Here is a 57,671-nt window from a genome sequence, read left to right as displayed (position 1 = left end):
GCCCGAAATACTCGTCGAGGACGTAATTGGTCGCCATGTCGGGACGATAGATGAGCTGCGCGATTTCGAGCCCGGCGATTTCGAGCATGTTCTTGGCCTGCCGCAACGAACGGTCGGCCACGAAAGGCACGGGCACCATCTTCTGACGGAACGAATTGATCGTGATGTAGACCGTGCGGCCAGGCTTGACCTCGACACCCCCCTTGGGAAGCTGGTCGAGGACGATGCCCCCCTCGTAGGCGGGCACGAACAACGAATCGTTGATTTGCAGCTTGAGGTCGTGGCGGCGGGCCAGGCGCTGCGCTTCGAGCAGCTGGACGCCCGAGAAATCGGGCACCGTGCGGCGCGAACCGTGGCGCGTGCCGATCTGCATGACGACATGGGCGACGACGGCCATGGCGAGGATGATGGCCGCGATGAGCAACAAATTGTAGGCCAGCGGAAAGTTGCGCTGGAAACGGCGGCGGAACGAAGCGGAATTCTCCATGGATTCGGGACTATTTCGGGGCCTTCCTGTAAAGGTAGACCGCAATGAACAGATAGATGATGTTGGGCAGCCAGACGGCGAGCCACGGCGGCAGCGAACCGCTCTTGGCGAACTCCTCGAAGAAACGGTTGAAGAGGATGTACGAAAAACAAAGCCCGGTGCCGATGCCGATGTGGAGCCCGGTGCCGCCGCGGACCTTGCGCGAGGAGAGGGAAACACCGATGAGGGTGAGGATGAACGTCGACAACGGATAAGCGTAGCGGGCGTGGCGCTCGACCTCGATGATGTTGATTTCGTCGGAACCCTTGGCCCGCTGCTGGGCGAGGAAGCGGTTGAGCTCGGTAATGTTCATGGTCTGGATAAGGTCGCTGACGCGGCCCAGCTCGGTGACCTCCAAATTGATGAGGGTGTCGAGGTTGCGGTACTGCCCGAACGTCTCGACGCCTGAGGGATCGAACTCGCGGCGGGTATAACGCGGAGCGGTCCAACGCTTGGTCTCGGGATCGAACTTGGTGTCGGAAGCCTCGAGCGAACGGACGATGGACCCGTCCTTGTAATGCTCCAACGCGAAGAAAGACGCCTGGTGCGCGGCGTCGCGGTAACCACGTATATAAGCGAACGTACCGGGCTCGATCTGCCGGTAGATATGGAGGTCGTACTGGGTATGCTGCTTGCGCTTGATATACTGCGCCTCGAAAGCGACGATTTTACGCTGTGACAGAGGAATCAACCACAGATTGAGCAGGAGCGACAGCCCGCCGATAATCAACGCCCCGAGGAAATAAGGCCACATGAGCCGCCGGAACGACATGCCGCCCGAAAGCATGGCGACGATTTCGGTCTGGTAAGCCATCTTGGAAGTGAAGAAGATGCAGGCGATGAAAGTGAACAGACCGGAAAACTGGTTGATGAAAAAGGGGATGAAGTTGAGGTAATAATCGAAGATGACCTTGCGCAGCGGCGCGTGGAGCTCGGTGAAGTCGTCGACCTTCTCGACATAATCGAAGAGCACCACGACGACGATAATCATGGCGATGGCGAAGAAATAAGTAGCGAGGAACTTCCCCAATATGTAACGGTCGAGAATCCGGTAACCCGGGAAACGGAACTTCATAACCTTTACAGTCTGCGTTGGAGTTTGGGAACCATAGCCTCTTTCCACTCGCGGAAATCCCCGGCGATGATATGCTGGCGGGCCATGCCGACGAGCCGGAGGTAGAAGGCGATGTTGTGCAGCGACGCGATTTCGGCCGCGAGCATCTCGCCGCAGACGCAGAGGTGGTGGAGGTAGGCCTTGGAATAAAGCGTATCGACGAAAGCCGTGCCCTCGGGGTCGACGGGCGAAAAATCGGCCTCCCACTTCTTGTTGCGGATGTTGATGATACCCTCGGCGGTGAACAACTGGCCGTTGCGGCCGTTGCGCGTAGGCATGACGCAATCGAACATGTCGACGCCGCGGGCGATGCCCTCGAGGATGTTGACGGGAGTGCCGACGCCCATGAGATAACGCGGCCGGTCCTGCGGAAGGATGGCATTGACGACCTCGATCATCTCGTACATGGTCTCGGTAGGCTCGCCGACGGCCAACCCGCCGATGGCGTACCCGTCGGCGTTGTACTGCCTGACATTCTCGGCGGCCCGGGCCCGGAGGTCGGGATAGGTACACCCCTGCACGATGGGGAAAAGCGCCTGGTAATGCCCGTACTTGGGGGCGGTCTGCGCGTAACGGTCGAAGCAACGGTCGAGCCACCGCTCGGTGAGGTCGAGCGAACGGGCGGCATACTCGCGGGGAGCGTCGCCGGGCGGGCACTCGTCGAACGCCATCATGATGTCGGCGCCGATGGAACGCTCGGTGTCGATGACGCTCTCGGGAGTGAACAGATGCCGGGACCCGTCGATATGCGACCGGAAATGGCACCCCTCCTCCTTGAGCTTACGGCATGCGGCGAGCGAAAAGACCTGGAACCCGCCGCTGTCGGTGAGCATGGGCCCCTCCCAGGTGGAGAAACGGTGGACGCCCCCGGCCTGCTCGATGATGGGCATGCCGGGCCGGAGGTAAAGATGGTAGGTATTGGCGAGAATGATCTGCGCCTTGGCCTCGTCGCGGACGTCGCGGTGGAAAAGCCCCTTGACCGTGGCGGCCGTGCCGACGGGCATGAAGATGGGCGTGCGGATGACCCCGTGGTCGGTGCGCAGCACCCCGGCGCGGGCCTGCGAAGCAGGGTCCCTGTATTCGAGCGTGAAATCCATGTTCATAGTACCGTGCAAAAATAGAGAAAATAATTGTGAATTATGAATTTTTGAATTCTGAATTGTTTTGTACCTTTGCGCATATTTCGGTCCTATGCAATTTTTGGAATCCTTGGCACATACGTTCCTGGCCTCCTACGGCTGGGAAGGCACGGCGCTGGCGGGCATCCTGCTGGTGCTGCTGGGCGTACAGCTCCACTACTATATTTTCGTCTACGGACGCATCCCCAACTACAAGAACAACCGCCGCGAAGAAGTGCTCGACGCCGACCCCCCGGTATCGGTCATCCTGCCGCTCTTCTCGGAAGACTACGGATTCGTGGAGGAACGCCTGCCGCTGATACTGGCCCAGAGCTACTCGAAATTCGAGGTGGTGATCATCTACGTAGGCGCCGACACGGACTTCTACGAAGACCTCACGCGGCTGAAACAATCGTTCCCGCAAATCACGACGACGAAAATCCATCTGAACCCTCGCTTCCCCATCTCGCGCAAGATGGCGCTGAACGTAGGCATCAAATCGGCTCACTATGAACACCTGATTTTCACCTCGACCGACACGTGCCCGCAGACCGACCGCTGGCTGTCGCTGATGGCCAAGGGCTTCACGCGCGGCGAAATCGTGGTGGGCTACTGCGGCGTGGAACACACCAAGGGACTGAAGAACTACCTGATGCGCACGTGGCGCATGATGCACGCCACGGAATGGCTGGCCCGGGCCGTGCGGCGCCGCCCCTACCGGGGGATGCTCCAGAACTTCGGGTTCACCAAGACGCTCTACTTCGACAACAACGGCTTCAACCACCTCAACATGAACATCGGCGAAGACGACCTGTTCCTGCAACAAGTCATGACGCGAGACAATGTGAGCGTCATCCTGTCGCCGCGGGCCACGCTGCGCGAAAGGATGTGGGGCGGACTGGGCTGGGGACTGAGCCAGCTGCGCTACTTCGGCTCGGCGTTCCGCTTCTACCCGCGGGGCGCACGCAACTACGTCCAATGGGAAATAGGCTCGCGCCTGCTCTTCTTCGCGGCGGCGGCGTGCGCGATAGCAGTGATGCCCATCGAATACAAGATAGCGGCGGCGGCGCTGGTGCTGCTGCGCTACATAACGGTGGTGCTGGAAGTACGCCGCATAGCCAACCGGCTGGGCGAAACGGGAATCGCCTGGCTCTACTTCCTCTATGACGTGCTGAGCATACCGGGCGCGATACTGCTGAGCCTGCTGACCATGCGCAAGGACAAACGCGTATGGAGATAGCCGACTATATCGTAGCCGACGACCGCCGGCTGGTGGCGCTGGTACTCGACGGCGACGATGCGGCATTTGAATACCTTTTCGACCGCTACCACGAATCAATCCGCCGCCTGTTCGTCCAACGCATGGGCGGAGCCAACGACGTGGACGACCTGCTGCAAGAGACCTTCATCAAGGTATTCATCAACCTGCACCGCTACAGCGACAGCTACACCTTCGGACAATGGGTCTACACCATAGCCCGCAACACTTTCATCGACTACATGCGCCGCCGGCAGGACGACCTGCCCATAGACGAACGCTTCGCGGCCCCGGCGTCGAACGCCCCGACCCCCGAAGAGAGCGTCATCAACCTACAGCAGCGCACCCAAATCGAACACTATCTGAACCGGCTGGCACCCCGCTATCGCGGACTGATCGTCATGCGCTTCTTCGAGGAATACTCTTACGAAGAAATCGCGGCCAAACTGAAACTGCCGCTTGGAACGGTCAAGACCCAGATACACCGCGCCCGCGAACAGATGTGCCGCCTGATAACCAACGGAGAAGAATAGGATGTTTCTGCCGACGACCATCAAGGAGATGCGCGCCCGAGGCTGGGACCAGGCGGATGTCATCCTTTTCACGGGCGACGCATACATCGACCACCCGGCCTTCGGAGCGGCGGTAATCGGACGCCTGCTGGAAGCGGAGGGCTGCCGGGTAGCCATCGTCCCGCAGCCCAACTGGCGCGACGACCTGCGCGACTTCACGAAACTGGGCGCGCCGCGGCTCTTTTTCGGCGTGACGGCGGGAGCGATGGACTCGATGGTCAACCACTACACGGCCAACCTGCGCCTGCGCCACGACGACGCCTACACGCCGGGCGGCAAGGCGGGATTCCGGCCGGACTACGCGGTGACGGTCTACACGCGGATACTCAAGCGACTGTACCCCCATGTACCGGTGGTGGCGGGCGGCATCGAAGCGTCGCTGCGGCGGCTGACCCACTACGACTACTGGACCGACGCGCTGAAACCCTCGCTGCTGGCCGAATCGGGCGCCGACCTGCTGATATACGGGATGGGCGAGGGGGTCGTCCAACAAGTGGCCAAGGCGATGCGCAACGGCTACAACGCCAAGCTGCTGCGCAAAATCCGTCAGGTGGCGTTCCTGACCGACGAAAACTACGTGTCGCGGCTCGACCCGGCGACGACGATACGGCTGCACAGCTACGAAGACTGCCTGCGCGACAAACGGGCGTTCGGCGAAAACTTCACGGTCGAAGAGACCCAAAGCAACCTGCTGGAACCGGACGCGACGCTGGTGGAACGTGTGGGCGACCGCTATGTAGTGGTGACGCCGCCCAACGCGACGCTGACGACCGAAGAACTCGACCGCTCGTTCGACCTGCCCTACGAACGCGCACCCCACCCGCGCTACGACGACAAAGGAGCGATTCCGGCGTGGGAGATGATCAAATACTCGGTCAACATCCACCGCGGCTGCTTCGGGGGCTGCTCGTTCTGCACGATTTCGGCCCATCAAGGCAAATTCATCCACTCGCGGAGCGAACGCTCGATACTGGCGGAAGTGGAACGCATTGCGAAGATGCCGGGCTTCAAAGGCTATCTGTCCGACGTAGGCGCCCCCTCGGCCAACATGTACCGCATGGGCGGCCGCGACCGGGAACTGTGCCGCAAATGCCGCCGGGCGTCGTGCCTGCACCCGACGAAATGCCCCAACCTGGACAACGACCACACGCCGCTGCTGGAACTATATGCCAAGATACGCGCGGTGAAGGGAATCAAGAAAGCCTTTATCGGGAGCGGCATCCGCTACGACCTGTTCGACGGTTCGCCCTATTTGGAAACGGTGCTGAAACACCACACCTCGGGCCGGCTGAAAGTAGCGCCCGAACACACGGAAGACGCGGTGCTGAAGCTGATGCGCAAACCGCCGTTCGCGATGTTCGAGCGGCTGAACGCCGACTTCCGGCGCATCTGCCGCGGCGAACGGCTGCCCTACCAGCTGATTCCCTACTTCATCTCGTCGCACCCGGGCTGCACCGAACGCGACATGCGCTCGCTGGCGCAAAAGGTGCTGGGCAGCCTGCACTTCACGCTGGAACAGGTGCAGGACCTGACGCCGACGCCGATGACCCTTTCGTCGGTGATGTTCTACACGGGAGAGAACCCCTACACGCACGAAAAAGTCTACGTCGCCCGCTCGCAGGAGGAGAAACGCAGACAGAAAAGCTACTTCTTCAAGGGGAAAGGTTAAAAAATTCCGGTGAACAACACCGTAGCGACGTGGCGGCCGGAAATGTCGTAAAAACGGCCGTAATCCTCGTAAGTATAATTGAACTGACACCGCAGGTATTTGACCGGCGACCAAAGAAGCCCGGCCGTATAATTGTTCTGCCGGGTGGAGGAACGCCGGGCGCAGTCGAAAGCGAAAGAATCGAACCGCGCGGTGAGGGTCAGATTGCGCGGCGCCCGCCAACCGGCCATGGCATACCAACCGCCGCTGTCGAACGGACCCTCGGAAGAACCGGTCGTACCGCCGAACCACTCGCCCCGGACGATGAAAGGGCCGCAGTCGTAACACACCCCGGCGCCGTAACGCTCGCGCAGGAAATGCGAGGACCCGTACTCGCCTCGATAATAAGAACCCGACAACACGAACCCGGCCAAAGGCTGAACAATCAACCGCGCGACGAAATCCTTGGACTTGTTGCGGTCGCGGGTATTGATACCCTCGCCGTTGAACACGGCCAAATCGTAACGGACGACGCTGTAACCGTTGCGCTGAAAAAATCCGCCGGAACACGCCGCTCCGATGTCGCGGCCCGAAGCGGCAAGCCCGCAGACCTCGTCGAAAGCCATCAGCCTGCTCAGAGCGAGCGGGTAGTCGATGAACTCGAACGCGGAGACGCCGTACTCGGTATTTTCGAGCGAAAAGGGAATCTTGAACTGCCCGGCCCGGAACCCGAACTGCGGGAACGGCCTGTACTGCAAATAAGCGTCGACCAGACGCGGCTTGGCGAACTCGAACTGAATCTTGTAGTCGAACTTGGGAACGATGTCGCCCGTGAGGCTGAGCCGCGCCCGCTTGACGAAGAACTCCGAAGAAGTGTCGGAATACTGGTAACCCGCCTGCAAGAAACCCGAAATCCGGGGCCGGTACGGCCACATCAAGACGGGGCTGGACGAAGCGGCAGAATCCGCCCTGGAAGGCCCGTTGGCCGATAAACCGCCGCACAACAGCAGGCAGAAAAAGGTCAGCAAAGGTTTCTTCATCGCACGAAATGGTTGAGGAACCGCAACGGCAAAGCCGCGACGGAGGAACAAGATACGAAAAAACGCGGCAAAACCCAACCCGGAGCCCTAAAAAACCTCGCGCAGAATCCGCACCGACTGGACGGCGCTGACGGCGTCGAGGTGGTAACCGAAATAAACCAGCATGGCGTTGAGGAACTCGACGCGCTGGGTGCGGTTGAGCCCGATAGCGTCCAACTCACGCACGTCGCACGCCATCAAATCGCGGAGGATACGGGCGCACTCGCGGGTCATGCACTCGGTATGGGCGGGCTGCACGGGAGTGAAAAGCCCCTCGCGGATGTCGAACCACGCCCCGGGCATATACTCGTTGCCGGGGCAGAAGCCGAGGAAACGGCTCAGCCCGGCCAAAAACCAAAGGTGGAAATTGGCGACCCCCTCCTGCATGGCGTCGAGCGCCCCGACCGACCCCCACACGAAATCGAACAGCGCCTCGTTGGGCTCGCTCTCGCGGACGAGCCGGTAGAGAACCTCGGCCATGAAGAGCGCCATGGTCGACTTGCGCACGTCGAACGGCAGGCTCTGCAACGAAAACGCGGTCCGCACCTCGCGGAAACGGTGCATCTGCTGGCGCGACGATTCGAGCCCCTCGAACTCGACGGGGAACATGGGCTGGAAAAGGGCCAGCTTGGACCCGCGGCCGGAACGGCTGCGGACCCCCTGCACCATGTAGCTGCGCCGCCCGCCGACGTCGGTCAAAAGGTAGACGACCATCGACGAATCGCCGTATTTGAGCGTGTGGAGAACGACCCCGCGCCCCTTGTAAGTTTTCACCTGCGCACGTGGACCATCATCCACCCGTCGCGCGAAGCCGAAGCGACGAACGCCAACCCCTCGGCCTGCGCAGCCTCGACGACCGCGGGCACGTCGGCTTCGAGAAAACCGCTCATGAGAAGGTCGCCGCCGGGAAGAAGCGCAGCGGCATAGGCGTGCATGTCGTGCAACAAGATATTGCGGTTGATATTGGCGAGGATGAAACCGTAGGTACGCCCCGCGATACGTGCGACGTCGCCCAACATAGGCTCAACACAGGCTTCAACGCCATTGGCAGCGATATTCTCGCGGCAATTGGCGTCGGCCCACTCGTCGATGTCGACGGCGTCGACATGCACCGCGCCGCACTTGGCGGCGACGATGGAAAGGACCCCGGTACCGCTGCCCATGTCGAGCCCGCGACGCCCGGCGATGCCCAAATCGAGAACTCCGCGGGCCATCAGCCAAGTAGTGGCATGCTGCCCGGTGCCGAACGACATTTTAGGCATGACGATGATTTCGGGCTCGCCCTCGGGAGCGGGCTCGTGGAAAGGCGCGCGGATGCGCAGGCGCCCCTCGATGTCGGAAGCGGGAAAATTCTGCTCCCAAAGGGCGTTCCAATTCTGCGCCTCGATGGAGATGTAGCGCCCGGAAACGCCGTAACGGGCGAGCAAAGCGTCGACCTCGGTCTTGCAATCGGCCAACCGCTCCTGCGGGATGTAAGCCTTCAAGACGTCGGAACCGCTCTCGAAACTCTCGAACGGGAACTCGGCCAACTCGGCGACGAGAATCTCGGCCTGCGCCCCGTCGGCGACGGGAATATTCAATGCGACGAAATCCATAGGAAGTATATTCGGTTTTCTATAAGTTCCGGAACGGACTAACGGAGCGACCGGATCTTCTCTTTCAAGGCGTCACGCTGGACGGGCGAGGTGCCATACTCGACCTGTGCGACGATGCCCTCCTTGTCGATGACGACGGTGAGGGGATAACCGTTGGGCCCGACGAACTTGCGGAACTGCGTGTCGCCGACGAGGGCGATCCAATTGAACCCCTGCTCTTCGAGCACGGGCCGGGCGCGTCCGGCGTCCTCGTAAGTCGACGAAAAGAACATCACGTCGGGCATCTCGTCCTTCCAACGGGACAACTCCGGCATCTCGGCCCGGCAAGGTCCGCAGCCGGTGAACCACAAATTGAGCACCATGACCTTCCCGGCGACGTCGGCGCCGGTCCAGATTCGGCCGTCGATGTCGGTGGCGGAGAAGTCGGGAAACCGGCTTCCCTCCACCAACAAGGTTTTACGGACGAAAGAGAGCGAAGCACCCTTGCCCTGGGCTTTCGCCTCGTCATACTGCGCCAAAAGCAATCGGCCCTCGGGAATCTGCCCGGCCGGGACCGCATACTGCAAAGCGGCGTCGGGCAACGGCTCGGAGAGCTCGAAACCCACGGCCGACGTTCCGGAAGGAGTGGTCAGCATGTGCATTTTGGTTATCTTATCTGTCGCGACGGGCATCTCGTGAAAGAAACGACCCTCGACGACGATGATTTTCCGGGGCCGGGAAGCCGGCCGGGCATTCACGGAAGCGACAGACAACAAGAACGCGCAAAGGGCAAAGAAAAAGCGAACGGAAGTCATGGCTGCTGAATATAATGATTGGACACGGTAAAGATAGGGATTTTTGCTCAAACGGCCGCGATTTTCCTCAGGAATGAAGCGCGACGGTCCCGGGCCGCGGCCGCATGAATGGATCGTGCGAAGCTAAAAAAACACGACAGAGGAAACATCACATTATGTAAAATTTCGTAACTTCGCCGGAAGCAACCCATCGGGCAAACCCCGAAAACCGCACAGCGATGGCCGAAAACACGAAAAAATGGGAGGAAGCGGGACGCCGCTACCGCACCTACATCAAACTGGAAAAACGCCTTGCGGCGAACACCGTAGAATCGTACATGAGCGACCTGCGCCACTTCGCCCACTACATCCTGCGCCAATGGGACGTAGGACCGCGCAAGGTGGAACGCGAAATGATCGAACGCTACCTGGGCCTGCTCTACGAACGCGGAAGCCGCAAGACGTCGCAGGCCCGCAGCCTGAGCGGCATCCGGAGCTTCTTCAACTTCCTGCTGCTGGAAGAAAAAATCGAGACCTCGCCGGCGGAATTCATCACGACGCCCAAATTCGGCCGCCAACTGCCGGACGTACTGACGACCGAAGAAATCGACCGCATCATAGCGGCCATCGACCCGACGACCCCCAAGGGCCGCCGCGACGGCGCGATGCTGGAAGTGCTCTACTCGTGCGGCCTGCGCGCGTCGGAACTGACGGCCCTGCGCATGTCGGACCTCTTTTTCGGCGAAGGCTACATCCGTGTAATCGGCAAAGGAGACAAACAGCGGCTGGTACCGGTGAGCGCGACGGCCCGCCAGAAAATCCGCCGCTGGCTGGAAGACCGCGGCGACCTCTACGACAAAAACAAGCAAGAAGACGCCGTATTTCTGAACAACCGGGGCGGGAAACTGACGCGCGTGATGGTCTTCACGATCATCAAACAAGCGGCCCGGCGGGCGGGCATCGACAAACGCATAAGCCCCCACACCTTCCGCCACTCGTTTGCGACGCATCTGCTGGAAGGGGGCGCGAGTATCCGCCAGGTGCAGGAAATGCTGGGCCACGAAAGCATTCTGACGACGGAGATATACACCCATCTGGACCGCGAACACCTGCGCCGCACGGTAGAAGAACACCTGCCGAACTTCAACGGCGGAGAAAGCGAGGAATCATAAGCGCTCGATACGAGTAAAGGCTGTCGGCTGCAAAGAATCGTAATCCAATCCGGAAATCAAGACCAAAACCCCGCGGCCGGGCGTGACGACGGAAGGCAACCACTCGTCGAGCGGCCGGGCGGGCGCGGCGCGGAACCGCTCGAAGACGGCGCGGAAATCCACGGGGAAATCGGGGACGAGGACCCCGGCCCGGAACTCGACGAACGCCAACCGGTCGGGCTCGGGACACGACGCGACGGAACGGACGGAACCGTCGCCCGCCAACCCGACGAGCGGATGACGGACCCACCCCTGCGGCGTCCAAAGCAGATTAGAGGCTATCTTTCGGAGCTGCGGCACGGAAAAACTCGTCGGCGAAGATACGGATACCCAACTGCTGCTCGTAGAGCTGCCCGACGGCGACGCGCACGGGGGGCGTATGGGTGACGCGGAAATCGCGCGCGGTGAACGACGGCCGCAACGGCTTGTTGGGGAAAGTCAGCAAATGGATGCACAGCCGCCTGTGGGCGGAATCGGCCGTGAACTTACGCGACAGGGTCCCCTCGCTGAGCCGCCGCAAACTGACGGTATAGGTCTGGACGCGGCTGCTGTCGGACCTTTCGAGCCACATCTGACTACGAAGCCCCCTTGTATTGAGGTCGAGCGAATCGACGAGGTACTTCAACCGCACCTCATACTCGCCGGGAACGACGTCGAACGAGAAACTGACCCGCGCGGTATCGGCGAGCGACCGCACGCGAAGCAGCGAATCGGCCCGGAGCGTCCGACGGGCCGAACGCAGGGCGATGTTGTCGATGGTATCGAGCACCGCGACCTCGCGGCTGAAGAACTTGCCCTCGGATTCGAGCAGGTCGATGGCCTGCTCGACGACATCGCCCAGGCGGGCGCTCTTGCGCTTGGAAAAATTACCGATGGTATAATGGACGTCCTGCGTGGTATAACCGTAACGGGCGAAGATGGGCTCGTAGACGTTGAGCGAATCGTGCGCGAGGTTGCGGGGCCCGAGGTAGGCATTGGCGAGGAACGCATCGTGGAAAATCAGTGCCAACTCGTCGTCGGGGATGATTTTATGATGGGAACACGAGACGCTGCCGACGGCACACGCCACACAAAGGAAGAAACGGAAGAAGAATTTCATACTCACGAAGTCTTAACGATCATACTGCGGACGGTGATATTGCACAACAAAAACGCCACGGCGGAAAACGAAGCCGCGACGGCCAACAAATCGGCGAAACGGAACTCGACGGGGTAACTTTTGGTGAGGAAACTATCGGCGGGAATCTCGATGAAACCGAAATGCTGCTGGAGCAACGTCAGCCCGACACCGACCGACAAGCCGCACAAAGCCCCGGCCCCGCAGATGAAGAACCCCTCGGCCCGGAAAATCCGCCGTATCGCAGCGCGGTCGGCCCCGAGAGCGGCGAGGGTACGGATGTCGCTGCGCTTGTCGACGATGAGCATGGCCAACGCCCCGACGACGGAAAACGACGCGACGACGAGGACCAACAAAGCGATGAAGAAGACGCCCCACTTCTCGTAAGTCATGATGCGGTAGAACGAAGCCCGCATCTGAAAACGGGTCCGAACCTGGAACCGCTCACCGACGGCCCGGGCGACGGCGGCCCGGGTTCTGTCGGCATCGGCCCCGGGCGCCAACCGCACGGCGAGGGCCGAAACGCGCCCGGGATGCGAAAAAAGCTCCTGGGCGAACGGCAGCGAAGCGAGGACGTAAGAACGCTCGCTATCGAGGTCGACGGTGAAGACCCCACCGACGGGAAGGGTCCGCCGAGTGAAATTCTGCACGGGGAGCAACGACGAAAAAGAACCCCGCCGGACGGCGTACAAACCGACGTCGGCATCGGCCAACGACCGGATACCGAGCATGTAAGCCATCGACTGCCCGACGACGAGCCGCTGAAGGTCGCCGAGGCGCACCTCGGGCGCCCCGACGGTGACGGCGTTGCGCAAAGGCAAGACCAGACCGTAACGGTCGTCGACGCCGCGGACGAGGGCCGTAGCCTGCCGCCCGTCACGCTCCAACAAAACGCTCTGCTCCAAAAAAAACGACCACGCCCCGACGCCGGGAACGCGGGCGAGCGCCGCAGTGTCGAGGTCGGAGACGGCGAACGTCTGACCCTCGGAAGGCGTGAGGGTGAGATCGGCGTCGAAAGCCGAACAATTCTGCCGGACGAGCCGCTCGAACCCGTTGAAGACGGACAAGAGGATGACCATCGCGGCGACGGGAACGGCGACCGCGACGACGCTCAAGGAAGAAATCAACCGGACGACCGACTGCGAAGCGGGCGCGAAGAAATAACGGCGGGCGAAGAAGAAGGGAAACATGCCGGAACGAAAAATTGAAAACCGCCGCACCGTCCACGCTGAGCCGATTCGACAAGCCTGCGGGCAGGGAACTGCGCGATTTCCGATTTTCAACTATTTTTTCAACGCCTGGTCGATGTGCTCGATGTACTCGAGCGAATCGTCGAGGAAGAACTGGATTTCGGGAACGCTCTTGAGCTGGTTGCGGATGCGCTGCCCGAGGGCGCGGCGGATGAACCAACCGTTCTGCTCCAACGCCCCCATGAGCTCCTGGCTACGGTCGAAAGGGAAGACGCTGATATAAATTTTGGCATAACCGAAATCGGGCGAGACGCGCACGGCGGTGACGGTGACCAAAAGCCCCCGGACGATGGCGGCACCCTCCTTCTGGAAGATGTCAGCGACGTCCTTCTGAATCTGCTTGGCGATTTTCTGCTGACGGGTATTTTCCATGATTCGATGATTACAGACCGTATTTGAACACTTCGCGGTTCTTTTCGCGCTTGGGCCGGGGCTTCCACGCGCGGAAACCCTCCTTGTTGAACCGGTAACTCAGACCGACGCTGATATGGAGGTCGTCGAGCGGCGACCGCAGGGGAGTGGCCCAAAAGGGATTCTCGGAACCGTCGGTGGCGTTGTCGGCATACCGGGTGCGATTGCGCACGATGTCGGAGAAACCGAAATAATAACGCACGCGGAAATTGAGCTCGAACCGCCTGATGAGCACCGCGACACCGCCGCCGCCCGCGAGTCCGTAGCCCCACCGGTTGTCGCGCGCGGTATGGAACCGGTAGGAACCGCGCCAATCATCGGCGCCCCGCTCACGGGCCCACTCGTTCTCGTAGGAAGAAGAGAAGTTGTAGGAAAAAGTGGCGGCCGCTTCGAGGTAGACGCGCAGGCGGTTGCGCAACATGTAGAAATGGGGCTGCCAGACGACAGGCAACATCACGGAATTGATGCGTCGCGTATAATAAAGGTAATCGGCCTTGTCGTCGACCGCCGATGCGTTGGGCGCAAAGGAAAAACCCTGCTGGATGAACTCCAGGTCGACACCGAACCCGCCGACGAAACGCTGCGTCCCGTAATAACGCCACGTGAGGCCGCCGCTGTACATGCCCCAAAGGACGCGCGACTCCTGCTTGGGCTCGAACCGCCCGTTGGCCATGCCGTAACCAGCGACGAACCCGAGCGTATGCTGCGCGGCGGCACCCTGCCACCCGACAAGCGCAGCCGCAAGACCCAAAAACGCAAGGATATGTTTACTTCTTCTCATACGCACCGCTATCTCATACCTTGAAACATACCGGCATTCCGACCCCCGAAACCACCCATACTGCCCATACCGCCCTGGAAAGCGCCGCTCTGCGACCCGGAAACGTCGTTCCGCTGAGGACCCTCCTTGGCGCGCTTCTCTTCCTCGCGGCGCAGGCGCTGCAACTCGCGCTCGTCCAAGAGCCGCGAGAGCGACTGCATGGTGACGGGAGCGAAAATACGGGGCATGTCCATCGTGAACTCGATGTCCCAGTTGGCCTTGGTAGCGAAAGTCTCCCCGCCCTGCTCGTCGACGAACATTTCGGCCCGCTCGGGCTGCCGGCGCGCCACGACGTCGCCCGAATCCCACTTGCCGTTGCCGTTCAAATCCTCGATGACGCGGAACTTGATTTCGCCGGGCGAGACGTAATTGAACCGCACGGGCCCGGAAACGACCCCGCGCCTTTCCTGCTTGAGCGACCCGCTGCCGTCGAGCAACTGGACGATATACTGCATCCCCTCGCGGCCGCGGACGTCGATTTTGACGGTGGCGAATTTCTCGGGGTCGAGGACGGTATATTTACCCACGATGGAATCGTTGGTGAACCCGGCGACGTCGGTGATGGCTCCGGCGGGAATGGTGAGGGTGTACTGCCCCTCGGACTTCCAGGGAGCGCGCACGTACCACCGCCGCAGGAGCGCCGTATCGCGGACGAACCGCACGGGAACGTCCTCGACGGAGTTGTCGGCCTTGAGGAGGGTCAACAACATGGCGGCCGAATCGAGCCTGGCGAGGGGATAATCGAAATCGACGGTGAGGTGGTTTTCGGGATTGATTTCGCCGTTGAGCGGGAGCTTGAAAGCAAAGGGACTGGGCTTCCTGGGCTCGGTCCACTCCTCGCCTGCCTCCTCGGCCCTGCGCCGCTCGCGTTCGAGCTTCTCGCGCTCGCGCTGCTGCTCCTTGGTCTCGATGAACCGCCACGAGAGCTTCAACGGCTCGGTGACCCGCCGGAGCACGTTGACGGAATCATGCTTGAAATAAGTGACGGACCCACGGAGGGTATCGGGCAACTGGGCCGAAGGCACGGTGAACCAAAGAGCGAGCGTATCGCGCCCGACGGTCTGCGGGTCGACGATGAACCCGCCCTCGGGGATGCTGTCGAACCGGATGCTGTCGATCTGCGGATGAGGAGCCGAGAAGTAAAGCAGCGCCTTGTGCTGGAGCGGCCGCTCGGACTGCGCGAGCACCTGGCGGCGGAAAGCCCGGTCGGTGAACATGCGCAGGTACAACTGAGGCTCGGCCGAAACGTAATGACGCAGCGAATCGTACCACATGGCGAAGTCGGGCAGCGCAGCAGGATTGTAAGTCCCGTCGAGGAAACCGACCTGGTCGGAACCGGGCTCGTAGAGCTGATTGTCGTTCTTGTCCTGCACGGCGTAGACCCTGTAAGGAACAGGCTTGAGGTTCTGAGCGATGAAGATGCCGTTGTTCTCAGCGCGCGCGATGACGGCAGGCTTGTACTTGAAAATAGTGGAATCGTACTCGGCGATGTCCTCGACCGAATCGGCCGGGAAGAACCAGATGAAAGTCTTCGAGACGGAATCGGCCTTGTAGGCGTCGGCCGTATAACCGGAGAGAATCATGGAATCGATCTCGGGCCCGGTGGAGAAGACGTAACGCATGGAATGGAGCGGGTTGCCCTCGTTGTTGTCGCGCAGGGCACTGCCGAAATTAAGGGCATAGGTGGTGTTGGGCAGGAGCGTATCGCGCAACTGGATGACGATGCCGCGGCCCCGCAAGGTGACGGTGGGCTTCTTCTTCATCTGCGGCGACGTGAAGAACTCCTTCTGCTGGTCCTTGAGCTGCACGAACTCGTCGAACTCGATGTAAATCTTACCATGCCCGACGAGCGGACGGTCGGTGGAGAAGTTGTCGGGCGTCATGTTGACGATGACGGGGGGCAGCGTATCGCGGGGCCCGCCCGTGGGGATCATCATGCTGGCGCACCGGCTGAAGAAAGCCGACGCGAAGAAAAGCACCACGACGGCGCGCAGAACGGACAACGTATGCGGGAAAGCGGACTTCATCGGAGGGAGGTATCGGGGTTCTGCTCCTCCTGGGGAGCGTAAAGGTCGCAGACGAAACACCACCCGTCGACCTCGGCGATCCACTGCTTGGTCCACGGCCGGAACAGAAGCGAGAAAGTAGGGCTTGCCCCTGCGAGGTCGACCTCGGCCTTGGTATAGGCGTAGGTGCGGTGGGTACGGTCGACGACGACGATCATGACGGGCGACGCGGTGACCTCCATACTGTAAAGCGTGGAACCGGAGACGGGATAAGCCGGGAAATCGGGCGAAGTGCGGGTCTGACCGGATGTCTTGGAAGTGAGAATGCCGTTGGCGGCATCGTCGTAGGAAGCGATGCGCCAGGCGGTGGTGTCGGCGGCGTAAGCGTAGATTTTTGGCTGGGAAAGCGGCTCGGGCTGCGCCCCCTCGGCCGACTGCGCCTGGGCGTCGACGAAACACTCGACCCGGGTGGGGTCGACGTAGAAATCGTTGAAGAAAAGCCAATTGCCCCACTTATAGGAACGTCCGGAGCGCCAAGGCTGGAAAATCAACGAGACGGTGAGCACGGGGAGGTTCTCGCCGATGCGCTGCTGCGTATAGGCGTAGAGCCTGTCGACGGGATCGACGGCGACGACCATCTGCCACTCGCGGTCGAGGGGCAGGCAGATCCACCCGCCGTCGCCGTAAGGCTGCGACGAAGCGCAGGGCGCGGACTGCTTCACGGCGGGGTCGGCACGCGAAGTGATGACCCCGGCGAGGGCATCATCGTAGGAAGCGACGGTCCACGCGGCCGTATCGGCGTCGAACGCGAACGCGACGGCCCCGGCGACGGGCTCCCGCACGCGGTCGTCGGAAGTGACCTCGCGCAAGGGCTTGAGGACGTAATCGGTGCGGAAAGCGACCTTCTTGAAACAAGAGACCGCCGACAACGCGAGGGCGAAAAAGAATATGCAACTTACTTTCCGCATGGCTGTTCGGATGATTGTGCACGCAGGGCGCCGAGCATCTCCCCGACGGTGAGCCCCGAAACGGGATGCCTGCGTCCGCGCATGATTTCGCAGAGGGGCACGAGCGCGAACTCCCGCTCGGCGAGCCGGGGATGGGGCACCGTGAGCCGCTCGCTACGGATGACGGCGTCGTCGTAAAAGAGAATGTCGATGTCGATGGGCCGCGACACGTAGGCAGCCCCGGTACGCGCCTTTTCGAGGGTCTCGGCGGCGCGGTTGCGCCCCAACTCGCACTCGATGCGCTGCACGGCGTCGAGCACCTCCTCGGGCGCGAGGTCGGTAGAAACCTCGAGCGCCTGATTGGAAAAACGGTCGCCGGAAAACCCCCACGGCTCGCTCTCGTAACGATGCGAACACCGCAGGACGGCCCCGACGCGGTCGTTGACGAGCTGCTGCGCCGACTGAAGGGTACGCTTGACGTCCCCGGTATTGCCGCCTGCAAGAAGAACCACACGTGCCATAAACTACAAATGCTTGATAAGTTTGCTCACCGCGAGGGCGAAATGGGTGAAGACGATGGTCGGGTTGCCGTTCTGCGACAACTGCGCCGAAGCGCTCTCGATCTGGGCGATGAGCGGCTCGATGTTGCGCGAATCGACGAACGGCGCGAACTTGGAACAGAACGCCAGCTCCTCGCCCCAAAGGTAACCGACCTCGGGAATGGCGGCGTGGAGCATGAAACTTTCGCGCAGGAGCCGTGCGGCGTCGAGCAGGAAAGCCCGCTGCTGCTCGCGCGAGAACTGGGCGGCCTCCTCGGCCCAGGCGACGAGTTCGAGGTGCTTGTCGTTGTAACTCAAACGCATCAGCGAACAGAAAAGCCCGAAATTCTCGTGACGCAGAGCGTCGTTCTCCCCGGCGGCCAAGTGCTGCAACTCCAACAGACTGCCCCCGGCGAGCCGGGCCATACTGCGCGCCTGGACGGGGTCGGTGACGCCGCTGTCGAAGGCGGCGCGCTCCAAAACCGCGGGCGCGATACGCGGCACAGCGACCTCCTGCGTACGCGAGAGGATGGTGGGCAGCAAACGGTCGGGCCGCTCGGAGACGAGGACGAAGAGCGTGCGCTCCCAAGGCTCTTCGAGAATCTTGAGAATCTTGTTGGCGGCCTCCTCGTTCATAGCCTCGGGCAACCACACGAGCATGACCTTATAATCGGCCTCGAAACTCTTGAAAGAGAGCTTGCGGATGATTTCGTCGGCCTCGCGGGCGGAAATCATCCCCTTGAGCGTCTTGCCGAGGTCGAGCCTGTCGTACCAATCCTGCGGCGAAACGTACCCGCGGCGCTCGGCGAACAACTCGCGGAAACGGGGCAGAAACTCGTCGCTCAACATGACCTCGCCGGACTTCTTGCCCTGCTTGTTGACGGGAAAAACCAGATGGAAGTCGGGGTGGGCCAAAGCGGCGATCTGCCTGCAATCGGGACACTCGCCGCACGAATCGCCGTCGTGGCGATGGCGGCAGCAAAGATACTGCACGTAAGCGACGGCCAACGCCAACGACCCGGCCCCGGCGGCCCCCGTAAACAACTGGGCATGGCTGACACGCCCGGTATCGACCGAACGCGCCAAATGCCGCTTGAGCTCCTCCTGCCCTATGATGTCGGCGAAACGCACCTCTCTGTTCTACTTTTTTCTGAGCGCGGCCCGCACCAACGCCCCGACGTCGATATGCTCGCGCCGGACGAGGTAGGCCGAATAGCCCGCAAACAACACTATATTGAACGCATAACCCGCAAACATATTGCCGACGCGGGCCGCGAACGATTCGGCGACGAAGAAGACGCCCAAAGCGACGACGACGAACTCGCCGATACGCCCCCACTCGTAAGGAGTGGGAAAGAAACGCCTGTTGAGCCACCAACTGACGGCGACCATGACCGACTCGCTGGCGAGCCGGGCCCAGGCGGCCCCGAAATAACCCCACAAGGGAATGAACCAAAAACCGAACAGGAGCATGGCGGCCAAACCGGACCCGGTGACGACGATGGCGAGCGGAGTACGCTCCTCGCGCTTGTACCAGAACGAAAGGTTGAGCCACACCCCCGTGAGAACGTTGGCGCCGAGCACGACGGGCAGGATATGGATGCCCTCGCGGAAATCGCGCCCGACAATCAAGGCGAAGAAATCGCGGAACAAGGCGATGCCCAGGAAGATGAGCATCGACGCCATGACGTAGTACTTGAGCGCCGCGGCGTTCATCCGCACGAAATCGGACTTCCGGAAATTGGAGAGGAAGAACGGCTCGGCGGCGAGGCGGTACATCTGGTAAAAGAGCATCATGACGACGGCGATTTTGGTGATGGCGCCGTAGACCCCCAACTGGGCCATCGCCCCGGCGGGAACCAGATATTTGATCAACTGACGGTCGATGAACTCGTTGGCCGTACCTGCGAGCCCGCCTATCAAGAGCGGCAGGGAATAGGCGAAGATGACGGCCAGCAACGCCCAATCGACGCGCGGCACGATCCGGTCGACGGTGGAGAGGATGACGCACCATGTGGCGACGCTGGCGGCGAGGTTGGCGACGAAGACCCACCCGACCCCGAACTCGGACGCAAAGAGCCCGGCGGCCCCGAACGCGAACGCGAGAGCGACGTTCAACACGACGTTCAAGGCCTTGATACCGACGAACGTGAGCGACCGCCCCTGCTCGCGGAGCCGCGAAAAGGGAATGCAGGCCCACACGTCGAAAAGGATGATGGCCCCGACCCAGACGACATACTCGGGATGGGCGGCGTAGGCCTCGCCCATGACGCGGGAAAGGGAACCGCGGAACCCGACGACGAACACGAAAAAGACGAGCGCGGCGAGCGACGTGATGCCCCATGTGGTGGCGAACAAACGCCGTTTGGCCGCGATGACATCGCCCCCGGCCTGGTCGGCCTTGGCGGAGAAACGGAAATAACTGGACTCCATCCCCATGGTCAGCAGCGTGAGCGCCAAGGGGATGAGGGCATAGACATCGGTGACGATACCGTAGGTCTCCTGCCCGAAGATACGGGTATAGTAAGGCGTGAGCAGATAGCTCAGAAACCGCACCACGATGGTGCTGATGCCGTAGACGGCCGTCTGTTTCGCCAGTTTTTCGAGCATGGAAAAAGGTTAACTTGGCAAAGATAGCGCAAGTCGAACGCAATGCCAAATTTATTTGAGCATTGCTGAGACGAAGCCTATCTTCTGTAAAGATACGAATAAGCGAGAGCAAAAGCAAGTTCACTTGCATTTTGCCGAGCATGAGTATCTTCGGCGAAGCCAAAGTGCGCAAGTCGAACGATAATCAAACTACCGCTTGCTTTTGCCGAGACGGAGTATCTTCAGGTGGCAACGACATGTCATGTTGAGCGATAGCGCAACATCTGTGCAGTCAAACGATATGGATTCTTCGCTGTGCTCAGAATGACAAAGAAAAAAGCACGAAACGGCAAAAACTTTTCCCTTTTCACCCTTCACTTTGACTTACAGCCACTTCTTGTAACGGAAATACCAGATGGTGAGCCCCGAACAAAAGATCATGAGCCCGATGGCGAAGAGGTAACCGACGGGAACGACCCACCCGTTAGGCAGCGTGAGATGCCAGTCGAGCTCGGGCATGTACTTGAAATTCATGCCGTAAATCGAAGCGATGAGCGTAGCGGGCAGGAAGATGACGGCGGCCACGGAGAAAATCTTGACGATTTCGTTCTGCTCGATGTTGATAAGACCCAACGCGGCGTCCTGGATGTAGTCGAGACGCTGGAACGAGAAATCGGCGTGGTTGATAAGCGAATTGACGTCCTTGATCATCAACTGCAACCGGGGATAGATGTCGTTGGGGAAACGCTCGGAACGCAGGATGCCCGAGAGGACGCGCTGACGGTCGAAGATATTCTCGCGCAGCGACATGGTACTCTCCTGCAAGGCGCTGATGCGGTGCAGCACCTCCTTGTCGATGGTATCCTCGGAATTGATGGCCTTGGAAAGCGAGGCGACCTGCTTGGAAACGAGCTCGACCATGTCGGCGTCGAAGTCGATGCGCACCTCCAGTAACGAAATGAAGAGGTGGTAACCCGTCGGATAACTCCGGTAATTCATCTGCAAACGCTTCTCGGTCTCGCGGAACGTGCGCGACTCGGCCCCGCGGACGGAGACGAGGACCCCCTCGTTGGAAATGATGAACGACACGGGCTCGACGACGAACGAATCGCCCGTAGGCACGAAGAAATTGGAGTTGGAGACGATGGCGTTCTCGCTCTCGGAATACTTGGAAGTCGATTCGATCTCCTCGACCTGCTGCTTGGTCTGGAGACTGATCTCCATGAAGTTCTCGACGGCTTTCTGCTCCTTGATGGTGGGAAGCAACATGTCGATCCACAGGATGTCGTCGTAGCCGAGCTCGTCGAAGAGCCGGGTGTCGGCATTGCGGATGATTTTGTTATACTGCTTGAGGTAGATGGTAATCATGAAAAGGGCTCTCTGAAAGGTTGTGGAATCCGTGGGCGAAGAGAGGCGGGCATCCGGCCCGCAAAGCTCTTCAGCCGGGATTGGCCCTCGGAGCCACCTTCAGCCCCCGGTCCCAGCACGCGAGAAGCGCCTGCCGCCGCTGCCGTCCGAACAAGGTGTCCCGACGCTGCGGCGCGCAAGAACCCGGCCGCGCGAACGGAAGCGCGGAAAAACAACGGACGAAAAGGAGGGGGAGGGACAACGGTCGGGCGGCACGCAGGCTACCTGCATGCTGTGCGCCGCAAAGCGCCGGCATCGTGCCGGAACACGACGCAAAGGCTATACGCGGAACTATGACCATCGTCCATAAAGGGTAAACAGCGTTGGTTAATGCGACAAAGTTATACAAAAATCGGTAGCTTTTTATACAAAACCGTCAAAAAAAACCGCCCGAAAACTTGACAAAGGGGGTATCGCCGTTATATATTTGCACTGCGGTTCCGACACAGCCCCGGGCCCGGGGACGAATTATCCACACACACGAAAGATTGGTTCTCAATCCGTTGGCCGCAATCATCAACACTTATTGACATTCTGTCGCCAGGTTATCGACACACGCTGCCTGCCGTTGCCGCTTCTCCGGACCGCCATGCCGGACCTGCAAATTCCTGCTCTTTTCTGCTCTTTCGCAATGCGGCCGGTGCGCAAATCGGCGACCCTACTTGCAGCCATTCGGCGGCGCGTCTGAGGTTCTTGTCTGCAATCTTGTATCTGCGGTCTTATAGTCGGTCTTGTCCACAACCTTATTTGCGACCCTGCCGCGCCCTGTCCGTGTCCGGCAAAAGACAGAACGGGACGCTTCGTACCCCTGAATTCGCCGAAAAAGTCCTGCTAAGGCATAATCGAACCTGTTCTTAAACCAAGCGTTGCGCCACAAAGCGGCAGACCAGCCGCATTCCCAAACGGCAAAAGCGCCGCCCCTTTTTCACCTTGAACCCCTTTTCGAGGGCTTGACATGTCGGCGCGATGAACGCGGAGCCCGGCTCGCGCTTGCAGCGCGACCGCCCCAGCCGGGCCTGCGAGTGGTTGCGGCGGCATATGTCATTCTGAACAAAGTGAACCGACGAACAAAGCATGTGCAGAGACTGCTTGCAGGCTATGCCATGCAAGGAGGAGGTCAACAAGCGCAGCGCAAGTTAAGAATCTATTTTGCGGGGAAACAGATTCTTCGTCAAGGCACTGCCTTTCCTCAGAATGACAAGGCGACTACAGTTGACCTTCTCACCTTTCACTTTCTACCTTTCTACTTTTCACTTTTCACCTTAAAACATGCTATCCTTCACCACCCAACCCGCAGACTGCGTGCCTGCGGGACAACGAGCCGAATACCGTCTTGCGTGCGACCCGGCGCAGACGGCCGACATCCGGATAACGGATTCGCAGACGGACGAGCTGCTGGGCACCAAACGTTTCGTCGACGTAGCGGAAGCCGTGTTCGATGCCGCGCCCGTAGTCCGGCGGCACATCGCGTTCGCCCCCGAATCCGGCACCGCCACGGGGTTCATCGCGAACACCGACCGGATACGCAGCGTAAAGGTCTCCGCCGCACCGACCGACGCCCCCGCCCAAGCGGTCGTCTCCTCCGCCAGCGTGTACTACGCCGCCACCGAAGCTGCACCGATTCCGTCGCTGCTGACCGCCATGCCGCTCCAGCGGCTGCTCGCGCCCGGCGAACAAGACGAAATCACGCTGCTGAAATACGGTCTGCTGCGGATGACCGTCACGGCCAAGGGACCCGCCGGAGAACGGACGCAGAACTACACCAGCACCTCCACGCCCATCCACCTGTTCCGGCTCTGTGCCGACGATTTCCCCGACGCCGAACAGCTCACCCTCGATTTTGCCGGAGTCGGAACGGTCGTCTACACGACAGCGCCGAAACCCCACGATGCCTGCCGCCTTGCCTGGCGAAGCCGCGCCGGGTCGCTGGAACACTACACCTTCCCCACCGAAGTCTGCGCCACGGTCGAAGCGTCGAAAACCCGGATATGCGGTCCCGACGGATATTCGACGACGGCCAGCACGGAAAAACGCCGCACCCGTCTCCGCTCGGCCTACGAAACGCGCGCCGCGGCCGAAGCGCTGGCGGAAATCGTCGCCTCGCCGCAGGTGTGGCGGGTGGCGGGCGGGCGCTACGAACCCGTCGACGTAGTGACCGACACGGCCGTGCTCCAGCGCCAGGGGGTGCTGAACATGCTGGAAATCGAAATCCGCCCCTGCAAAACCGACCGGCCATGGAGATGACGGTGCAACTCCGCATAGACGGTCGGCCCTGCGACCTCGGGCCGGGACCCTGCGCCGTACCGGGCTATTCGGCCGCCCGGACGAGCGACCCGGACGCCTGCCGCGAAGGCCGCAGGATGCAGCTCGCCATTCCGCCCACCCCGCGCAACCGCACCCTGCTGGGCGACCCCCGCGACCCGCACACGGGGAGCCGCTTCAATGCCGCCCTGCACACGGCGACGATAACGGCCGAAGACGCCGTGCTGCTGGAAGGCACGGTCCGCCTGCTGGCGGCATCGGACGAAGCGTTCACCCTCGAAATCCGCGACGGCGGAGCGGGCTGGGCGGAACGGGCGGCGCGGCGGATGTTCAACACGCTGGGAATCGACTACCTCAACCCGCTTTCGGCCGAGACGGTCCGCCGAAGCTGGACCGACGACGCGCCCGTCAAGTTCTTTCCCATCCACCGCGACGAATACCCGCAGCTCAACAACCCGCAGGACCTGCTCCCGGCCGAACGGCTGCTGACGGTCGACGACTACCACCCGTTTCTCCACGTCGCCACCCTCGTGGAGCGGATGTTCGAGGAAGCGGGCTACCGGATCGAAAGCGCCTTTTTCGCCACGCCGTTCTTCCGGTCGCTCTACATGAGCGGCGCCTACCCCTCGCGCGACACCACCGCCGCCACGGCCCGGATGGGGTTCTTCGCCCGGCGGCTGGCCCCGGCGACCGCCACGGCGAGCCCGGCGGGGATGGTCTACGCCGACCCCAAGGCATCGGTCAACACGGTGGGCAACATCGTCGACACGGCCACGCCCCAGACGACCGACGCCGACGGCGAAGCGATTCCCGAACTCTGCAACAACGGCGGCTCGTTCGGCCTGACGAACGGAATGATCCGCTTCACCCCGCCGACGCAGGTGAGCGCCGGGTTCGAGTACTACCTCAAGTACACCACCGACCACCGGATAGCGAGCCGCACGCAGCTCCGGGGATTCGACACGGTGTACCTGGGGCCGGGGTCGCGGCTGAACTTCACGCTGGCCAACCGCTACGAAGACCGCCGCCCGGCGATGCGGGCCAATTACGCCTACCGCATCGTAGTCTTCGGCCACACCGCGGGCAGCCAATACCGGCTGACCTGCACCCTCGACGGCGTCGCCGGAGCGGCATGGACCACCTTTTCGGGCCGCTCGGCACGGGTCGCGAGCCCGGTATCGGGGAATCCGGCGAACCCCGTTCTGTGGGTCATGCGCGACGGGCAGTGGACCCGCTACGCGGAAGACTGGGCGCTTTACGACGGCAACGTGGAGGAGACGGGGCAGACGACCGTCGAACTGCGGGTCCGCACAGCCGCGGAATTGGTCTCGCCCGCATCGCCCAAGTATTTCTACGCCATCAACTTCTCGGGCGCCGAGGCGGGCATGGCGCTGACCCTCCACAAGGAATGCTCGCTGCGGCCCTGCTTCCTTTCGAGCCCGGGCTACGGGTCGGTGCTGCGCTTCGCCGACGTCGCCCAGCACCGCATCCGCCAATCGGAACTGCTCGAAGCGCTGGCCCACCTGTTCAACCTGCGGTTCTACACCGAGGAAGCCACCCGGCGGGTCTTCATCGAACCTGCCGACGGCTTCTACGGAAGCGGTCCCGAAGCCGACTGGCGCACCAAAACCGATTTCTCGCAGCCCGTGGTACTCGAAGAAATCGCGCCGCAGGTCCACGAACTGCGCACGTGGTGCTACCAGGAGGGCGACGGCGCCGTGAAACGCTACGAAAGCGACGCCGACACCGCATTCGGAGCGTGGAACGTCCGCACCGACAGCTGCGCGGCCAAGCAGGGCGAACGGACCGAACGCAACCCGCTGTTCGGCCCCACGCTCAACAGCACGGGACACTACCGCAACGCCCCGGCGGCGCAGCTGATGCAGGTGGGCGACCGCGACGATGCCGCGCAGGACGGCACCAACTTCACGCCCCGCATCGTGCGCTACATGGGGATGCACCCGCTGCCCGACGGCCAGCGGTGGGGCTACCCGCTCCACGCGGCGGAATATCCGCTGGCAGCGTTCCACTTTGCGGGCGACGCCACCGCCGAACCATTCACACTCTGCTTCGAGGACCGAGACGGCGCGCAGGGACTGCACCGCTACTACGACCGCCAGACGACGCAGGAAGCGACCCGCCAACGGATCAGCCTCTCGCTGCGGCTGGCGCCCGACGAATTCGCAGCGCTCCTGGCTCCGGGAACGGGCGCACCGGACATCCGGTCGGTATTCCTGCTCGACACGGGCGGCGACACGGTCCGGGCGACGCTCCACGCCGTCGGCGACTACGACCCCGCCGCAGGCTCGGTCCGCTGTACGTTCACCCGCCTGCCGGAAGACTGAAAACAAACCCTTTACAAAACCTCAAAAAAAATGGACTTTCAAATTCGCAACGCCTCCGATGCCTGCCACATCGACATCGAGGGGACGATCGGAGTACCCGAAGAATGGCAGTTCGACCAACCGCAGCAGCGTGTGGCCACCTACGAAAAATTCCGCGACGCCGTGCAGCGCATCACCGAAATCGACGCCCCGGAAGTGGTGGTCAACATCCGCTCGACGGGCGGCGACGTCAACGACGCACTGCTCATCCACGACGCCTTGCGCCAACTCCCGGGCCGCGTCACGACCCGCTGCTACGGCTACACCGCCTCGGCCGCCACCATCATCGCGCAGGCCGCCAGCGAGGGCCGCCGCGAAATTTCGGCCAATGCCCTCTACCTGATCCACACCTCCATCTGCGCCACCGAGGGCAATGCGGCGGAACTGAGCGGCAAACTCGACCTGCTTCGCCAGACCGACCGCCGGCTGGCCGAAATCTATGCCGCCCGCTCGGGACGCACCGCAGAGGAGTTCGAGACGCTGATGGCCGAGAACAACGGCAGCGGCCGCTGGCTCTCGCCCGAAGAGACGGTTGCGGCGGGGCTGGCCGACACGATTGTGGGCGCAGAAGAAAAACCGGCCGAACAAAAGCCCAAGAACGCTGTGCGCGGCTGGGAAAAACTCCTCACCCACTTAGGAATCCGCACCCCCGCCCCGCCGCAGCTGCCCAAGGACCGCAATGTCCTGCATTTCGACGACGACCACGCCGCCGCCCAACGCCGCTCGGAAGTCGCAGCCGAAGAAGCGTTCCTCCATGCCGGACCCACCCGGGTCCTGCCCTGCGACGACCCCGGCTATGCCGAAGCCGTCCGGTCGGCCAACCAACGGGCCTACGACGCCGACGCACGCCAGTTCCGGAAATAGCGACGAAAATTCACAATTCACAATTCACAATTCACAATTCACAATTCACAATTCACAATTCACAAAAAAGTCATGTTGAACGCAATTAAACATCTGTAAAACAGATTCTTCACTTCGTTCAGAATGACAATTTTTAATTCCTAATTTTTCATTTTTAATTACAACAAGCCATGAGTTTCTTGGAAAACGCCAAACAGTACACTGGTGCCGATCTCGACACCATCTTCTTCCGACCCTTTCTGACCGGGCCCTCGGCCCAGGAACTGGGCGTGCGGGTGCTCTACAACATGCCCGTCCCCACCACCGTCCAACTTTGGGACGGACGGCTCAACATCCTTCAGAAACACACCGGGAAAGGCTGGACCGGGGGCGCCGCCGCCACCAAATACCAGAAGACCATCTCTCTGAACCGCGTCAAGGCCGAACTGGGCTTCTCGGCCTCCGACTACTTCTCGCTGGTCTACGAGAAAATCGCCACGGGCCCCGACGTCAACATGGACGACCTGACGGGCACCCAACTCGAACAGGCCGAGACCGAACTGTTCCGGCAAGCCGTCGCCGAGAGCATCCGCGCCACCATGTGGGTGGGCGACATCGAAGCGACGAAAGGCTACAACACTTTCGATGGGTTCCTCAAGACCGTCAACGACTGCATGGTTGCCGAATCGTTCTACACCCTGCCCTACCAGCAGGCGAGCCTCAACGCACCCGACGGCGTCATCGAGATTTTCGACGCCCTATGGAAAAACGCCGACACACGCCTGCAAGACGGTAAGGCCGAAGGGCAACTTGCGCTCTTCGTCACCTCGGACCTCTATTTCCTCTACGAGAAGTACCTCGACGCCAAAGGCACCGACGCGGCCTACATCGACTCGATGAACGGGCGCCAGACCCTCGCCTACCACGGCATCCCGGTTGTCGACGTGCGGCTGGGCAACTACCTCCCGGAGACCTCGTTCCACCAGTCGTTCTGCCTGCTGACCGACCGCCGCAACCTGGTGCTGGCGGTCAACACGGCCGACTTCCCGGGCAACGAAGTCCGCATGTGGTACAACCCCGACGAAATGGAAAACCGCCAGCGCGCCCTCTTCATGGCCGGCTGCGACGTGCTCGACGAAACCCTGCTCGCCTATGCCTACCGCGAATAAACGCCGCGCCCGCAGAGACCGTAAAGCGCTTCTGCGGGCGCTTTCTCCCCAAAACACCCCTGCCATGGAACGCAAAAACCCCAAAATCGCCCTCGGCGTCACCGCCCGCACCGACCCCTACGCCACGCTTGGCGCAGCGACGGTCCGCAGCGACAAGTTCTGGCGCTGGGGCGACGACAATCTTTTCCCCAGCGCGCTGGCGCTGATGGCCCGCCGCTCGACCACCCACCGCCGCATCATCAACGACAAGGCCGACTACATTTCGGGCAAAGGCTTCGTCTGCGACGAGACGGCGCAGCCCCGGCTCCGGGCGTTCGCCGACCGTGTCAATCCGCTGGGCGAAAGCCTGCGGCAGGTGCTCAACAAACTGGCTTTCGACAAGGCGCTTTTCGGCAACGCCTTTCTGGAAGCGGTGACCGACGCGCAGCACTCCTTTCTGGCACTCTACCACCAGGACGCCACCCGCTGCCGCATCGCCCGCGACGAACGGCACATCCTCCTGCACCACGACTGGGCGGCCTTCAAACCCGGCGAAGCGCAGACGCTGCCCCTCTACCCCGCATTCGAGGAGCAGGCCGATGGCACCGTGCGGTCGCTGATCCACTACAAGGACTACGAACCCATGTACACACACTACGGCGTGCCGCCCTACATAGCCGGATTCGGAGCCTCGGCCATCGCCTACAAGACCGACCGCTGGAACATTTCGCGCCTGGACAACTCGTTCCAGCTCTCGGGCGTCCTGCTGCTCGATTCGGCGGTCGACAACGAAGCCGAAGCCGAACGCATCACGCGGCTGGCCGAGGAGAAGTTCGCCGGCAACCCCGGGCAGGTCATGTTCGTCATCCGCGACGGCGGCGACGAAAAGGACCATTCGCAGTTCATCCCCATCTCCTCGCAGAACGAGGGCGACTGGCAGGCGCTCCACGCACAGGCCGTCGGCGACATCGTGGTGGCCCACTCTTGGTTCCGGACCCTGAGCGGGCTCGACTACGCCGGAGGCTTCAGCGCCGAACGCATCCTCCACGAATACGAAGTGGCGCTCAACACGGTGATTCTCGGCGAGCAGGCCGAACTGATGGAACCCATCCGCGAAGCGCTCCGCACGGTGGCGGGGCTCGACGCCTCGTCGCTGCAAATCGTCAACCGCCCGCCCACGCGCTCCAAACCCATCTACATGAAGGTCTGGGAAGCGCGCAAGGCCGACGGCCTGGACTACGACCCCGACGACGAGCGCCAGCAGGCCTTTCTGTCGGAAATCACGAAGTACAACATCCGAAGCATCGAATAATGAAGACACTGATAACTCCGGCGCAGGTGCTCGCAACGGCGTTCGGCGACGGCGAAACCCTCCCGCCCTCGACCGTCGCCGCTGCCGACATCGCCGCCGCCGAAGCCCGCTGGATCGTCCCGGCCATCGGCCGCAGGCTCCACGAAAAACTGCTGATCGGGGGCTACTCCGACTTCCGCAGCGAGTATCTCGCAGCCCCCACGGCCTTCTACACCCGCGCCCTGCTGCAACCCCGGCTCGACGTGAGAACCGACCGCAACGGCACGATGACCCCCGAATCCGCCTACGGAAAACCTGCCGACGAAGAAGCCCGGCGCAAACTGCGGCGGCATCTGCTCCTGCAAGCCCGCACCCTGCTCGACCGTGCCGTCGCCTACCTCGACGAACGCCCGGCCCTCTTTCCCGAATACGAACCCGGCGCCAACCCTGCCGCCCGCAGCTCCGTCTGCGGCGGCATCGTACTGCTCCGCTAAAAAACAATCTTAACTTATGGCAAGAGGTCTGAACAACCGCAATCCCGGCAACATCCGCCAGTCGAATGGCCGCTACAAAGGCGAGGTCCGACCCTCGCGCGACCCGGCGTTCAAACAATTCGAGACCATGGCATGGGGCTACCGGGCGATTTTCGTGCTGCTCCACACCTACCGCACACGCCACGGACTGCGCACCATCGCCGCAATGATCGCCCGCTGGGCCCCGCCCACGGAAAACAAAACCGAACTTTACATCCGCACCGTCTCCCGCCGAAGCGGAATCCCTGCCGACCGGCCGCTCGACACCCGCGACCGTCGCACCATGATTCCCATTGCGGCAGCCATTTCGTTCGTCGAGAACGGCACGGCCGCCGACATGCACGACGTCGAAAAAGGGTGGGAGCTGTTTGCCGATTCATAATTCACAATTCATAGTTAGCGGAACCAACCGGACACAGCTAACAAAAAGAATTTCCGCACACGAACAACTACAATCCGCCTAAGTTGAGACCCTCAAAATAACCACTCTACAAGGATTCGCCAATTATGAATTGTGAATTTTGAATTATGAATATTTTCTTCGTATCTTTGCCCCGCAAACAGGCGGAAATGGGATGCGGTCCGCGAGGCCGCGTTGAGAACCGCCGGTGGTAACATCAAAACATTCAAAAACCAATGAAAACCATTGCTGTAAAAGCTGCGAAGCGTGCCGATTTCGGCAAGAAGGCCGCCAAGGCGGTGCGTCGCGAGGGGCTGATTCCCTGCGTATTGTGCGGTAACGGCGAGACCGTGTCGTTCTCGGTCGACCCCCGCGACATCAAACCCCTGATCTACACCCCCAACTCCTACATCGTCGAATTCGACTTCGACGGCAAGACCGAAAAGGCCGTGCTGCGCGAGGCTCAGTTCCACCCCGTCCGCGAGGAGATTCTGCACCTCGATTTCTACCGCATCGCCGACGGCAAGCCCGTGTCGATCGCCATTCCGGTGCGTCTGACCGGTAACGCCGAGGGTGTGAAGGTCGGCGGTAAGCTGGCCCTCTCGGCCCGCAAGCTGACCGTCAGCGCGCTGATGGAGAACCTGCCCGACGAAATCGTTGTCGACGTGACGCCGCTGGGTGTGGGCAAGACCATCTTCGTGGGCGACCTGCAGTACGAAAATCTCAAGTTCATCACGCCGGCCACCACGGCCGTCTGCGCCGTGCGCGTAACCCGTGCTTCGCGCGGTGCCGCGGCTGCCGAAGGCAAATAACCGCGCTGAGGCATGAAATACCTTATTGTTGGGCTGGGCAACATCGGCGCCGAATATGCCGACACCCGCCACAACATCGGTTTCAAAGTGTTGGACGCTCTCGCCGGAGCGTCCAACACGCTTTTTACCACGGCCCGCTACGGCGACGTGGCCGAACTGAAGCACAAGGGCCGCACCCTGGTGCTGCTCAAGCCCTCGACCTACATGAATCTGTCGGGCAAGGCAGTGCGCTACTGGCTCGACGCCGAGAAGATTCCGCGCGAAAACCTGCTGGTCATCTCGGACGACATTGCGCTGCCGTTCGGGACGCTGCGCATCCGGCAGCGGGGAAGCGCCGGCGGCCACAACGGGCTGAAGAACATCGCCGAGCTGCTGGGCAGCGAGGATTTCGCACGGATGCGGTTCGGCGTAGGCGGCGATTTCCCGCGCGGCCACCAGGTCGACTACGTGCTGGGCGAATGGACGCCCGAGGAACGCGAAACGCTGCCCGAACGGCTCAAGGTCTTCGGCGACGCAATCCTGTCGTTCGCCACGGTGGGCATCGAACGGACGATGAACTTCTTCAATAAGAAATAGACGAACGGCAACAAGCCCCTGCGGTACCGTACCGGCGGGAATCCGCCATCTACTGAAAACCCGCTGCATGACGCAAACACTCACGCAGCGGGTTTTTCCATACGTGCCGCTCAAAGAAAACTCCATTCTCAACTTCTCCGCCGCCAATAGGCCCCGAGCGCCAGCAGGGTGAGCCCCTCCGACAAAGGCATGGCCAACCAAATACCCGCGACCCCGAACCACCGGGGCAGCAACACGAAACTCGGCACAAGAAACACGCATCCGCGCAAAAGAGCGAAAAACGTTGCCGGACGCACCCGTTCGAGACTTTGGTAATAACCGATGGCGGCGAGGTTGACGACGAAGCAGACGAATCCGGCGGCGAAGAGCGGAAACCCCTCGACGGCGAGCCGGGCCGCCGCCGTCTCCAACGGCAGAAACAGCCCGACCAACAGCTGCGGACACCCCACGAAAGCCAGCGCGACCGCTCCGCCGCAAAAAACAGCCGTGGCAAGGGCGACACGCTGTACCGCGGCAACCCGGTCAAGACGGGCGGCTCCGAAGTTGAAGCTGACGATCGGCTGGGCCGACTGGGCCACGGCATTGCCTATCATGAAAACGAACGGCGCATAGTAGCAGGCTATGCCGAACGCCCCCACACCGTCGTCGCCCAAGTAGTGCATGAAGACCAGATTGCCGGTGAACATCAGCACGGCCATCGTCGCCTCGCCCAACATGGCCGACGCCCCGATGCGGCACTGGTAACCAATGTTACGCAAGGTAAGACGCAGACTCTTCCGGCTGGATTTGAGAGGATAAAACCGCAATGTCCGAGCCCGACGGAAAAGATAAACCCCAACGATTATACCTCCTATGGCTACGGCCAGGGTCGAAGCAAGCGCCGCTCCGAAGACGCCCCATCCCAACGGAAAGACGAAGAACCAGTCGAGCACGACGTTGACCAATGCCGAAACGACGCTGCACCACATGGCCAGACGGGGTGCGCCGTCCAGACGCACGACGAACAATCCCACGGCAACCCACATCTGAGGAACCAGTGCCGGAACGAAACCCCACAGATAATCGACGACCATGGGCAACAGACGCTCCGACGACCCGAGCCACGCAGCGACAGGACGCACGAAGCCAAGAATCGAGGCCGAACACACCAACGTAACAAAGGTGACGAACAAAAACGCCTGCGTGACGTTGATGCGTGCGGCCTTGACCTGCTGCCGGGCAAGGTGGATCGACGCAACGACCGAACAGCCGGCTCCGACCATCAGTCCGAAGCCTGTGAAGATCATCAGCAGCGGAATGCAGATGTTGATGGCGGCGATGCCGTCGCTGCCGACCCCATGGCCGACAAAAATGCCGTCGGCGACCGTGACGGCCGAGATGCTGAGCATACCCAGCAGCGTGGGAACGAAAAATTTGCGGAACAGGCGGCCGACATGTTCCGTCCCGAGGTCCAATGCGTCTCTTTCCATAAACCGAAATTGCTGTTATTCACCGGCGGGCACAAAAAAGGCCGGACAAGCGTCGTGGTTTTACCCAGTCATCTTATCCGGCCGTGTATGCGACCCTCCGATGAGGATTACAAAACTCCTTTCTATTTCGGTGCAAAGATAGCAAATATTTCCCGCCCGGCCAAACGCTACTCCTCGTCGTAATAAATCCCGTCCATCAGCTCGTCGAGGTCGCGGCGCTCCTTCTTGGTCGGACGCCCGGTGCCGCGGTCGCGGAAGACGAAGATGGTTTCGCGCGGCACGTTGAGCTTGTCGAGCTCCTCCTGCGGCGTGATGTTGAGGCAGTAATCGGGCACGTTCTTGGCGGGCTGGCGGCTCGAAACCAGGTCGAGCACCTTATAGGAATAGGTCACCTGCTGGCGCCGCACTTCGATGCGGTCGCCGATCTTCACCTCGCGCGAGGGCTTGGCATAGGCCCCGTCGACCGTGACCTTGTTGTTGCGGATGGCGTCGGCCGCATCGCTGCGGGTCTTGAAAACCCGCACGGCCCACAAATATTTGTCCAAACGGATAGCGTCTGCCATTTCAATTCACAATTTAGAATTCACAATTCATAATCGGAACCGACCAATTCGTTCACCAAGCAATTATGAATTGTGAATTATGAATTTTTAATTCCCGTACAATGTTTCTCCCTTGGGCGTGTCGTGCGACTGCTCCTCGTTCTGACGGCTGACGCTGAGAATCATCCCCAGGGCGATGGAGGTGAAGAGCACCGACGACCCGCCGCGCGAAATCAGCGGCAGCGTCTGCCCCGTTTCGGGAATCAGATTGACCGTGACCATGATATGCAGCAGCGCCTGACACGTTATCTGCAACGCCAGTCCCAAGACCAGCAGCCCCGGAAAAGCCGTGCCGCAACGGCGGAAAATCTCGATGGCCCGGAAGAAAATCCACAGGTAGAGCATCAGCACCGCCACGGCCAGCAGCAGCCCGTATTCCTCCACGAAAAAGGCATAAGCATAGTCGCTCTCCGGGTGAATCATTTCGACCCGCATGGCGCTCTGACCGGCTCCCTCGCCGAGAATCCCGCCGTTGTGAATCGCAATCATCGAGCGTTCGGTATCGGTCAGTTCTTCGATGGGTTTCTCGGTCTGCGTGTGGGTCCACAGATTCGCCCACGTCGAAAAGCGCCCTTCGGCCGTCGCACCGCGGCCCCAGCTGAACAGCATGGACAGCAGCACCACCACCAACGCCCAGACAACCAGTTTCATCAGCTCGCGGAACCGCACGCGGCCGATAAGCATCATGACCCACGAAGCCATGAAGACCAACAGCGCCGACGAGAAATGGGCCGGGAAGATGACCAGGCACGACACCAGCATAGGCACCAGGATGGGCCATGTCCCGTCGCGCCAGATGCGCCGCTGCTCGCGCGAGGAACGCCACGTCCAGAACTTCCACGAGGGCACGATGCGGATTTTGTCTATCTTCGACTGACGCGCCGCCAGCTGCCGCGCGAGAAAAAGCACCGTCGCCACCTTGAGCGCTTCCGAGGGCTGGAACAGAAACGACCCGATGGGAATCCAGCGCGCCGCGCCGTTGGCCGACACGCCGAAGAAATAGACCCCCAGCGTCAGCAGCACCGAGAGATAATAGACCGGAGCCGCCAGGTAATGGTAAATCCGGCTGTTGATTTTCTGCACGGCCAGCATGACGAACATGCAGCCGCCCAGGATGAACAGCTGCTGCCGCAGAAAATGGGCCGTCGTGCGGGCCGTATGGGCGTCGTAGGCCATCTTGGCGGTCGACGAATAGACCACCAGCACCGAAATCACCGCCAGCGTCGCCACGATGATCCACAGCACCCGGTCGCCCGTGAAAAGGCGGAACTTGGGTCCCTCGGCCGTATCGGAGAAATTTTTCATTCGCAGTTTTCCAGCACCCACTTCTTGAAGAGCTCGCCGCGGTTTTCATAGTTTTTGAAGAGGTCGAACGACGCGCAGGCGGGCGACAGCAGCACCGCATCGCCGGGCCGGGCCGCAGCCTTGGCCGCCCTCATCGCCGCATCGAGCGAACCGGTGGAGACCACCTCGGGCACCACGCCGGAGAATTCGCCCACCAGCTTGGCGTTGTCCAACCCCATGCAGACCAGCGTATGGACCTTTTCGCGGGCGAACCGCTTGAGCGGCTCGTAGTCGTTACCCTTGTCCGTACCCCCGGCAATCCACACCACGGGCCGTTTCATGCTCTCCAGCGCATACCACACCGAATCGACGTTCGTAGCCTTGGAATCGTTGATCCACAGCACCCCGTTCTTCTCGGCCACGGGTTCGAGCCGATGTTCGACAGGCGCGAAATCGTAGAGCGCCTTGCGGATTTTGGCCGGAGCCACCCCCGCGGCAAGGGTCGCCAGCGCCGCGGCCATCGCGTTGTAGGCGTTGTGAAGCCCGGCAATCCGCATCTTGTTCATGTCGATTTCGACCGACGCCTTGCCTGCCGTGGCCGTGAACTTGCCGTCGCACAGAAACGCATCGCCGGCACCGCTCGCCACGGCGTTACGCGCCGCAAAAGGCAGCTGCCGCACCCGCAGGTCGTATTTCGGAAGCTGCTGCCAGATGACCTCGTCGTCGCCCGAATAGACGAACCAGTCGCGCGAAGTCTGGTTCTGCGTGATACGCATCTTGGAATCGGCGTAGTTCTGGAAACAATGGTCGTAGCGGTCGAGGTGGTCGGGCGTGATGTTCATCAGCACCCCGATGTGGGCGCGGAACCGATACATGCCGTCGAGCTGGAACGAACTGAGCTCCAGCACATACCAGTCGTAGCTGCCCGTAGCCACCGAATAGGCGAAACTCTCGCCGATGTTGCCGCCGAGCGCCACGTTCAGCCCGGCGTCGCGCATAATCTTGTAGATCAGCGACGTGGTGGTCGTCTTGCCGTTCGAGCCCGTGATGCAGATGCACTTCGCACGCCCCATGTAGCGGCCCGCGAACTCGATTTCGGAGACGACGGGAATCCCCGCCTCGCGGATTTTCCGCACGATGGGCGCCGTCTCGGGGATGCCCGGCGACTTGACCACCTCCGTGGCGGCGAGGATGCGCTCCTCGCTGTGGCCGCCCTCCTCGTAGGGTACCTGCCATTCGTCGAGCTTCTGCCGGTAGCGTTCGGCAATGCGGCCGCTGTCGGAGAGAAAGACCCCGAACCCCTGTTTTTTGGCAAGAATCGCCGAGCCGTAGCCGCTGATTCCGCCGCCCAATACGACGATGTTTTTCATTGCTATCTGATTTTCAGCGTCACCAGCGTGATGGCGGCCAGCAGCAGCGAGATGATCCAGAAGCGGATGGCTATCTTGGTCTCGAACTGGCCTTTCATCTGGTAGTGGTGGTGGATGGGCGACATGAGCAGGATGCGCCTCCCCTCGCCGTACTTACGCTTCGTATACTTGAAATAGCTCACCTGGAGCATCACCGAACAGCTCTCCACGAGGAAGATTCCGCACAGCAGCGGCAGCAGCAGCTCCTTGCGGATGCACAGCGCGAAGACCGCAATGATGCCGCCGATGGAGAGCGAACCCGTGTCGCCCATGAAAATCTGCGCCGGGAACGAATTGTACCACAGAAAACCCATCAGCGCACCGACCATCGCCGCCGCGAAGACCACCAGCTCGCCGCTGTCGGGGATATACATGATGTTGAGATAGTCGGCATAGACGATATGGCCCGAAAGGTAGGCCAGCACCGCCAACACCACCACGATAGGCACCGAAACCCCGGTCACCAGCCCGTCGAGCCCGTCCGTGAGGTTCGCGCCGTTCGACACGGCCGTCACGACCAGAATGGCCACCAACACGTAGAGCATCCACGTAGCCACGTCGCGGCCCCCGGTCATCCAGCCGTAGTCGAACTCGTTGTTCTTGATGAAGGGGATGGTCGTTTTGGTGGTCTTGGTGCTCTCGGAGCTGAGCAGCAGGTGCTGCTGGATACTCTGTTCGACCGAACCGTCGGTGTTGACGTAGACCGTCTCCACGGGCTGGGTTACCTTTTCGCGCACCACGATGTCGGGCGACAGCCACATGGTCGTGCCCACGATGATGCCCAAGCCCACCTGGCCCACGATTTTGAAGCGGCCCTTGAGCCCCTCCTTGCGGTGGCGGAAGACCTTGATGTAATCGTCCAGCCCGCCGATAAGGCCCAGCCACACGGTCGAAACCAGCAGCAGCTGGATGTAGATGTTGTCCAGCCGTCCGAACAGCAGCGTCGGCACCAGGATCGCCAGCAGGATGATGACCCCGCCCATCGTCGGCGTACCGCGCTTCTGGAGCTGGCCCTCCAGTCCCAGGTCGCGGATTTCCTCGCCGATTTGCTTGCGGCGCAGGAAGTCGATGATCGAACGGCCGAAGATAATGGCTATCAGCAGCGACAGGATGATGGCCGCCGCCGAGCGGAACGAAATGTACTGGAACATACCCGAGCCGGGTATGTTGTGCATACGGTCAAGATAACGGAATAGGCTGTAAAACATGCTTATTTTGAGTTTTCATTCAACATATCCAGCGCCTTGCGGACCTGCTCCCGGTCGTCGAAATGGTGCTTCGTGTCGCCGATAATCTGGTAGTCCTCGTGGCCTTTGCCTGCAATGAGCAGGATGTCGCCGGGGCGCGCGAGCATGACCGCCGTGCGGATGGCTTCGGCGCGGTCGACGATGCGCAGGTAGCGCATCGCGGAGCCGAGCCCGGCCGTCATTTCGTCGAGAATGGCTTCGGGCGATTCGTGGCGCGGGTTGTCCGAGGTGAAAATCGCCGTCGAGGCATATTTCACCGCGATGGCCGCCATTTCGGGGCGTTTGGTCCGGTCGCGGTTGCCGCCGCAGCCGCAGACGACGATCAACTGCTGGGAGGGCGTGCGGATTTCCTCGATAGTGCGGATGACGTTCTCCAGCGCGTCGGGCGTGTGGGCATAGTCCACCACCGCCGTCGTGCCGTTGGCCGCCCGCACTACCTCGAAGCGGCCCGCCACCGAATGCAGTGCGCTCAGCACGCGCAGCACCTCGTCGCGCTCGAAGCCCAGGAGCCGCGCCGCGCCGTAAACGGCCAGCAGGTTGTAGGCGTTGAACCGCCCCGGAAGCGCCGCCCACACCTCGCAGCCGTCGATGCGGAGCAGCATGCCATCGAGGTGTTGTTCGATGATTTTGCACCGGAAATCGGCCATCGAACGCAGCGAATAGGTCGCTGTCCTGGCAGCCGTGTTCTGCACCATGATGCGGCCGTTGCGGTCGTCGATGTTGGTCAGCGCAAAGGCTTCGGCAGGCAGGGCGTCGAAGAAACGCTGCTTGGCCTTGATGTAGGCCGCGAAAGTCTTGTGGTAGTCGAGGTGGTCATGGGTGATGTTGGAGAAAAGCCCGCCCGCGAAACGGAGCCCCCGGGTCCGTTCCTGCACGATAGCGTGGGACGAACACTCCATGAAGCAGTATTCGCACCCGGCGTCGACCATCTCGCGCATCATGGCGTTCAGGCGAATCGTATCGGGGGTCGTGTGGGTCGCTTCGACGGTCCGTTCGTCGATTTTGTAGACCACGGTCGAAATCAGCCCTGCCTTGTGGCCGAGCGCCCGCACCAGGTCGTAGAGCAGCGTGGCCGTGGTGGTCTTGCCGTTGGTGCCCGTCACCCCCACCAGCTTCAGTTCGCGGCTCGGATGGCCGTAGAACGCCGCCGCCATGTCGGCCATGGCCCCCGCAGGGTCATCGACCACCGCATAGGCCACTCCGTCGGCGAGACGCTCCGGCAACCGGGCGCAAACCACCGCCGCAGCGCCTTGGGCGACCGCCGCGGGGATAAAATCGTGACCGTCGCATTGCGTGCCCGCCACCGCAAAGAAGCAGCTGCCCGGCCCTGCGCTGCGCGAATCGTAGGTCAGCGCTCCGATTCCGGCGTCGCCGTGCACCTCGCGCACGGGGGTCTCTTCCAGCAATTCGGAAAACAGTTTCATCGTTTATTGCAGTCTTATCTCTATGGTCTTGTAGTTGCCCAGCAGCGTGCCCGGCGCGATACTCTGCGTCACCACGGCCCCCTGGCCCGAGAAACGCACGCTCAGCCCGCAATTCTCCAACAGGAACAGCGCATCCTTGAGCCCCATGCCCCGCACGTCGGGCACGCGGGTGCGTTCGCCGCCGAAGCTGCGGATTCTCACCGTGGCCAGGCTGTCGACGCGCGGCCGGCCCCAGCCGTTGCGGACGTCGGAGGTCACGTGGGGCGAAAGGTGTTCGGCCACATGGCGGATTTCCGCGATGTCGCCCCCCTTCACCTCCTGCGGATAGCGGCGCGGTCCGGAGGCCGCGGCCTGCAGGCTGCGGCCGCTGCCCCGGTTGTAGATGTAGTCGACCAGCCGCTTGACCACCGGACCCGCCAGCGGACCGCCGTAGTAGGCCTTGCCCGGCCGGGCCTTGGTCTCGATAGTGGTCAGCACCGTATAGCGCGGATTGTCGGCCGGGAAAAAGGCGACCATCGACCCCAAGTAATAGCGGTCCGACAGACGCCGGGCATCCGTAATCTGGGCCGTGCCCGTCTTGGCCGCCACCTTCAGCCGGGTCGTATCGCCGAAAAAGGCCTTGGCCGTGCCGTCGGTGCAAACGGCCTGCAAACAGCGGCGCACCTCCTGCAAGGTCCGGTCCGTGCAGACCGAACGGCGCAGGGTCTGCGTCGCGAAACGCTCCTCCACCCGGTCGCCGCGGCGCAGCTCCTTGACCAGCACGGGCGAAATCATCCGGCCGCCGTTGGCAATGGCGTTGTAGAACGTAATCATCTGTATGGGAGCCATTTGCACGCGGTATCCGTAGGCCATCTTGACCAGCATGACGCCCGGGTCGGGCACCTTCCAGTCGGTCGTAATCATCGGCGGCCGTTCGCCCAGCCGCTCCAGCCCCACGGTCTGTCCCAGCCCGAGCCGGTTGTGCAGGTAGTCGCTGTACTGCTGTTTCTTGCCCGTCGCGCCGTAGCGGTCCCAGATAGCCTGGGCGAAATAGACGTTCGACGACGCGGCCACGGCCCGGCGGAACCCGATGACATGGTCGCCGCGGTGCGAATCGCACACGTCGTCGGCGTGGCCCACCGTCACGGGCCGGCCGTCGTTGACATCGTAAGTCGTCGTCACAGGCATCCCGGCGTCGTCCAGCAGCAGCAGCATCGACGCCAGCTTGAACGTCGACCCGGGTTCCATACTGCGGCTCAGCGCGTAGTTCTCGCGCTCGGCATAGGTTCCCTCCGAAGTCCGGCCCAGGTTGGCCAGTGCCAGGATTTCGCCCGTGCGGGTCTCCATCACGATGGTCGTGCCCCACTCGGCGCCCTGTTCCTTGAGCTGCCGCCGCAGCGCCTTGTCCGCAGCATCCTGCAACTCGATGTCGAGCGTCGTTACCACGTCGAAGCCGTCCTCCGGCTCCACGTGCTCGCCCGCGACACGCCCATAGAAACCCCGCGCGATGCGCTGACGCTTCGCCTTGCCGTCGCGGCCCGAAAGCTCGGCATGGTAGGAATCCTCGATGCCGTAATTACCCTGGTCGCCCTTCTTGCCGATGGTGCGGCGCGCCAGCTCGCCCTGCGGATAAATCCGCTCGGCCGTCTCCACAAGGCGGTAGACCACCCCCATGTTCCAGTTCAGAAGCGGATAGGTCTTGAGCGTCTCCCACTCCGAATAATCCACGTCGCGGGGGAAAATCTCGACGGGCGTATGGTCGCGCAAGGTGTCGTAGACCTTGTGGCGGATGAACTCCTCGCCCCGCATGCGGTCGGTCAGCCGTGCGAACCACCCCTCCGAACGGGCGTAGAGGGTGTCGCGCGGCCGCACCAGCCGATAACGCCGCGCATGCTCTTCGCGGAAAAGCTTCCGGTATTCGGACGCCGGGCGGTCCTTGAAAAAGGCCGCCAGCAATTTGGCCAGCGAATCGCTCTGCTCGCGGTAGGTCTTCAGGGAATCGAGCCCCGGCGAAGCGAAGTCGAACGCCACCTGGTAACGGAAAATCGACGCGGCGAGCGGGTCGCCGCTGCGGGCCAGGATGCTGCCGCGCTGCGCAGGCACCGTCACCTCGGTGAAGATGCGCCCCGCGAGCCGCCGGGCGTTGTAGGCCACTTCGCCGCTGAACATCTGCACCCACACGAGCCGTGCGAGCCCGATGGCCCCCGCCGCGATGAAAAGCACATAGAGCACCCTCACACGCAGCAGAATATCGCTTTTTATCCGGGACGGTTCTTCCTTCATCATTCTTCGCCGCCGATGGTTTCGCCCGGCGCAGGCGGATCGTAAAGGGGTATGTTGCGCTGGCGCAGCCGCTCGACGATGGCCGAGTGGGTCGTGGTGCGGAAACGCTCTTCTTCGAGCCTGATGGAGCGTTCGCGCAGCTTCTGCACCTCGCGTTCGAGTTCGGTATGGCGCATGTCGAGCCGCAGGGCCATGAACATCACGAAGATGCTGGCGAACAACATGACTGCCATGCAAAGCATGTAGGGATACGACCGCGACACGCCCTCGCGCACCAGAATCGTCCCCGTGAAAAACTGCCGCACGAGGCTCGCCCTGCGGCGGCGCTCCTTGTTTTCGCGCTCCTCGGCTTCGGCGCGCTCGGCGGCTTCCCGCTCCATGTCGGCACGGATTTCCTCGTCGGCTTCGCCCCGGCCTATGCGCAGCACCTCGCGCCGCACCCTGCGGGCCAGCTCCTCGTCCTGCCTGCGGCGGGCCTCCTCTTCCGGATTCACCGGGTCGAATTCCGTATCGCGCAACATATCGTTTCGGGGTTACATGCCTGTTTTTGCAGGCTCCGCCTGCTTCTTCACCGCCGCCCGGAGCTTGGCCGACCGCGACCGCGGATTGCGGGCCAGCTCCTCGGCCGAAGGGGCCACGGCCTTGCGGGTCACCGGCTCGAACGGCGTCAGCGCCCGGCCGAAAAAGTCCTTTTCCACCTCGCCCGTGAAATTGCCGCTCCGCATGAAGTTCTTCACCAGCCGGTCCTCCAGCGAGTGGTACGAAATGACCACCAGCCGTCCTCCGGGCCGCAGTACCTTGAGGCTTTGCTCCAGCGCCATCTTGAGCGCCTCCATTTCGCCGTTGACCTCTATGCGCAGCGCCTGGAACAACTTGGTCAGGAACTTCGCTTCGTCCTTTCTGGGGGTGCAGGGCTTCACCGCTTCGACCAGCTGAGCCGTCGTCTCCAGCGCACCCGCCCCGCGCGCCCGCACGATGCAGTTGGCCGCTTTCCACGGGGTTTCGATTTCGCCCCAGTCGCCCAATATGCGGGTCAGGTCGTCCGCCGCATAGGTGTTGACCACCGCTGCGGCCGTCAGCCTGCCCCGCTGGTTCATGCGCATGTCCAAGGGAGCTTCGCCGCGGAACGAAAAACCGCGCTCCACCTCGTCGAAATGGTGCGACGACACCCCCAAGTCGGCCAATATGCCGTCGAGCTGCACCACGCCCCGCAGCCGCAGCGCCCCGCGCAGGAACCGGAAATTGCTCTCCACGAAATGAAAACGCGGGTCGTCGGGCCTGTTGGCATGGGTGTCGCGGTCCTGGTCGAACGCAAAGAGCCGCCCTCCGTCGCCCAGCTCGGCGAGAATCCGGCGCGAATGACCGCCCCCGCCGAACGTCAGGTCGGCGTAGGTCCCTTGCGGCTCTACGGCAAGCAGTTGCACGGATTCTTCGAGCAATACCGGGGTGTGGTAAGCGGACATGGGTCAGGCAGCAAAAGTCAATTTGGGTGTAAAGTTAGACAATTTCCAAAAAAGAATATTTATATTTGGCGATAATATTTTCGATTTTCGCCGCCCCGCAAGAAACGCCCGATTACGTTCGTGCGGAACGATCCGCCTTTAACCTTTCACTTTTCACCTCATAAGGACATGCCACAGATAGACATCGCCAGCGTACTCCGGCAGAAAGCGCCCGGGCTGGCCCGCAGGATTCCGCAGTTCGCAATCGACTGGCTCCGCCGCACCGTCCGCGAACGGGAAATCAACCACATTCTGGCCTCCTACTGGGACCTGCCGCCCCAGGAATTCATCCGCGCCTGCTTCCGCGAATGGCAGGTCACCTACTCGGCCATCGGGCTCGACAAGCTGGACCCCGCCGGACGCTACCTGTTCGTCGCCAACCACCCGTTCGGCGGCATGGACGGGATGATGCTCGCCGACAAGCTCACCGAACGGTTCGGCGACGCCCGGGTGGTGGTCAACGACCTGTTGATGCACGTGGAACCCCTGCGGCCGCTGTGGATTCCCGTCAACAAGCACGGGTCGCAGAACAGCGACTACGCCCGGCGCTTCGACGAAGCGTTCGTCGGCGACCTGCCGGTCCTTACGTTCCCCGCGGGGCTCTGCTCGCGCCGCATCGGGGGCCGCGTCACCGACCTCGACTGGAAACCCAACTTCATCAAAAAGGCCGTCGCATCGCAGCGGGACATCGTGCCTATCTTCGTCGAAGGGCACTTGTCGAACTTCTTCTACCGGATTGCGCAGGCACGCAAGGCGCTCGGAATCAAGGCGAACATCGAAATGCTGTGGCTGCCCGACGAAATGTTCTCGCAGTCGGGCCGCCATTTCCGGCTCGTCGTGGGCGACCCGATTCCCGTCGGGGAGCTCCAACGGTTCGGTTCGTTGCGTGAACAGACCGAGGAAGTACGCAGAAAAACCTATTTTTTGGAAAAAACGCTCGCCGCACTGCCGGATAAAAGGTAATTTTCCTATTTTTGCGCCATGCAAACACTATCCGAACAGCCCATCGCGCCACCCGTGGACCGGGCCCTGCTGCTGCAGGAGCTGACGCCCGAGCGCAAAATCCGCGATACGAAGAAAGCCGACAACGAAATCTATATTTTCGCCGCGTCCGAATGCCCGGCGCTGATGCGCGAAATCGGGCGCCTGCGCGAACTGGCGTTCCGCGGTGCCGGGGGCGGCACCGGCTGCGAAGTCGACATCGACGAGGAAGACCTCGCGGGCGACGGCTACTACCAGCTTATCGTCTGGGACCCCGCGGCCCAGGAAATCGTGGGCGGCTATCGGTTCATCGTCTGCACCTCCTCGCACCCGCGCCACCTCTCGACCGAACACTATTTCCGTTTCAGCGAGAAGTTCCGGAGGCGCTTCCTGCCCCGCACCATCGAACTGGGCCGCTCGTTCGTGCAGCCCGCCTACCAGGCCCGGCAAAACTCCAAGAGCCTCTATGCGCTGGATAATCTGTGGGACGGTCTCGGGGCGCTCATCGTGCTGAACCCCAAGGCAAAATACCTTTTCGGCAAGGTGACCATGTACACCACCTACAAGTCCGTGGCACGCAATGCGCTGATTTGGTTCCTGCGCCACTATTTCCCCGACCGCGACCGGCTGGTCGAGGGCATCCACCCGCTCCAGCTCGACTTGAACGACCCCTACTACGAACAGTTCTTCACGGGGGAGAACTACCAAGAGAACTACCGGATTCTCATTCAGAAAATCCGCGAATTCAACGAGAATATCCCGCCGCTCATCAACGCCTACATGAACCTTTCGCCCACCATGCGGGTGTTCGACACGGTTTCCAACCCCGATTTCGGCAACGTCGAGGAGACGGGCATTCTGATTACCATTCCCGACATCTACACCGAAAAGCGCGAACGCTACACCCGGTGGATCGGCTGGCGGCGCAACCTCAAGGCCCGCCGCGAGGCGTTCCGCCTGCACCTGATCGACCACATGGAACGCAGGAAAAAGAAAAAGGCCGAAGCAGGATTAAAAATGAAAAATTAAAAATCCATATAAGACGAAAAGGAGAGAGAGCTCAGGGCCCTTTCTCCTTTCTTTTTCAAACGGATTTTTCGTTTCAGTTCGACGCGGCCAGACTCGACGGGGTGACGCCCTGCGAATCGCGGGCCCAGTCGCCCCGGGCGCGCAGCACCTGCTCCACGATGTCGCGCACGGCGCCCGCGCCGCCTGCAAACTGCGACACGTAGCGCGACGCTTCGACCACCTCGGGCGCCGCATCGGCCGGGCAGACCGGAATCCCCACTTCGCGCATGCACTCCAGGTCGGGAATGTCGTCACCCATGTAGATGACGTTCGCCGGGTCGATTCCCTCGCGGCGGAAATAGTCGCGCAGGGTGGTGATCTTGTCCATGCAGTCGAGGTGGTATTCCTTGATTCCCAGCATCTTCAGCCGGTGTTCCAGCGTCCGGCCCCGGCCGCCCGATATGACGCAGACCCGGTAGCCCATCTTGATGGCATAGGCCAGCGCGTAGCCGTCCTTGGCGTTGTAGCGGCGGATGAAATCGCCCTCGGCCGTGGGCACGATGCCCCCGTCGGTCATCACACCGTCCACATCGAAGACGAAGGCTTCGGTGCGGGCTATGTCCTCCTTGAAGTTTCCCATATGTGTTGGCTTATTGTCGTGTAAATCGTTCGCAGCAGTTCGTCGTCGAGCATCGCCGCGTGGCGTTCCTGCGTCGCAAGGTCGCCCCGCACGGCCGGACCCGTCTGCACGGCGGCGGGCGATGCGGCGTCGAGGGCCTTGGCCGTCGTCTCGGCGATAAGAGGTTTCAGCAGGCCGAAATCCAGCCCTGCGGCCACCGTCAGCTCCGCACCCACAGCATACATGTGGTTCACGAAGTTGCAGACGAAGACGGCCGCAAGGTGCAGCCGCGCCCGCCGCGCCGAATCGGCCGCATGGACATGCCGCGTAATCCGCCGGGCGAGCGTTTCCAGCTCGGTTTGCAGCGCAGGCGTCGACGCTTCGATGAAGACCGGCAGGTCCGCAAAGCCGACCCGCCGCCCGCGCGTGAAAGTCTGAAGCGGATAGAACACGGCCCGCCGCGCGAACTTCGCCGGGAGCGCTTCCAGCGGCACGCACCCCGCCGTATGGGCCACCGCGGCCCGTTCCGGTATCGGCAGCGCCGCCGCCACTTCGGCCACGGCACGGTCGCTCACCGCCAGCAGGTAGAGATCGGCCTCGGCCAGCTCCTCCGGCCGGGTCGCCCAGCCGCAGCCCGCCAGCCCGGCCACTTCCTGTGCCCGGGCGGCGTTGCGTGCAAAGACCTGCACCAGCCGCAGGCCGCTGCCGGCTATCGCCCGAGCCAGCGATTCGGCCACATTGCCGCTGCCGATGATTACGATGCTATCCAATGAAAATCAAGAATTAAAAAATCCGACCGCAGTATTTCTGCAAGCAATTTCTAATTTTTCAACTTGGGTTTTTCGTTCCCCAGCAATTCGACTATCTTCACATTGTCCTTCGATTCGCGGGCACAGCGCTTGAGGTATTCCACTTCGCGGTCGATGCGCTGCAATTCGGGTGTCGGCGTCGGGACGAAACACTCCTGCCCCGACTGCTCCACGGCTTCGAGAATGCCGTAGACCGTCAGCGAAGCGATGTCGTGCGCCGGAATGTAGGCCATTTCGCGTTCGTTCTCGGTCATCGGCACCGCCAGCAGCTGCCCGGCCTGCACCAGCTGGTAAAGAACATCGTTCACGATGCGCGTCGGCAGTTCCAGCCGCTGCCGGATCGTCTCCGCCGGGATCGCTCCGCCATGACTGCGCAAATAGTCCACCACCGTCAGCATGACCGCCAGCAGGAGCTTGCGACGCTGGTCATAGCTCACCAGCAGCGATTCACGCTCCTCGCAGAAACGCGAAATATTCTGGTAGGCGAACGACAATTCGCCGCCGAACAACAGAATCTCCCACGAAGTCTGCATCCAGATAAGGAAGAGCGGCAGCGCCGCGAAACTGCCGTAGATGGCATTGTACGACGTCATCCATCGCTGCACGTACAGATAGCCCCACTGGAACAGCGCAAAGGCGGTTCCGGCCACGATGCCCGCCATCAGAGCGCTTGAGAGGCGCACCCGGGCGTTGGGAATGACCATGTAGAAGAAGGTGAACATTCCCCAGATGACCGTCACCGAAGCCAGCCGCGAAAGCAGCGTCCACTGCCAGCCGTCGCCGAAGCCGAGCAGCTGGCGGGCATAGCCGCCCAGCGCCCCCGCGATGACCCACAGAATCGGCACTATCATGACGATGGCGATGTAGTCGCTCCATTGGCGGGCGATACTGCGTTCGACCTTGACCTCCCAAATGTTGTTGAAAGCGTTCTCGATCGACCCGAACACCCGTATCACGGCCCAGAACAGCATGACCAGCGCCACGACCGCCACCACACCGCCCTGCGTGCGGGCCAGCGCCTTTTCGGCGAACGTGACGACGTAGTCGATCATCTCGGGGCTCTGCGGAAAAAGGCCGTAGAGACCCTGGACCAGCCCGTCGGCCAGCCCGAAGCCCTTGACCACGGCGAAGACCACCGCCAGAATCGGCACCAGCGACATGAGCGTGTAGAAAGTCAGCGCCGCCGAACGCACGATAGTGCCGTGCTCCAACAGCCCGCGGGCCGTGTAGAACAGCAGTTTGTACTGCTGGACCAGCCACCGCGCCACCGGACTGCGCCACTCGCTGACGTCGCGCCGGAAAATGGTGTCGGTGAAATAGGTGATTATCTGCTTGATTTTCAAAGTTCCGAATGTTTAGTATCCATGATGCAGGTTTTCCCGCCTCGGCAGCCCCCGCTCCCTACAAAAGTAGTCATTTCAGACGGACCGTCCAAAAGCGGCCGTCGATTTTCGTGAAAGCCAGCCGCACGTCGTCGCCCGGGCGCAGCCGCGTGCGGCGCATGATTTCGTCGGCCGACAGCGGGAAGTCGCGCTTGAGTATCGTCGCACCCCGGCCGCCCAGCTCGCGCCGCAGCCGCCGGGGGTCGTAGGGCTCGACGGCCTCGATTGCGAATACCTTGCCGAGCACTCCCTCGGGCTTCCGCACCGAGAACCCGAAGCCGTTGTCGCTCCAGATGTCGGCTTGTCCAGCCAGTTGAAGCCGCGCCAGCCGGGCTTTCTGCAACGCCGCATCGGGCACCGTCAGCCACGCATAGCGCTGCGGGTCGAACGTTTCAGGAAGCGGCACCGAAGCACCGGGACACGCGGTGAATTCACGGTCCGGATTGCCGAGCGCCGTGGCCGTCACGGCCGGGCCGCTGCCGTCGTCGTAGACCAGCACCTCCTTGCATTCGCCCTCCAGCGAGACCACTTCCACACGGCTCTGCGGAAAGAGCCGCAAGGCTTCGCCGACGTCGAACAGGGGCGAATTCTTCAGACACAGCCGCCCCGCGACCCGCCGGATTGCAGGCAGCAAGGCCGGAACCGAAGGCGAACAATCCTCCAGCCGCACCAGCTTGCGGCCCGTCGCCGAACGGCGGTCGGGATCGGCGTAGACCCAATCGAACCGCTCCTGCGTCCGGGCCAGGTACTCCTCGGCCGGAGCGCAGACGACCTCCACGTTCGCAACGCCCAGCCGCCGGAAATTCTCCTGCGCAATGCGGGCCAGCACGGCATCGCGTTCGAGCGTCACCACCCGGCCGAACCTGCGGCTGAGCGCCAGAGCATCGACCCCCAGCCCGCACGTAAGGTCGAGCACCGCATCGCCTGCGATGTTCTTGTGCTCCGCACAGCGTTCGCTCGACGCCTGCTCGAACGCCAGCGGCGGCAGGATGCACTGCGCGGCGGCATACGACGGCAGTTTCCGCGCCGCGCGTTGCAGATATTTGACCTGCGTGGCGACAATCCGCGCATGGGGCACCCGCGCGTCGAGCGCCACTTCCAGCGGGTCGCGGCCGCGGTTTTCCGCCACGGCACGGGTCACCGCACCGCTCACCAGCAGTTCGTATTCCTCGGGGGCAATCATACGGGCAAATGTACGTTTTTTTTCGGTTTGCACCACCACGCCGCCGTCGCACCCGCAAAAAGCAGGTAGCAGACCGCCGTTCCTCCGGCCGACAGCGTATATTCCACCGCTCCGCCCGGCAGCGACGCCACCCCGCGGGCCAGCGCGTTCAGCGCCCAGGCTGCCGCTTCGCCGACCGCAGGCACTCCCGGCACCAGCAGACCCAAAACCCCGCAGCACACCACCACGCCCGCCAGCGGGACGACCGCCGGATTGAGCAGCAGCCCCGCCACGGGAACGATGCCGAACGCATGGGAAACCAGCGGTGCCGTAGCCACCGAAGCCGCGAGCCCGACGACGAGGATTCCCGAAAGCGCATCGACCGCCCGGCGGCCCGTCCGCAGCCGTCGGCACATCGGCACAGCCCACGCAAGGATAGCCGCCACAGCCACGAACGAAAGCTGAAACCCGATGTCGCCGATCCACGCAGGATTCCACAGCAGCATGCCCAACGCCGCAGCAGCAAGGGCATTCAGCGCGACATATTCCGAACCCGACGCGACCGCCAGCTGCAGCAGCGAGCACATGACAGCCGCACGCACGGCGCTGGGCGGAAACCCCGCGGCCGCGACATAGAGCCACACGCACCCCACGGCCAGCGCATCGCGCAGCAGGTGACCCCGACGCCACAGCGTCAGCCCCCGCAGCACCCAGTTCGCCAGCAGGAAAACAAGCCCCGTATGAAGCCCCGACACGGCCAGCAGGTGCGACATGCCGCTGCGGGCATAAGCCGTCCGCAGTTCGGGCCCGATGCCGCTGCGGTCGCCCGCCGTCATGGCCCGCACCACCGCCCCGGCATCGCCGGCGCCGCAAACCCGTTTCATCCGAGCCGCCGCCAGCAGATGCAGCCCCGGACGGCTGCCGGGCACCCGTTCGACGGGTTCATAAGCCGAAAACCAAAGCGTTCCGGCCACGCCGCGGCGCACCATCAGCCGCCGATAGCTTTCCGGACCGCCCCGAAGCGGATAGATTTTGCCCATGCCGCGAATCGCACCTCCGTCGGGCAGCATCGCCGACGAATCGGCCCGCAGCAGCACCAGGTCGTCGGCCGGATGCCACCCCTCCTCCGACGGCAGGCGCCACGCCCGGACACGCCCCGAGGCCGCCACCGAACGGCTCCTCAACGAGGGCAGTTCCTCCATTTCGACCTGCCATTCGCAGAAGACCCCCGCCGGAACCGTCCGCACGGGCGCATGCAGCTGACAGGCACCCCACCCGGCGGCCACCAACAACCCTACGACCGCAGCCCACGAACGCAACAGCAGCGCCAGCGCTCCGCACAACAAAAAAGCCGCGGCGAACAACCACCACGGCACTGCGAAATACTCCGCCAGCACAATTCCCGCCGCGAACGGCACCAGCGCTTTCACCATCGGAAGGGACTTCATCGTTCGCACTCCCATGCTTTGAGATACTTGTCCTCCTTGGAGTGCATCTGCCTATTGGCGCGGGGCGTTTTGTCGCGCTGGCCGCAGAGATGCAGAAGCCCGTGGACCACCACCCGGCGCATCTCCTGCAAGCGTGTGGCGCCGTACTGCCGTGCATTGTCGGCCACGGTCTCCACGTCGATGAAGACGTCGCCCGAGACCACGCGCGAACCCTTCCGGTCGCTGTAATCGAACGTTATGACATCCGTAAAATAATCGTGCCCCAGATACTGGCGGTTCATCTCCAGCAGGCGGCGGGCCGAACAGAAGATGTAGTTCACGTCGCCCAGCGTGTAGCCCTCGCTCTCGGCCGCAGCGCGCAGCCAAGCCGCCGTGCGCCGCTTCTGCGGCAGCCGGTAGGAGCAGTCGTCGGTATAGTAGCGTATCATTTCTTGAAACAGTTTTCCGCCAGCAGACGCTGCGACGGATCGGGCGGATAGATGCCGAAAACGAGCTTGTATTCGACCTGCATCGTCAGCGCGTCGACCCCCGAACCGATGATGCCGATCTGCTGGTTGCGGGCCACTTTCTGCCCTTTCTCGACCGTGACGGCACCCAGGTTGGCATAGGAGGTGATGTATTCGCCGTGGGCGATGAAGACGTCGAACTTGTCGGTGATGCGGTTGCGCTTGATTTCCACCACCTTGCCCTCGTAGATGGAGACCACGTGCGCCCCCTTGGGACCCACGATTTCGGCCATGTTCTCGCGGTAGCGCTTCACCCGGCCCGAAGCCACCGGGAGCCGCAGGCCCGAAGTGCTCGACGAGAACGACGCGCCCGCCTTGTTGCCTTTGGTCAGCTTGCGCAGGGCGCTGATGGCCACGCTCAGCTGCTGCTGCTGTGCCACCTTGCGCTGCAGGGCCGTTTTCTCGCGCTCCGACATCCGGCGGATTTCCGACCGCGCATTGCGGGCGTCGCGTTCGAGGTCCTTCTTCTGCGTCGCCAGCTTGCGGGTCACCGCGTCGAGCGATTTCTGGCGGGCCGCCAGCTTCTCCTTCTCGGTCCGGACCTGGTCCGAAAGGGTGGTTATCTCCTCCAGCTTGCGTTCGCGCATGGCCGCGATTTCGCGCAGTGCGGCGATTCTGCGCGCCATGTCCAGGAAGTCGCGCGACGAAAAAAGATAGGTGAGGTAATTCTGGTGGCGATAGTTGCGGTACGATTCGCGCACCATCTCGGCATATTCTTCGCGGTGGCGGCGGCAAGCCGTCGTCAGGTCGCCCGCCAGCCGGTCCTTGCGCCGGATTTCTTCGCGCAGCAGCTGGGCCTGCTTCTCGGTCTCGTCCATCAGCCGGATGCGCGATTCGATTTGCCGCGCCAGCCGCCGGGCCCGCTCCTCGGTTGCGGCACGGCCTTTCTTCAGCTTGGCAATCTGCTGTTCCTCGGCCGCGATTTTCTTTTCGAGCGATGCGATGACACGCTTCTGCTCCTCGATGCGGCGGTCGTTCTGCGCCACGGCCGAACACACCGGGAACAGCAACAGGAGGGTCAGCAGAATACGGAACGGTTTCATCGGCGGGTCATTTCTTTTTGGCGGATTCCACGCGCCGGGCGATGGCCGCGGCATCGTAGCCCTTTTCGAGCGCCTTGCGCCAATAGGTTTCGGCCATGAAGCGTTCGCCCAGCGCATCGAGGATGTCGCCGTAGTGGACCAGCAGCTCCGGGCTGTTGCGGTTGTCGAGCGCCACGGCCTGCTGCATGATTTTGCGCGCCTCCTCGGTGCGGCCCAGCCGGAACAGCACCCACGCATGGGTGTCCAAGTAGGTGGGATTGTTGTCCGTCAGCGCCACGGCCCGGCTCGACATGGCGAGGGCCTTTTCGAGCTCCCGGTCCTCGACAGCCAGGAAATAGGCATAGTTGTTCAGCACCAGCGGATTGTCGGGCAGGAGCTTCAGACTGCGGTCGTAGGCCCGGAAACAGGCATCGAGCGCCCTGCGCCGGGCGGCCGCAGAACGGGCCGTCGGCGATTCGTCGGCGAATGCGGAACCCACGGCCATCTGGTGCCACGTGTCGCCCGTCAGCCCCCAGATCACCCCGCGGAGCGAATCGGTATCGGCCAGCCGCAGCGACGCCCGGTAGGCTTCGAGCGCCGGACCGTAGCGCTTGGAATAACTCAGCGCGTTGCCCTTGGCGATGTGGAAAACCGGACGGTCGGGGAAGAGCGTCAAGGCGCGGCCGACGTAAAGTTCGACCGAATCGGGCCGCCGCAGGTAAGTCTCGATGTCGATGACCGAAGTGAAGTAGTCTTCTTCGGGCGGCGTGTCGTGGGTGTGCAGCTTGTAGAGTTCGAGCGCCTGCTGCAACTGGCCCGACGCGATCAGATGGCGGGCATAGAGCTCCACGGCCTGCTTGTCGCGCGGATAGCGGATGGCCAGCATCGACGCCAGGTCGTTGAGTTGGATGTAGAATTCGCGGTAGAAACGGGTGTCGGAGGTGAACTGCCCGAAGCGCGCGACCTTGCTTGCCAGGGGCATGGCGTCGAGGGCGAACATGCGCTTGGTCACGGCCAGCATCGAACGGAAATCGCGGCGGTCGTTGTAGTAGTCCGACAGCGCCGCGAGGGTGGCGAGCGACGTCGAATTCGCTTCCAGCGCCTTGCCGTACTCGGCCAGCGCCAGCGAATCCTTGCCCGTGCGGGCGTAGAGCCCGGCCAGTACCACGCGGTTGGCGGCATCGTAGGGCGCCGCATCGACCATCGCACGGGCCTCGGCCACTGCCTTGTCGGTCTGATGGGTGGACAGCAGCAGCTGCCGCTTCATGTTGCTCAGCACCGGAATCCGCCCGAAGCGCATCTCGGCCGAATCGAGAGTGGCGATAGCCGCGAAAGGCTGGTGGCTCAACTCATAGAGCGCCGCGAGAATGCGGTAGTTGTCGGGATTCTTGGGGTCGGCCTGCCGCAGGTCGCGGAAGACCCCCAGCGCCCGGCCGTACTGTCCCGAATAGACCAGCGCCTGCCCGTAGAGCGAATGATACCACAGATTGGCCGTGTCGATGCGGTGGGCCCGGAGCGCCAGCTCGGCCGCCTCGGCAGGCGCCTTGTCGATGCGCTCCACGGCCAGCTCGTAATAAGCCGGCGCGAACGCCGAATCGACCCGGAGAGCCTCCGCGAAAAGCTCGCGCGCCCGGACCGAATCGCCCGCTATGGCGTGCTGCTTGATGCCCTCGGTATAGAGGTAGACGCTGCGCAGCGAATCGGCCCAGACGGGCGCAGGCGAGGGGCTCTTCCCGGCCGCCGAAACCGTCAGGAAGAACGCCGCACACACGAACGATATGGCTGCCGGGCGTCTCATCGCATTCAGAGCGCCTCGTCGAACTGGTGCAGGAAGCGCACGTCGTTCTCGAAATAAAGGCGCAGGTCTTTCACTCCGTATTTGAGCATGGCGATGCGTTCAATCCCCATGCCGAAGGCGAAACCCGAATACTTCTGCGGGTCGATGCCGTTAGCCTCCAGCACATTGGGGTCGACCATGCCGCATCCCATGATTTCAAGCCATCCCGTACCCTTGCAGACCGGACACCCCTTGCCGCCGCAGAGGTTGCACGACACGTCGACTTCGGCCGACGGCTCCGTAAAGGGGAAGTAGGAGGGGCGCATGCGGATAACGGCCTGCTCGCCGAAGATTTCCTTGGCGAAGTAGAGCAGCGACTGCTTCATGTCGGCGAACGACACCCCCTCGTCGATATAAAGGCCCTCGATCTGGTGGAAAATGCAGTGCGCGCGGTAGGAAATCGCCTCGTTGCGGAACACGCGGCCCGGGCAGATCACGCGAATCGGCGGTTTCTGATGCTCCATGGTCCGGACCTGGATCGACGAAGTGTGGGTCCGCAGCAGGATGTCGGGATTCTTCTCGACGAAGAACGTGTCCTGCATGTCGCGGGCCGGGTGCTCGGGCGGGAAGTTCAGCGCCGAGAAGACATGCCAGTCGTCCTCGATTTCGGGACCCTCGGCCACCGTGTAGCCCAGCCGCGAGAAGACCTCGACGATTTGGTTCCGCACCAGCGAAATGGGATGGCGCGACCCTAACTGCTGCGCCGAACCGGGCCGCGTGAGGTCGCCCGACGAAGCGGCCGTGTCGCTCACGGCGTTCTGCAGCTCCTCGCGCAGGGAACCGATGCGCGCCGTGGCTTCGTTTTTGAGCCGGTTGAGCTGCTGGCCCAACTCCCGCTTGAGTTCGGGAGCCACCGTCTTGAACTCCTCCATGAGCGCATTCAGTTCGCCTTTCTTGCCCAGAATCCGGATGCGGAATTCCTCGATTTCGGCCGCGGCCTTGGGTTTGAACTCTTCGACAAGTCGCAGAAGTTCATTGATTTTGTCGGTCATATTTTGTCAGTTTATCCTTTTTGCCTACTTTTGGCTTCCCCCGCCCTGCGGAAAGGGGCTTTAACATGCAAAGTTAGAAAAAATTTCAGATGCACCGCAAATATCTTTTTCTTCTTCTTGCCCTCCTCCCGGCGTTCGGCCCTGTCCGCGCCCAGGAGCCGGCTCCCGCGGCCGGCCGCCACGGCATAGGCGTCGTCATGAGCGGCGGCGGCGCCAAGGGGCTCTACCACATCGGCGTACTCGAAGCGCTCGAAGAACAGGGCGTGCCCATCGACTGCGTGGCGGGAACCTCGATGGGCTCCATCGTCGCGGCCATGTACGCCGCAGGCTATTCTCCGGCCGAAATGCGGGCCATCGTCTCGTCGGGCGTGGTCAAGGAGTGGGTCTCGGGGCGCATCGACCCCACCCGCTACCTCTCCTACCACCGGCAGCTGAGCCGCAAACCCTCCATCGTCAGCTTCCGGTTCGACATGAGCAAGCCCAGCGGCAAGTTCCGCGTGCCGACCAACCTGATTTCGTCCACCCAGATCGACATGGCCTTCGCCGAGCTTTTCGCCCCGGCGACGGCCGCTTCGCGGGGCGATTTCGACCGGCTGATGGTCCCGTTCCTCTGCGTGGCGAGCGACATGAACCAGCGCGTCCCGGCCGTCCTCGACAGCGGCGACCTCGGCGAAGCGGTCCGCTCGTCCATGTCCATCCCGCTGGTGTTCAAGCCCATGACCCGCGATTCGATGCTGCTCTACGACGGCGGCATCTTCGACAATTTCCCGTGGAAGCCGCTCGACGAACGGTTCCGGCCCGAATTCATCATCGGGTCGATCTGCACCAAGGGCAACGCACCCCCGAGCCCCGAAAGCAGCCTGTTCGACCAGGCGTTCATGCTGGCCATGCAGAACACCGACTACACCCTGCCCGAAGAACGCAGCGTCACCATCCGCCGGGGCATCGAGGTCGGGATGCTCGACTTCGACCAGGCCGATGCCATCATGGACACGGGCTATGCCGATGCCATGGCCGCCATGCCGCAGATTCTGGCACGCATCGGCACACGCCGCACCCCCGAGCAGAGCGCCGCCCGCCGCGAGGCTTTCCGCGCCCAATGCCCGCCGCTGATCTTCGACGACTACCGTTTCGACGGTCTCACTCCGGCACAGCGCGCCTACATCCGCGACATCATCAAGGTCGACCGCCGCACGTCGGGCGGGCAGCGCGAAATGGAGTTCGGCGAACTGCGCGACAACCTTTACAGCGTGCTGGTCGACGGCGATTTCACCATGGAATACCCGTCGGTGCGCTTCGATTCGGTCCGCGACCGCTATTCGTTCCGCACCCGGCTGGGCAACAAACCCAATTTCCGGCTCACGATCGGCGGCAACGTCTCCTCAACCCCCTTCAACCAAATCTATCTGGGAATCGACTACCAGGCCGTCGGCCGCACGGCCCAGCAGTTCGACCTCGATCTCTACCTCGGCCCGCTCTACACGTGGGGCACCGTCGGGGGCCGCACCGACTTCTACATGCGGTATCCGGTCTTTTTGGAGTATTCCTACGTCTTTTCGACCAGCAACTACGGCCATGGTTCGTTCGGCCGGCTCACCAAGGTCGACAACATCCAGTCCGTCAAGGAGGGCCAAAGTTTTCTGACCCTCGGAGCCGGAATTCCGCTCACACGCCGCAGCGTGCTGATGGTCCACGCCAACGGCGGCCGCATCAACTACCGCTACGAATCCGAACGCCAGCCCGCCGACGACACCGACCAAACGCGCTTCAACTTCCTCGGGGTCAAGGCCGAAGTAGCGCGCAACACGCTCGACAAATTCCTCTATCCGCGGCGCGGCACCGACCTTTCGTTCTCGCTCGTCTATGTCCGCGGGCTCGACAAGTTCCGGCCTTTCGAGACGCGCCGCTTCACCCAAAAACGGACCCGGCAATGGTTCGGCGGCCGCTTTTCGTGGGACGCCTATTTCGACATCCCGGCGTGCCGCTGGTTCTCGGTCGGGCTCGACATCGACGCCGTAACCACGACGCTGCCCGACTTCACCACCGATGCCGCGACCCTCATGGCGATGCCGGCCTACGCCCCGGTCTCCCACGCGCGGATGATTTACATGCCCGATTTCCAGGCCCGGCGGTTCATCGCCGGAGGAGCCATGCCCACTTTCGACATCCTGCCCAACTTCTTCTTCCGCACGGGCATCTACGCCATGTACCGCGAACGGCACGACTTCCCCACGCTCTCCGGCCGCCCGGACCGACAGTGGCACTACATCGCCGAGGCTTCGCTGGTCTACCATACGCCCATCGGCCCCGTGAGCCTCGCGCTCACCAAATACGACCTCCACGACTGGAAAAACATGTACCTGACGTTCAACCTGGGGTACCCCATCTTCGCCCCGAAAGGAACGTTTTATTAAGGTCAAAAGTGAAAGGTGAAAGGTGAAAGGTGAAAGGTGAAAGGTGAAAGGTGAAAGGTGAAA

Annotated in this window: 52 protein-coding genes (1 of these 52 running past the window's edge); 16 read left to right on the top strand and 36 right to left on the bottom strand. The window is 62.1% G+C overall.

The window, feature by feature from the left end:
* The 3 genes in view from QVG21_RS04030 to tgt are tightly spaced (at most 10 nt apart) and all read right to left on the bottom strand, a layout consistent with a single transcriptional unit that may run on beyond the window.
* Window positions 1–487: the 5' portion of a PASTA domain-containing protein gene (locus QVG21_RS04030; protein ID WP_287922486.1), read on the bottom strand. The gene continues 449 nt to the left of window position 1, outside the view; 487 of the gene's 936 nt are visible here — the first part of the coding sequence; it begins with the start codon at window positions 485–487; the stop codon falls past the left edge of the window.
* A gap of 10 nt (window positions 488–497) precedes the next feature.
* Window positions 498–1,601 (bottom strand): LptF/LptG family permease, encoded by a 1,104-nt coding sequence (locus QVG21_RS04025; RefSeq protein ID WP_287922484.1) that lies wholly within the window; start codon window positions 1,599–1,601, stop codon window positions 498–500.
* A 5-nt stretch (window positions 1,602–1,606) separates the two neighbouring features.
* Window positions 1,607–2,737 carry a tRNA guanosine(34) transglycosylase Tgt gene (gene tgt, locus QVG21_RS04020; protein WP_251213988.1) on the bottom strand — a complete coding sequence of 377 codons (1,131 nt, stop codon included), beginning with the start codon at window positions 2,735–2,737 and terminating at the stop codon, window positions 1,607–1,609.
* 94 nt (window positions 2,738–2,831) lie between these two features.
* Here tgt and QVG21_RS04015 point away from each other — a divergent pair, with 94 nt between their 5' ends.
* From QVG21_RS04015 to QVG21_RS04005, 3 genes are read left to right on the top strand one after another with little or no spacing between them, the layout of a single operon-like run.
* On the top strand, window positions 2,832–3,998 hold the full coding sequence (locus tag QVG21_RS04015) for a glycosyltransferase family 2 protein (RefSeq protein WP_251213931.1): 1,167 nt from the start codon (window positions 2,832–2,834) through the stop codon (window positions 3,996–3,998).
* Complete coding sequence (locus QVG21_RS04010) at window positions 3,989–4,549, top strand: RNA polymerase sigma factor (protein ID WP_287922482.1); 561 nt, start codon at window positions 3,989–3,991, stop codon at window positions 4,547–4,549. Before QVG21_RS04015 ends, QVG21_RS04010 begins: the two co-directional genes overlap by 10 nt.
* 1 nt (window position 4,550) lies before the next feature.
* Entirely contained in the window at window positions 4,551–6,257 is a 1,707-nt protein-coding gene (locus tag QVG21_RS04005; protein WP_287922480.1) for a YgiQ family radical SAM protein, read from the top strand.
* Here the strand turns inward: QVG21_RS04005 and QVG21_RS04000 are convergent.
* From QVG21_RS04000 to QVG21_RS03985, 4 genes are all read right to left on the bottom strand, one after another.
* A complete protein-coding gene (locus QVG21_RS04000; protein ID WP_287922478.1) occupies window positions 6,254–7,276 on the bottom strand; it encodes a porin in 1,023 nt (340 codons plus the stop codon). The two genes, QVG21_RS04005 and QVG21_RS04000, sit on opposite strands and share 4 nt — an antisense overlap.
* Window positions 7,277–7,363: 87 nt before the next feature.
* Entirely contained in the window at window positions 7,364–8,089 is a 726-nt protein-coding gene (gene recO / locus QVG21_RS03995) for a DNA repair protein RecO (RefSeq protein WP_287922476.1), read from the bottom strand.
* Window positions 8,086–8,910 (bottom strand): 50S ribosomal protein L11 methyltransferase, encoded by an 825-nt coding sequence (gene prmA, locus QVG21_RS03990; protein ID WP_287922474.1) that lies wholly within the window; start codon window positions 8,908–8,910, stop codon window positions 8,086–8,088. Before prmA ends, recO begins: the two co-directional genes overlap by 4 nt.
* 38 nt (window positions 8,911–8,948) lie before the next feature.
* Window positions 8,949–9,545, bottom strand: a complete 597-nt coding sequence (locus QVG21_RS03985) for a TlpA family protein disulfide reductase (protein WP_287922472.1) — start codon at window positions 9,543–9,545, stop codon at window positions 8,949–8,951.
* Between the two features lie 377 nt (window positions 9,546–9,922).
* On the opposite strand from QVG21_RS03985, the gene xerD reads away from it, so the two are divergent.
* Window positions 9,923–10,855, top strand: coding sequence for a site-specific tyrosine recombinase XerD (gene xerD / locus QVG21_RS03980; protein WP_287922470.1), 933 nt, complete (start codon window positions 9,923–9,925; stop codon window positions 10,853–10,855).
* Here xerD and QVG21_RS03975 read toward each other — a convergent pair.
* From QVG21_RS03975 to QVG21_RS03925, 11 genes are all read right to left on the bottom strand, one after another.
* Window positions 10,850–11,194, bottom strand: a complete 345-nt coding sequence (locus tag QVG21_RS03975; RefSeq protein WP_287922468.1) for a cytosine deaminase — start codon at window positions 11,192–11,194, stop codon at window positions 10,850–10,852. The genes xerD and QVG21_RS03975 overlap by 6 nt on opposite strands.
* On the bottom strand, window positions 11,166–11,993 hold the full coding sequence (locus QVG21_RS03970) for a DUF4296 domain-containing protein (RefSeq protein WP_287922466.1): 828 nt from the start codon (window positions 11,991–11,993) through the stop codon (window positions 11,166–11,168). The genes QVG21_RS03975 and QVG21_RS03970 overlap by 29 nt, the downstream gene beginning before the upstream one ends.
* A gap of 2 nt (window positions 11,994–11,995) precedes the next feature.
* A complete protein-coding gene (locus QVG21_RS03965) occupies window positions 11,996–13,201 on the bottom strand; it encodes an ABC transporter permease (RefSeq protein ID WP_287922464.1) in 1,206 nt (401 codons plus the stop codon).
* Window positions 13,202–13,294: 93 nt separating this feature from the next.
* Complete coding sequence (gene rbfA / locus QVG21_RS03960) at window positions 13,295–13,633, bottom strand: 30S ribosome-binding factor RbfA (RefSeq protein ID WP_251213942.1); 339 nt, start codon at window positions 13,631–13,633, stop codon at window positions 13,295–13,297.
* A gap of 10 nt (window positions 13,634–13,643) precedes the next feature.
* Entirely contained in the window at window positions 13,644–14,453 is an 810-nt protein-coding gene (locus QVG21_RS03955; protein ID WP_251213943.1) for an outer membrane beta-barrel protein, read from the bottom strand.
* An 8-nt stretch (window positions 14,454–14,461) separates the two neighbouring features.
* Window positions 14,462–16,519 carry an Ig-like domain-containing domain gene (locus tag QVG21_RS03950; protein WP_287922462.1) on the bottom strand — a complete coding sequence of 686 codons (2,058 nt, stop codon included), beginning with the start codon at window positions 16,517–16,519 and terminating at the stop codon, window positions 14,462–14,464.
* Complete coding sequence (locus QVG21_RS03945; protein ID WP_287922461.1) at window positions 16,516–17,466, bottom strand: hypothetical protein; 951 nt, start codon at window positions 17,464–17,466, stop codon at window positions 16,516–16,518. Before QVG21_RS03945 ends, QVG21_RS03950 begins: the two co-directional genes overlap by 4 nt.
* Window positions 17,454–17,966 carry a 2-amino-4-hydroxy-6-hydroxymethyldihydropteridine diphosphokinase gene (folK, locus tag QVG21_RS03940; RefSeq protein ID WP_287922459.1) on the bottom strand — a complete coding sequence of 171 codons (513 nt, stop codon included), beginning with the start codon at window positions 17,964–17,966 and terminating at the stop codon, window positions 17,454–17,456. The genes QVG21_RS03945 and folK overlap by 13 nt, the downstream gene beginning before the upstream one ends.
* A 3-nt stretch (window positions 17,967–17,969) precedes the next feature.
* A complete protein-coding gene (locus QVG21_RS03935; protein WP_287922457.1) occupies window positions 17,970–19,115 on the bottom strand; it encodes a DNA polymerase III subunit in 1,146 nt (381 codons plus the stop codon).
* A 9-nt stretch (window positions 19,116–19,124) separates the two neighbouring features.
* Window positions 19,125–20,594, bottom strand: coding sequence for a lipopolysaccharide biosynthesis protein (locus QVG21_RS03930; RefSeq protein WP_287922455.1), 1,470 nt, complete (start codon window positions 20,592–20,594; stop codon window positions 19,125–19,127).
* Window positions 20,595–20,957: 363 nt separating this feature from the next.
* Window positions 20,958–21,941 (bottom strand): magnesium transporter CorA family protein, encoded by a 984-nt coding sequence (locus QVG21_RS03925; RefSeq protein ID WP_251213949.1) that lies wholly within the window; start codon window positions 21,939–21,941, stop codon window positions 20,958–20,960.
* Window positions 21,942–23,249: 1,308 nt separating this feature from the next.
* Here QVG21_RS03925 and QVG21_RS03920 point away from each other — a divergent pair.
* From QVG21_RS03920 to pth, 9 genes are all read left to right on the top strand, one after another.
* Window positions 23,250–24,224 (top strand): hypothetical protein, encoded by a 975-nt coding sequence (locus QVG21_RS03920; protein ID WP_287922451.1) that lies wholly within the window; start codon window positions 23,250–23,252, stop codon window positions 24,222–24,224.
* Window positions 24,215–26,587 carry a hypothetical protein gene (locus QVG21_RS03915; RefSeq protein WP_287922450.1) on the top strand — a complete coding sequence of 791 codons (2,373 nt, stop codon included), beginning with the start codon at window positions 24,215–24,217 and terminating at the stop codon, window positions 26,585–26,587. Before QVG21_RS03920 ends, QVG21_RS03915 begins: the two co-directional genes overlap by 10 nt.
* A gap of 30 nt (window positions 26,588–26,617) precedes the next feature.
* The gene (locus QVG21_RS03910) at window positions 26,618–27,490 is read left to right on the top strand and encodes a Clp protease ClpP (protein ID WP_287922449.1); all 873 of its coding nucleotides are present in this window, start codon (window positions 26,618–26,620) and stop codon (window positions 27,488–27,490) included.
* 170 nt (window positions 27,491–27,660) lie between these two features.
* Complete coding sequence (locus QVG21_RS03905) at window positions 27,661–28,638, top strand: hypothetical protein (RefSeq protein WP_287922447.1); 978 nt, start codon at window positions 27,661–27,663, stop codon at window positions 28,636–28,638.
* A gap of 64 nt (window positions 28,639–28,702) precedes the next feature.
* The gene (locus QVG21_RS03900) at window positions 28,703–29,929 is read left to right on the top strand and encodes a phage portal protein (RefSeq protein ID WP_287922445.1); all 1,227 of its coding nucleotides are present in this window, start codon (window positions 28,703–28,705) and stop codon (window positions 29,927–29,929) included.
* Window positions 29,929–30,402, top strand: coding sequence for a DUF6712 family protein (locus QVG21_RS03895; RefSeq protein ID WP_287922444.1), 474 nt, complete (start codon window positions 29,929–29,931; stop codon window positions 30,400–30,402). The genes QVG21_RS03900 and QVG21_RS03895 overlap by 1 nt, the downstream gene beginning before the upstream one ends.
* A 16-nt stretch (window positions 30,403–30,418) precedes the next feature.
* The gene (locus QVG21_RS03890) at window positions 30,419–30,823 is read left to right on the top strand and encodes a structural protein P5 (protein ID WP_287922442.1); all 405 of its coding nucleotides are present in this window, start codon (window positions 30,419–30,421) and stop codon (window positions 30,821–30,823) included.
* A 254-nt stretch (window positions 30,824–31,077) separates the two neighbouring features.
* Window positions 31,078–31,653 carry a 50S ribosomal protein L25/general stress protein Ctc gene (locus QVG21_RS03885; RefSeq protein WP_287922440.1) on the top strand — a complete coding sequence of 192 codons (576 nt, stop codon included), beginning with the start codon at window positions 31,078–31,080 and terminating at the stop codon, window positions 31,651–31,653.
* A 12-nt stretch (window positions 31,654–31,665) separates the two neighbouring features.
* Window positions 31,666–32,229 carry an aminoacyl-tRNA hydrolase gene (pth, locus tag QVG21_RS03880; RefSeq protein WP_287922438.1) on the top strand — a complete coding sequence of 188 codons (564 nt, stop codon included), beginning with the start codon at window positions 31,666–31,668 and terminating at the stop codon, window positions 32,227–32,229.
* Between the two features lie 128 nt (window positions 32,230–32,357).
* Here pth and QVG21_RS03875 read toward each other — a convergent pair whose 3' ends face one another.
* The 9 genes from QVG21_RS03875 to rsmH form a co-directional block, all read right to left on the bottom strand.
* A complete protein-coding gene (locus QVG21_RS03875) occupies window positions 32,358–33,698 on the bottom strand; it encodes an MATE family efflux transporter (RefSeq protein WP_287922436.1) in 1,341 nt (446 codons plus the stop codon).
* Window positions 33,699–33,865: 167 nt separating this feature from the next.
* On the bottom strand, window positions 33,866–34,261 hold the full coding sequence (locus tag QVG21_RS03870; RefSeq protein WP_287922434.1) for an RNA-binding S4 domain-containing protein: 396 nt from the start codon (window positions 34,259–34,261) through the stop codon (window positions 33,866–33,868).
* Between the two features lie 87 nt (window positions 34,262–34,348).
* Window positions 34,349–35,605 carry an FtsW/RodA/SpoVE family cell cycle protein gene (locus QVG21_RS03865; protein ID WP_287922432.1) on the bottom strand — a complete coding sequence of 419 codons (1,257 nt, stop codon included), beginning with the start codon at window positions 35,603–35,605 and terminating at the stop codon, window positions 34,349–34,351.
* Complete coding sequence (gene murD, locus QVG21_RS03860) at window positions 35,602–36,954, bottom strand: UDP-N-acetylmuramoyl-L-alanine--D-glutamate ligase (RefSeq protein WP_287922430.1); 1,353 nt, start codon at window positions 36,952–36,954, stop codon at window positions 35,602–35,604. The genes QVG21_RS03865 and murD overlap by 4 nt, the downstream gene beginning before the upstream one ends.
* Before the next feature lie 2 nt (window positions 36,955–36,956).
* Window positions 36,957–38,201, bottom strand: a complete 1,245-nt coding sequence (gene mraY / locus QVG21_RS03855) for a phospho-N-acetylmuramoyl-pentapeptide-transferase (protein ID WP_251213962.1) — start codon at window positions 38,199–38,201, stop codon at window positions 36,957–36,959.
* A gap of 2 nt (window positions 38,202–38,203) precedes the next feature.
* Window positions 38,204–39,664, bottom strand: coding sequence for a UDP-N-acetylmuramoyl-L-alanyl-D-glutamate--2,6-diaminopimelate ligase (locus tag QVG21_RS03850; RefSeq protein ID WP_287922428.1), 1,461 nt, complete (start codon window positions 39,662–39,664; stop codon window positions 38,204–38,206).
* 3 nt (window positions 39,665–39,667) lie between these two features.
* Window positions 39,668–41,926: a PASTA domain-containing penicillin-binding protein gene (locus QVG21_RS03845; RefSeq protein WP_287922624.1), complete on the bottom strand. Its 2,259-nt coding sequence runs from the start codon at window positions 41,924–41,926 to the stop codon at window positions 39,668–39,670.
* A complete protein-coding gene (locus QVG21_RS03840) occupies window positions 41,926–42,447 on the bottom strand; it encodes an FtsL-like putative cell division protein (RefSeq protein WP_251213964.1) in 522 nt (173 codons plus the stop codon). Before QVG21_RS03840 ends, QVG21_RS03845 begins: the two co-directional genes overlap by 1 nt.
* Before the next feature lie 12 nt (window positions 42,448–42,459).
* On the bottom strand, window positions 42,460–43,389 hold the full coding sequence (rsmH, locus tag QVG21_RS03835; RefSeq protein WP_287922426.1) for a 16S rRNA (cytosine(1402)-N(4))-methyltransferase RsmH: 930 nt from the start codon (window positions 43,387–43,389) through the stop codon (window positions 42,460–42,462).
* Window positions 43,390–43,557: 168 nt separating this feature from the next.
* Here rsmH and glsA point away from each other — a divergent pair, with 168 nt between their 5' ends.
* Together glsA and glsB are read left to right on the top strand one after the other, a co-directional pair.
* Window positions 43,558–44,391: an acyltransferase gene (glsA, locus tag QVG21_RS03830; RefSeq protein ID WP_251213966.1), complete on the top strand. Its 834-nt coding sequence runs from the start codon at window positions 43,558–43,560 to the stop codon at window positions 44,389–44,391.
* Between the two features lie 18 nt (window positions 44,392–44,409).
* Entirely contained in the window at window positions 44,410–45,438 is a 1,029-nt protein-coding gene (gene glsB / locus QVG21_RS03825) for a glycine N(alpha)-acyltransferase GlsB (RefSeq protein WP_287922424.1), read from the top strand.
* Window positions 45,439–45,511: 73 nt separating this feature from the next.
* On the opposite strand, the gene QVG21_RS03820 is transcribed toward glsB, so the two are convergent.
* From QVG21_RS03820 to pheS, 9 genes are all read right to left on the bottom strand, one after another.
* A complete protein-coding gene (locus QVG21_RS03820) occupies window positions 45,512–46,057 on the bottom strand; it encodes a KdsC family phosphatase (protein ID WP_287922423.1) in 546 nt (181 codons plus the stop codon).
* Complete coding sequence (locus QVG21_RS03815) at window positions 46,033–46,806, bottom strand: Rossmann-like and DUF2520 domain-containing protein (protein ID WP_287922421.1); 774 nt, start codon at window positions 46,804–46,806, stop codon at window positions 46,033–46,035. Before QVG21_RS03815 ends, QVG21_RS03820 begins: the two co-directional genes overlap by 25 nt.
* A gap of 50 nt (window positions 46,807–46,856) precedes the next feature.
* Window positions 46,857–48,188 carry a YihY/virulence factor BrkB family protein gene (locus QVG21_RS03810; protein WP_287922419.1) on the bottom strand — a complete coding sequence of 444 codons (1,332 nt, stop codon included), beginning with the start codon at window positions 48,186–48,188 and terminating at the stop codon, window positions 46,857–46,859.
* A 70-nt stretch (window positions 48,189–48,258) separates the two neighbouring features.
* Complete coding sequence (locus QVG21_RS03805; RefSeq protein WP_287922417.1) at window positions 48,259–49,410, bottom strand: THUMP-like domain-containing protein; 1,152 nt, start codon at window positions 49,408–49,410, stop codon at window positions 48,259–48,261.
* Window positions 49,407–50,837, bottom strand: a complete 1,431-nt coding sequence (locus QVG21_RS03800) for a ComEC/Rec2 family competence protein (RefSeq protein WP_287922415.1) — start codon at window positions 50,835–50,837, stop codon at window positions 49,407–49,409. The genes QVG21_RS03805 and QVG21_RS03800 overlap by 4 nt, the downstream gene beginning before the upstream one ends.
* A complete protein-coding gene (ybeY, locus tag QVG21_RS03795; protein WP_287922413.1) occupies window positions 50,834–51,265 on the bottom strand; it encodes an rRNA maturation RNase YbeY in 432 nt (143 codons plus the stop codon). Before ybeY ends, QVG21_RS03800 begins: the two co-directional genes overlap by 4 nt.
* Window positions 51,262–52,386, bottom strand: a complete 1,125-nt coding sequence (locus tag QVG21_RS03790; RefSeq protein ID WP_251213974.1) for a murein hydrolase activator EnvC family protein — start codon at window positions 52,384–52,386, stop codon at window positions 51,262–51,264. Before QVG21_RS03790 ends, ybeY begins: the two co-directional genes overlap by 4 nt.
* Before the next feature lie 7 nt (window positions 52,387–52,393).
* On the bottom strand, window positions 52,394–54,163 hold the full coding sequence (locus QVG21_RS03785; RefSeq protein WP_287922412.1) for a tetratricopeptide repeat protein: 1,770 nt from the start codon (window positions 54,161–54,163) through the stop codon (window positions 52,394–52,396).
* Window positions 54,164–54,168: 5 nt separating this feature from the next.
* Complete coding sequence (gene pheS, locus QVG21_RS03780) at window positions 54,169–55,194, bottom strand: phenylalanine--tRNA ligase subunit alpha (RefSeq protein ID WP_251213976.1); 1,026 nt, start codon at window positions 55,192–55,194, stop codon at window positions 54,169–54,171.
* A gap of 89 nt (window positions 55,195–55,283) precedes the next feature.
* On the opposite strand from pheS, the gene QVG21_RS03775 reads away from it, so the two are divergent.
* Window positions 55,284–57,608, top strand: a complete 2,325-nt coding sequence (locus QVG21_RS03775; RefSeq protein WP_287922410.1) for a patatin-like phospholipase family protein — start codon at window positions 55,284–55,286, stop codon at window positions 57,606–57,608.
* The last annotated feature ends 63 nt before the right edge of the window (window positions 57,609–57,671 follow it).

The sequence above is a fragment of the Alistipes sp. UBA6068 genome, assembly GCF_949428155.1.
Lineage (GTDB): Bacteria > Bacteroidota > Bacteroidia > Bacteroidales > Rikenellaceae > Alistipes > Alistipes muris.
The sequence above is the reverse complement of the archived record's forward strand: the minus strand, read 5'-3'. Positions and strand labels throughout refer to the sequence as shown.

Coding starts and splice junctions, on each gene's coding strand:
- QVG21_RS04025 (WP_287922484.1), bottom strand. CDS start 1,601: ATGAAGTTCCGTTTCCCGGGTTACCGGATTCTCGACCGTTACATATTG.
- tgt (WP_251213988.1), bottom strand. CDS start 2,737: ATGGATTTCACGCTCGAATACAGGGACCCTGCTTCGCAGGCCCGCGCC.
- QVG21_RS04015 (WP_251213931.1), top strand. CDS start 2,832: ATGCAATTTTTGGAATCCTTGGCACATACGTTCCTGGCCTCCTACGGC.
- QVG21_RS04010 (WP_287922482.1), top strand. CDS start 3,989: ATGGAGATAGCCGACTATATCGTAGCCGACGACCGCCGGCTGGTGGCG.
- QVG21_RS04005 (WP_287922480.1), top strand. CDS start 4,551: ATGTTTCTGCCGACGACCATCAAGGAGATGCGCGCCCGAGGCTGGGAC.
- QVG21_RS04000 (WP_287922478.1), bottom strand. CDS start 7,276: ATGAAGAAACCTTTGCTGACCTTTTTCTGCCTGCTGTTGTGCGGCGGT.
- prmA (WP_287922474.1), bottom strand. CDS start 8,910: ATGGATTTCGTCGCATTGAATATTCCCGTCGCCGACGGGGCGCAGGCC.
- QVG21_RS03985 (WP_287922472.1), bottom strand. CDS start 9,545: ATGCTGACCACTCCTTCCGGAACGTCGGCCGTGGGTTTCGAGCTCTCC.
- xerD (WP_287922470.1), top strand. CDS start 9,923: ATGGCCGAAAACACGAAAAAATGGGAGGAAGCGGGACGCCGCTACCGC.
- QVG21_RS03970 (WP_287922466.1), bottom strand. CDS start 11,993: ATGAAATTCTTCTTCCGTTTCTTCCTTTGTGTGGCGTGTGCCGTCGGC.
- QVG21_RS03965 (WP_287922464.1), bottom strand. CDS start 13,201: ATGTTTCCCTTCTTCTTCGCCCGCCGTTATTTCTTCGCGCCCGCTTCG.
- rbfA (WP_251213942.1), bottom strand. CDS start 13,633: ATGGAAAATACCCGTCAGCAGAAAATCGCCAAGCAGATTCAGAAGGAC.
- QVG21_RS03955 (WP_251213943.1), bottom strand. CDS start 14,453: ATGAGAAGAAGTAAACATATCCTTGCGTTTTTGGGTCTTGCGGCTGCG.
- QVG21_RS03950 (WP_287922462.1), bottom strand. CDS start 16,519: ATGAAGTCCGCTTTCCCGCATACGTTGTCCGTTCTGCGCGCCGTCGTG.
- QVG21_RS03945 (WP_287922461.1), bottom strand. CDS start 17,466: ATGCGGAAAGTAAGTTGCATATTCTTTTTCGCCCTCGCGTTGTCGGCG.
- folK (WP_287922459.1), bottom strand. CDS start 17,966: ATGGCACGTGTGGTTCTTCTTGCAGGCGGCAATACCGGGGACGTCAAG.
- QVG21_RS03930 (WP_287922455.1), bottom strand. CDS start 20,594: ATGCTCGAAAAACTGGCGAAACAGACGGCCGTCTACGGCATCAGCACC.
- QVG21_RS03925 (WP_251213949.1), bottom strand. CDS start 21,941: ATGATTACCATCTACCTCAAGCAGTATAACAAAATCATCCGCAATGCC.
- QVG21_RS03920 (WP_287922451.1), top strand. CDS start 23,250: ATGCTATCCTTCACCACCCAACCCGCAGACTGCGTGCCTGCGGGACAA.
- QVG21_RS03915 (WP_287922450.1), top strand. CDS start 24,215: ATGGAGATGACGGTGCAACTCCGCATAGACGGTCGGCCCTGCGACCTC.
- QVG21_RS03910 (WP_287922449.1), top strand. CDS start 26,618: ATGGACTTTCAAATTCGCAACGCCTCCGATGCCTGCCACATCGACATC.
- QVG21_RS03905 (WP_287922447.1), top strand. CDS start 27,661: ATGAGTTTCTTGGAAAACGCCAAACAGTACACTGGTGCCGATCTCGAC.
- QVG21_RS03900 (WP_287922445.1), top strand. CDS start 28,703: ATGGAACGCAAAAACCCCAAAATCGCCCTCGGCGTCACCGCCCGCACC.
- QVG21_RS03895 (WP_287922444.1), top strand. CDS start 29,929: ATGAAGACACTGATAACTCCGGCGCAGGTGCTCGCAACGGCGTTCGGC.
- QVG21_RS03890 (WP_287922442.1), top strand. CDS start 30,419: ATGGCAAGAGGTCTGAACAACCGCAATCCCGGCAACATCCGCCAGTCG.
- QVG21_RS03885 (WP_287922440.1), top strand. CDS start 31,078: ATGAAAACCATTGCTGTAAAAGCTGCGAAGCGTGCCGATTTCGGCAAG.
- pth (WP_287922438.1), top strand. CDS start 31,666: ATGAAATACCTTATTGTTGGGCTGGGCAACATCGGCGCCGAATATGCC.
- QVG21_RS03875 (WP_287922436.1), bottom strand. CDS start 33,698: ATGGAAAGAGACGCATTGGACCTCGGGACGGAACATGTCGGCCGCCTG.
- QVG21_RS03870 (WP_287922434.1), bottom strand. CDS start 34,261: ATGGCAGACGCTATCCGTTTGGACAAATATTTGTGGGCCGTGCGGGTT.
- QVG21_RS03865 (WP_287922432.1), bottom strand. CDS start 35,605: ATGAAAAATTTCTCCGATACGGCCGAGGGACCCAAGTTCCGCCTTTTC.
- murD (WP_287922430.1), bottom strand. CDS start 36,954: ATGAAAAACATCGTCGTATTGGGCGGCGGAATCAGCGGCTACGGCTCG.
- mraY (WP_251213962.1), bottom strand. CDS start 38,201: ATGTTTTACAGCCTATTCCGTTATCTTGACCGTATGCACAACATACCC.
- QVG21_RS03850 (WP_287922428.1), bottom strand. CDS start 39,664: ATGAAACTGTTTTCCGAATTGCTGGAAGAGACCCCCGTGCGCGAGGTG.
- QVG21_RS03845 (WP_287922624.1), bottom strand. CDS start 41,926: ATGAAGGAAGAACCGTCCCGGATAAAAAGCGATATTCTGCTGCGTGTG.
- QVG21_RS03840 (WP_251213964.1), bottom strand. CDS start 42,447: ATGTTGCGCGATACGGAATTCGACCCGGTGAATCCGGAAGAGGAGGCC.
- rsmH (WP_287922426.1), bottom strand. CDS start 43,389: ATGTCCGCTTACCACACCCCGGTATTGCTCGAAGAATCCGTGCAACTG.
- glsA (WP_251213966.1), top strand. CDS start 43,558: ATGCCACAGATAGACATCGCCAGCGTACTCCGGCAGAAAGCGCCCGGG.
- glsB (WP_287922424.1), top strand. CDS start 44,410: ATGCAAACACTATCCGAACAGCCCATCGCGCCACCCGTGGACCGGGCC.
- QVG21_RS03820 (WP_287922423.1), bottom strand. CDS start 46,057: ATGGGAAACTTCAAGGAGGACATAGCCCGCACCGAAGCCTTCGTCTTC.
- QVG21_RS03805 (WP_287922417.1), bottom strand. CDS start 49,410: ATGATTGCCCCCGAGGAATACGAACTGCTGGTGAGCGGTGCGGTGACC.
- QVG21_RS03800 (WP_287922415.1), bottom strand. CDS start 50,837: ATGAAGTCCCTTCCGATGGTGAAAGCGCTGGTGCCGTTCGCGGCGGGA.
- ybeY (WP_287922413.1), bottom strand. CDS start 51,265: ATGATACGCTACTATACCGACGACTGCTCCTACCGGCTGCCGCAGAAG.
- QVG21_RS03790 (WP_251213974.1), bottom strand. CDS start 52,386: ATGAAACCGTTCCGTATTCTGCTGACCCTCCTGTTGCTGTTCCCGGTG.
- QVG21_RS03785 (WP_287922412.1), bottom strand. CDS start 54,163: ATGAGACGCCCGGCAGCCATATCGTTCGTGTGTGCGGCGTTCTTCCTG.
- pheS (WP_251213976.1), bottom strand. CDS start 55,194: ATGACCGACAAAATCAATGAACTTCTGCGACTTGTCGAAGAGTTCAAA.
- QVG21_RS03775 (WP_287922410.1), top strand. CDS start 55,284: ATGCACCGCAAATATCTTTTTCTTCTTCTTGCCCTCCTCCCGGCGTTC.